Origin of the sequence: uncultured Algibacter sp., assembly GCF_963976535.1 — a bacterium.
GTDB lineage: Bacteria > Bacteroidota > Bacteroidia > Flavobacteriales > Flavobacteriaceae > Algibacter_B.
Genome location: NZ_CAXBLF010000020.1, coordinates 1 through 52,390, shown reverse-complemented (window position 1 = coordinate 52,390; position 52,390 = coordinate 1). Strand labels below are relative to the sequence as shown.

Sequence of the window (52,390 nt, the reverse complement as noted above, 5' to 3'; positions counted from 1 at the left end):
GTTAGGGATAGCAGCGGAAAGCCCACAGCGACGTAGGAGCGAGGACTTGTAGCGAATAGCCCGACCCCTTGTGGGTAACGCCCAAATAATTATTATTTTTTAGTTGATGGAATTTGGAAATTGAATTTTGTGTGTTGTACTTTTGCGGTAAGTAAATCGCCTTATCGCTTTTGTGCTGAATTTATTTCAGTATCTCATTATTTTAACTTTAAAGTTAATTTGAAAAGATACTGAAACAAGTTCAGCACTTGGGAGGAAAGTCCGAACACCGTAGTGCAACATAGTGGTTAATGGCCACCAGCCGTGAGGTTAGGAAAAGTGCAACAGAAAGTATGTACAGGTTATGCTGTAGTGAAACCAGGTAAACTCTATGTGGTGCAATGTCATGTAAACCAACGTTCCGATAATTATCGGGAGCGGGCGGCACGCTCGATTGTTGGAGGGTAGGCAGCTAAAGTGTTTTGGTAACAATGCACGTAGATAAATGATAAGGGCTCTTTTTGAGTACAGAATTCGGCTTATAGATTTACTTAAATATAAACAAACCCTTCTTGAATTTCAAGAAGGGTTTGAGGTTAAAAAGGGTTGGTTAGAACTTATTCTTTTTTAGGTGAATAGGATAAATCTGGACGCATTTGACCTGTATATTCTTCAAATCGACTTGCGTGATTCATAACCTTGCCTATAGCTTCCCAACGATCCGGACCTAAAACGGCTTCGTTAGCTTTAGACCTAGTGGCGCCATCAATTTCATCTTTTGAAGAAACAGCCACAAAATAAAATTCTTCAGGAGTACCAAAACCATTTCTGTAAATTCTATAATATTCTTTAGATCCTTTAGTTGTGTAAAGTTCTTTCACCGCTTTCATACCTTCACGTACTTTAGCTGCATTTTCAGGTGTGAAATAAATGTAGAAAAATTTACGATGATTTTGCCCCTCTTGGGTCATGGTAATGCCATTGGGCATATAAGATAAATCTTCTACTAAAGTAATATTGTAATTGGTATGCGAGTCATAACATTTATCAAATTCTTCAAACATTTTACCAAAATCATCTCCCATTGCTTTTGCCATATCTGCGAAAGGGCGTTTATCTAAATCTGCAAAATTTTCTATTGGTGTTATGTACATGTACTTTAAATCAGTTGTGGTAGCGGTTAACCATGAGGTTTGTACATTATGCTCTTTAGTGGCTTCATTAAATTTTTTCGCTATGGCTTCATATTGCATGATCATAGACGGTTTAACATTGTCTTGATGAATGGTGAATTTTTTTTGTGCATAGGAAAAATTAACTGTAAAGCATACCAGTAATGCTAATAATAGTGTTGATTTAATTGTTTTCATAATTAGTGTTATTTAATTTAAAGTTTTACCTAACTGTTCCATGAGTTGTAATCGATCAAAATGAATATGCTCGGTATGCAATTTACCTTCTTCATTAAAATGTAATCTTGAAAGCCCATTTACGTCAACTTTTTTTCCAGTTGCAGGACTACCAGCAAATTCACCATTATTTGTGCCTGTTAATTTCCAATGCACAAAAATTGCATTATCTACTATTGTGGATTTATGTAGAATTTCAATATTAAAATCTGGGAAACCAGTAAAATATGGCGTCATACTAGACTGTAATTCAGTTTGTCCTGCAGCTACTTTGTCATCATTTAAATACCTAATATGATTATCTGCTAGTAAGTCACCTAATACAGAAAAGTCTTGTTTATTGGTAAAACTATCAATTAGCGTATCTATTTGTGTATGAATTTTTTTATCCAAATCAGTCATAGAAGATAATGTTGCCATTTCTTTATTCATTTGGGTAGCATCAAAGTACACATGTTCTTCTACAATTTTTCCATCAACAAATTGAACTGCTAAATGCACTGGGATTGCCAATTTTTTGTTATTAGCAGCAAGCGTTCCTTTATGCATCGCCCAATAATATACCCAAGTTTCGTCATCTTTATCAAGAACCATTTCAATGTATTCTTTATCACGATTAAATCCATACGATGACATAGCTTCAGTCATAGCTTTTAAGCCTTCAGCTCTTTTTTCTATTGTAAGCGGGTCGGGAGAATTCACAAAAACTTTTGCGGTATCGGCAAAATGGCTTTTCCATTTGTCCCAATCTCCAGCTTCATAAGCCGTTATACCAGCTTTTAAAGTGTTTATTTCAGTAGAATCTGCAAAATAACGTTGCGGTTGGTTTTGGCAAGCAACAAAAAGAATAGTTACAAGCCCTAATAAAAAAAGTTTTTTCATTTGTTTTATGGTTTTAAAGGTTAGTATTAACAATAAACCATAACAAAAAATCAAAAAAAAGGTTACTTTTTGTTGAAGAGATAAAATTATGTATAGAGCCTGGGGCTCTTAAGGAGAATTCTAAATTACTAAAAAAAAAGATACTATAAAAATAAAAGATTGTTTAAGTCGTTTCAAAAAAACTAAAAACATTACCGCCATAGTTTTTTGAATAAGCAAAATTTTCAAGATTTGATAAGTCTGAATGTTTAGAATGTTCAACTATAAGTAAGCCATCATCAAGCAGTAAATTGTTTTGAAAAATGAGATTAGGAATTCTTGCAAATTGCACTTCGGTAAAATTATATGGAGGATCTGCAAAAATAATATTTGACTGTATTGAAGTTTTTTCTAAAAATTTGAAAACATCGCTTTTTATAGTTTGGATAGGCATTTCAAACATTTCGGTAGTTTTATTTATAAACTTGATACACCCAAAATCTTGATCAACACATGTAATTTGTTCGGTACCTCTTGAGGCAAATTCATAACTTATATTACCAGTTCCGGCAAACAAATCAAGTACAGAAACAGCATCAAAGTAATAGAGGTTATTAATAATATTGAATAAAGATTCCTTAGCCATATCTGTAGTAGGGCGAACAGGTAGGTTTTTAGGTGCAATAATTTTTCTGCTTTTATAAATACCGGATATAATTCTCATTAAAAACTTTTTAACAAAGTGAAATTAGAATACTTTGATTTTGGTTTGTTTATATATTTGAAATTATCATGTCTGTTGCCAAAACTGATGTTTCTAATGTATTTATAGGCTATATTATATAACTCATCTTTCTCAGTGATATCGCCTATAAAAACTAAATTAAGTGTCTCTGGGTCAAGTCTTAGTTGTTCAGCAGTAAAGAGAATGTAGTAAATGAAATCTTCTTTTGAATTGTAAGTGAATGTATTATAAAGTTCTAGTTTGCCTTCTTTAATTATAATAATTTCAAAGTGGTTAAAACTAACATGTACATATACTTTAGCTGCCGTTGAACTTTTTTCAATCCATAAAATAGATTCCATTAAAACCGATGATACATGTTTGAAAATAAACGCGCCAAATTTATCATAGATGTAATTGTTAATGTTGATATAAGGGACATAAACATTAACACTACTATTTTTTAAAATACTATCATAAGCTATAAAATCTGATTTCAGGATTTTAGAGTTGAATTTTAAATAGTCTGCTAAGTGATTTTTATTAAATAACGCCTTCGGAACTAGTGTAGATAGTTCATTATCATGAATAACAGTTACATTGGTAAAGCTATTATTCAAAATAGTTTCATTTTCAAATAAGGCTTTTAATTCGTCTAAAACTTCCAATGGGTTTAAACTTTTTTCAAAGCGAAATTCCTTTACTTCAATTATAGTATTAGAATCTTTGTTTAGTATACAAAAAGAAAGTCCACTCAAACTTAGTTGAATGGACAATTCTAGATTAGTTAGTTTGTTAGAACTATTATTCGTTTGCGCCATATGTTTTCGGCCAGTTTCCGTTTGTGTTAACTTCATCCATCGAACCTACTTTTAAAGCATCACCATTAACGCCATCAACAGATACCACTTGGTTTTCCTGCATTATTAAATCTTTATTCTGGTCATTTAAAAGAACGCTCTTTTTTACAATGGCTTCAAAAACAGGTATTTTTATGTTATTTTGCTCTAAGAATCCAGCTTGCATTTTAAACTTAGCGCCTTCTTCTCCTACAGGAACATTCATCATGTTTTTATAACGACTAGATGTTTTAAATAAGGAGTCTTTTACAGAAACAAAGCCTAAAGTGTCAATAATAACAATAGATTTAAAAGTATCAACGCCATATCGTTTAGTTAAATCCTCATCAATAATACTAGAATCTCTACGTTGCGTAATGGTGTATTCAGCGGTATCAATAAACTTTATTAAGCCATCAAAATCTTTAGAAAATTTACCAGTAACCTGTCTGTGTGCTAATTGAGAGTCTCTAATATCTTTTAAACTTTCAATAACTACAGCGTAACGCTTATTTTTTACTTTATTAAATTGAATTGGCTCATAAATAGACATGTAAGTCTGGTAACCAAAAAATGCAATTAATAACCAAAGCGCTATATTTAAAAAAGGTTTAAATTTAGCAGGGATAAATTTATCAACTAACTTAACCAAGCCAATTGTAACTAAAATAACGGCAACTGCAATAAGAATAAATTTTAACATAGTGTGTTCTTTAATTAAAAGTTTATTAAAAGGTATTTAGCAAATCTACAATTTTTTTTTAATCGTTAAAACCAAAGTGAGTAAAAATCATTTCTATATTTGAATAAAATTAAAATTATTTTAAACTAAATGACCTCATCTGAATTTTATTCGCTTATAAAACAACAATTTCCATTCCAGCCTACTGTAAAACAAAATATTGTTTTGCAGCAATTATCTGAGTTTATTTTTGCTAAAGAACCAAATTTGCTTTATGTACTAAAAGGGTATGCCGGAACAGGAAAAACAAGCATTGTTGGAGCCATAGTGTCTAATTTATGGAAAGCTAAAAAAAGTGCGGTTTTAATGGCACCAACTGGAAGAGCGGCAAAAGTGATTTCAAATTATTCCGGAAAGGAAGCATTTACGATTCACAAAAAAATATATTTCCCAAAAAAAGAAAAAAATGGAGGCGTAAAATTTGTGTTGCAACCCAATAAGCATAAAAATACCATTTTTATAGTGGATGAGGCTTCCATGATTCCTGATACACCTGGAGACTCAAAATTGTTTGAAAATGGTTCTTTATTAGACGATTTGATGCAATACGTATATTCTGGTCATCAATGTAAGTTGTTGTTAATTGGTGATACGGCGCAGTTACCTCCCGTTAAGTTGGACTTAAGTCCCGCTTTAGATGAAAGAACATTAGCGCTAAATTATAATAAGGAAGTTACTAAAATGGAACTCGATGAAGTGGTGCGTCAAGAACAAGGTTCTGGTATTTTAGCCAACGCTACGGTTTTGCGTGAAACGTTATTAAACACCTATTTTGATTCTTTTAAGTTTGATTTATCAGATTATAAAGATATTATTAGACTTATGGACGGTTATGAAATCATGGATGCTATTAACGACGCCTATAGCGAATTGGGAAAAGAAGAAACGGCAATTATAGTAAGAAGTAACAAACGCGCTAATTTATACAACCAACAAATAAGAAATAGAATCTTGTTTAATGAGCACGAATTAACTGCAGGCGATTACTTAATGGTTGTGAAGAATAACTATTTTTGGGTAAAGCCAAATAGTGATGCTGGCTTTATAGCAAATGGCGATATTATTGAGGTTCTCGAGATATTTAGTATTCAAGAGCTCTATGGTTTTCGCTTTGCGGAAGTAAAAATAAGAATGGTTGATTATCCTAAAATGATCCCTTTTGAAACGGTTTTACTTTTAGATACTATTGCCGCCGAAACCCCATCATTACCTTATGAAGATTCAAATAAATTGTATCAAGAAGTAATGAAAGATTTTGAGAGTGAAACTAGTAAGTATAAAAAATTTTTAAAAGTTAAAGGCAACAAACACTTTAATGCGCTACAAGTAAAATTTTCTTATGCTATAACTTGTCATAAATCACAAGGAGGGCAGTGGGATACTGTTTTTGTAGAGCAACCTTATTTACCAAATGGTATAGATAAAGATTATTTACGTTGGCTATACACCGCAGTAACAAGGGCCAAAGAAAAATTGTATCTTATTGGCTTTAATGACGATTTTTTTGAGGAATGAATCCCCTAAATCCCAAAAGGGGACTTTTGAAAACGGAGCTTTACCAAAACGCTTTTTTGAAAGTTGAACCAAAAATTTTGATACTTAAACGATGAATAATTATTAACTAAAAACAAAAAGTCCCAGTATTCATTGGCAGTTTGCAGTAGTTTTTTGGGCGCAACCCAAAAGGGTCGGGCTATCCGTTACAAGTCCTCGCTCCGTTCCTCCGCTGTGGGCTTTCCACTTCTATCCCTTGCGCACTTATCCGCCAAATTAAATTTCAAAATCAAAACATCAGTACCATCTAAAAGCATTCAGTCTTTGGCTGTTTACAAGAAAACGTTATAAATTAGCATAATAATCTACCATTTAACTTTGCGCCTCTGCGGCTTTGCGAGAAAATATTTTAGATTAAGAATTTTGTAAGTTTAAATAATTATTAACTAAAACAAAAAGTCCCCTTTGGGGATTTAGGGGAGGGACAATTATGACATTTGAAACCATAATTAGTATTTGCCTAGGTGTTGGTTTATCGGCATCTGTGGGTTTTAGAGTTTTTTTACCATTATTTGCTTTAAGTTTAGCCTCTTATTTTGATGTTTGGCAACTTAATGAGTCTTGGGAATGGATAGGAAGTACAGCTGCCTTAATTACTTTAGGCGCCGCTACTATTGTTGAAATAATTGCCTATTTTATTCCATATATTGATAATTTATTGGATAGTATTACAGTGCCATTGGCGGCACTAGCAGGCACCGCCATAATGCTATCTACAGTCGCCGATTTAAGTCCCGTGATTACGTGGTCGTTAGCAATAATAGCTGGAGGAGGAACAGCCGCAGCAGTGGCAGGAACATCTAGCACAACAAGGCTAGCTTCAACAGTAACAACAGGTGGCATAGCAAACCCTTTAGTTTCAACCATTGAAACCATAACTTCAGTAGTTATTCTGTTATTTCTATCTTTCTTCCTATAGTAGCAGCGGTATTGGTTCTTTTTATATTATTTATAATTTTCAGATTATATAAAAAGTTTAAAACAACTAAGATTAAAAACCAATAATATTTGGCTATTTTTGAAAATAGAATTTACTTAAACAAATAAATTTAAATCTGTGAAAATAATTTCAATGATTCCTGCACGTTATGCTGCATCACGTTTTCCTGGTAAACTCATGCAAGATCTTGGAGGCAAAACAGTCATTCAAAGAACTTACGAAGCTACGGTTGCTACAAAGTTATTCGATGATGTTTTTGTGGTTACTGACAGTGATATTATTTATAACGAAATTGCAAATAATGGCGGAAAAGTAATAATGAGTAAAAAGGCACATGATTGTGGCAGCGATAGAATAGCTGAGGCTGTTGAGTTTATGGATATTGATATTGTTATTAATGTTCAAGGAGATGAACCTTTTACTGATAGAGAATCTTTATCAAAACTTATTGAAGTATTTAAAAACGACCATGATAAACGTATAGATTTGGCGTCTTTAATGGTTCATATTACTGATGAAGATGAAATTAAAAACCCAAATACAGTAAAGGTTATTGTCGATCATTCAAATTTTGCGCTTTATTTTTCACGAAGCCCAATTCCATACCCAAGAGACAAAAATGTAGGCGTGAAATATTATAAACACAAAGGAGTTTATGCATTTAGAAAAGAGGCCATTTTAGATTTTTACAAATTACCAATGCTGCCGCTTGAAGCTTCTGAGAAAATAGAATGTATTCGGTATTTAGAATACGGAAAACGAATAAGAATGGTTGAAACAGATGTTCAAGGTGTTGAAATAGATACTCCTGAAGATTTAGAACGCGCAAAGAAAATATGGAAATAAATTACCAAAACATTAAAGTTATTGGCTTTGATGCTGATGATACACTTTGGGTTAATGAAACCTATTTTAGAGAAGCAGAAACAGCTTTTGCTAACCTCTTGTCCAAATATGAAACTGCCAACAAAATAGACCAAGAGCTTTTTAGAGTGGAAATTGAAAATTTATCGCTCTATGGTTATGGAGTAAAGGCCTTTACGCTATCTATGGTTGAATCAGCTTTAGAATTATCAAATTATAATATTTCAACAAAAACTATTGAATCTATTTTGAATATAGGTAAAGATATGTTGAATAAACCTGTTGAATTATTAGATGGTGTAGAAGACGTTTTAAAAGCGCTATCAAAAAGATACAGACTCATATTAGCCACAAAAGGCGATTTATTGGACCAAGAACGAAAATTAGAAAAGTCTGGTTTAACAGATTATTTTCATCATATTGAAGTTTTAAGCGATAAAAAAGAGGCTAATTATTCAAAACTATTGAACCATTTAGATATTAATCCTTCTGAATTTTTAATGATAGGAAACTCATTAAAATCTGATGTTTTACCCTTAGTAAATTTAAAGGCAAATGCCATTCATGTCCCTTTTCATACTACTTGGGCTCATGAAGAAGTAACTGAAAAAGAGAAAAATGGTAAAGCTTATAGAACCATTAAGAGTTTAACAAGCTTACTAAAATTGTTAAATTAGTATGAAATATATTGATTTAAATACTTGGAATAGAAAGGCACAATATGAACATTTTATTAAACTATTAGATCCTTATTTTGGGGTTACCGTTCCTTGTGATGTAACAAAAGCCTATAATTTCTCCAAAGAAAATAATTTGAGTTTTTTTGGTAAATATTTACACGATTGTATGAAAGCCATTAATGATGTTGATAATTTGAAGCTTAGAATTGAGAATAATAAGATTGTTGAATATCCTGTTATACACGCATCGGCAACTATTATGCGAAACGATAAAACTTTCGGTTTTTCATTCATAGAGTTTGATAGTGATTTAAATACTTTTATAAAAAACATATCAAATGAAAAGGATAGAATAGAAAACACAACAGATTTGTATCCACCAAAAAACGGATTAAACTGTATTCATTGTTCAGCTATGCCGTGGTTAAATTTTACTGGGCATAAGGAACCTATTTCCGGAAATATAGAATCTGTACCTAAAATAGCTTTTAGTAAAGTTACAAATATAGAAGAGGCTTTAAATATGAATGTGTCCATGAGTGCTAATCATGCTTTAGTTGATGGATATCATGTTGGAGAATTTTTTGAAAAATTTCAAAATTATTTAAACCTATAGAATTTAAAATAATGGTATTTTTACGAATTGTAAAAGAAAACAAGTTACATGAGTTATAAGAACTTTCCAATGGTGCCAAGAGTTATTTTTGGCAGAGGTAGTTTCAATCAATTAAACGAAGTTTTAGGGCCTAAGCGCTTAAGCATCAATGCTCCTTTTATTTACTTAATTGATGATGTGTTTAAAAACAACACATGGTTATTATCAAGAATTTCATTGGCCTATGATGATAGAATTATTTTTGTTTCAGCTGAAGAAGAACCAAAAACATCTCAAGTCGATACACTTGTTGAAGACATTATATTAAAACATAAAGAACGTCCTTCTGGTATTATTGGAATTGGAGGTGGAACATTGTTAGATTTAGCTAAAGCAGTATCTATTATGTTAACTAATAATGGTGAAACTAAAGATTATCAAGGTTGGGATTTAGTTAAAAATCCAGCAGTATTTCATGTAGGCATTCCAACAATATCTGGCACAGGAGCCGAAGTTTCAAGAACCACAGTACTAACAGGTCCAGAACGAAAATTAGGAATTAATTCTGATTACACACCTTTTGATCAAGTTATTTTAGATTCAGAACTTACCAAAGATGTTCCAAAAGACCAATGGTTCTATACAGGTATGGATTGTTATGTTCATTGTATAGAATCTTTAACGGGTACTTACCTGAATGCTTTTAGTGAAAGCTACGGCAATATGGCTCTAGATTTGTGTAAAGAAATATTCTTAGAAGGTAATCTTTCAGAAATTGAAGCTCAAGAAAAACTTATAATGGCCTCATGGCATGGCGGTATGAGTATTGCGTATTCCCAAGTAGGGATAGCACATGCCATGAGTTATGGGTTATCCTATTTACTAGGAACTAAACATGGTATAGGTAACTGTATCGTTTTTGATCATTTAGAAGCCTTTTATCCTGAAGGTGTTAAGCTTTTCAAGCAAATGAAAGCAAAGCATAACATTACCTTGCCTCAAGCTATTTGTGCAGATTTGGGCGACAGAGAATTTGATATTATGATTGATGTTGCGTTAAGTCTTGAACCACTTTGGGAGAATGCAATTGGCAAAAATTGGAAAAAAACAATTACTAGAGAAAAATTGAGGACTTTATACCAAAACATGTAATATGCAATGGCTAGCCAAAATTATTTATTTTAAAATTCTAGGTTGGCAGGTTATTGGTAACACTACTTTCTCAAATCAAACTATAAAAAAAGCTGTAATTATTGCTGCTCCACACACAAGTTGGCAAGATTTCTTAATAGGCATATTATTACGATCTGTGGTAGGTTTAAGAACAAATTTTATAGGAAAGAAAGAATTATTTGTATTTCCTTTAGGGTGGTTTTTTAAAGCATTAGGAGGTGCTCCAATAAATAGACAATCCAATGAAAATAAGGTAGAAGTTATAGCTAAATTATTTGAGCAACACGATGAATTTAGAATGACTTTAGCCCCAGAAGGATCAAGAAAGAAAGTAACATCTTGGAGAACGGGTTTTTACTATATTGCTAAACAAGCCAAAGTACCAATCATTATGTTTACACTCGATTTTGAGAATAAACAGAATAAAATCTCCGAACCGTTTTATCCTACTGATGATGTTGAAGCAGATTTTGAATATATGTATAATTTTTACAAAGGTATAAAAGGTAAAATCCCTGAGCATTCTTAACTGTTTTATCTATCTACATATTAATTTGGCATAGAAATTGCACTGTAAACAATATAGCAAATGAAACATAAAGTAAACAATTATTTGTTCCTAAAAAGAAACATCAGCTAACAAAAACAAAAGCTACTCCAATTACGAAGTAGCTTTTTTGTTTTAGGTTGAAAATTACTGTTGTTCGATTAAAATCATTAAAATTAGTTTTAATCATTTGATATTATTGAGTTTTAAGAATTTCAAAACAAGATTGCTTACTTTTAATGAGACTTAGTAACCTGAGTTCGATATAATAATAAATATAATTAGCTAAACAAATAATTGATTTTCTACTTTACAAAAAAGAATTCTGTTAACAACCCACCCCTTAATCCCCTCCAAGGAGGGGAAACTCATACGTTATAGTTTCCCTCCTAATAAGGAGGGATTAAGGGAGGTGTAGAGCTGTTTTATTCAAATCTCTATTATTATTGTTTTCAAAAAAACTAGGCTAGTATCCTTTAATCTTACTCCCTAAATTAAATTGTTCTTACATCGAACTCAGGTTAGTAATTACGATGGATGAAAAAAAGTAATAATCAGTTTACTGCTGTTTTTAACTAGTTACAATTAAGTCTTTGTTCTTAATTCTAAAAGCAAAGCGGTCTATTCTCTTTTGTTGGACACTAATGATAAAACATGAAACTTTCTTATTTTATTTCCTTAATAGCGTTATCAATAAGTGTTCGTAAATGCTGTTTATGGGCTCTTGAAGCCATATTCCCTGAAGGAGCAGCCATAGTTCTAATTGCTTTTAAATTATACAATGCCATAGATTTTGCATTATGAGTAAACTTGCTGTTTCCCTTTCCTGTTAACATTTCTATCAACATATTTGTATATTCTAATTGTAGATTTTGTCTAAACGAATTTACAGAACTATAGATATCAGACTTAAATATGGCATTATTTAAATCGGTCATAAAGATGGATAACTTGTATTTGTTTCCATATAATTCAGAATCGGTGATACGTTGTACGGTATTTGGGTGTAACAAATGTTTTAACACCGTACTTTGAGATGATAACACTAAATTATGAATTTTAGGATCCTCTGGTCCAGTACGAAAATTATTTCCTCTACGCTGTCTAGCAAGGTAGTTGTATAAACCTTTTGGCGCATCAAAAGCATCAGGAGCAAATATGAATTTGCTTAATCCATTCATCGCTCTTTTTTGTTCATTTAAACTCACAGGCGTATATGGTTGTGTAGCACCTGTTTGCCCAACCATGGTACGATCTACATAAATTCCTCCTATATATCGAGACATTATAGTTCCTGAGTTTCTGTATTCGCGCTGTAAAATACCATAAGCTCTTGTAAGCTCTTGATAAGATTCTCCCTTTGTTACTAATTTGTTTTTTATATTTTGCATGGTTTCCTCAACCAGATGGATTCTTTCTATGGCATAACCAATAGCATCATTTGATAAATCATAAATATTAACACGAGGGTCAATACCTCTGCTAGAAGAGCGCATATCATCGGCGTCGTTACCAAATGCCAATTCTGGTTGTGCTGATTTACTTAAAAGAGCCTGCCTTTCTGTTTCAGAGGTAAAGTTTTTATACCCTAATTCAATAGCCCATAAATCATATGGTCCGACCGCATTATCATAATAGATTCCTTGCTTACTACGATCTCTTGTAATATTAACAGCTGGATATTCCATAACTGATGTTGAAAGCGCTTTTCCTTCTATTAGTGATGGGTTAGATAATTCTTCTGGTGAAAACAATTGGCTACCTCTCATATTATGATATAAACCTAAAGTATGTCCAACCTCATGCATGATTAAACGCATCATATTGTCGTGTAATATCTTCTTAAGTTCTAAATCAGAATCTTCAAATGCATTAATTACTGCCTGACCAAACATTGTACTTTCAGCCATAAGATGACCAGCAGAACAAGTCATTTGGTTTTGATTACTAAAATCGTATTCTTCTACTTCTTCTTCAATACTACCATCAAAAACTTTTCCTACCATAACACGTCCGCTAAAATGAACGAATTCTAGCATAATATCAGCTCCAAAAATCTCACCAGTTCTTGGGTTTTTCATACTTGGTCCGTAACCACCAAAAGGAGGTTGAGGAGAAGCCGTCCATCTTAACACATTATATCTTATATCACCTGCATCCCAATCAGCATCATCTGGTTGTTGTTTTACCACAATGGCATTTTTAAAACCTGCCTTTTCAAAAGCTTTGTTCCATTCTAAAACAGCATTTTTAATAGTTTCACGCCACTCCAAAGGTGTAGAATTTTCCATCCACCACGTAATTGGTTTTACTGGTTCTGAAAGAACAGCTTCAGGGTTCTTCTTTTTTAAATGCCATCTATTAATTAAATCGCGATATGGTGTTGAACTAGTAGATGTTTGATCAGTAACTTGGTTGGTAAAGAATCCAACTCTAGGGTCATCAAATCGCGGTTCGTAATCATTATTTGGCATAGCAATTAAACTATGAAACACTTTAATACTTACATTTCTGCCATCTGAAACAGCGCTCGAACCACTATTTAAAACAGATGCGTTAGAATACACATATTCAACTTCGAGATTTGTATTCTCAGGATAACTCTTGATGCTATTGATTTTAGTTTTTCCTTTATCCAAAGCTCCTAATTTAAAAGCAGTAGGAGAGGTGCCAGGTCTAGACGAAGGTTTTATTTGTAAAAAGGTCTCTTTTAAAAATAAATCATCTGCTTTTATTAAATAAAGCCTTTCTTTATCATCTCGAGCTTCAATTTTTAAACTCGCCATAATACCTTTACTAATATTGGCATCTTTTGATTTAGAAATTGGGTTATTGGGATCGAAATAAAATGATGTATTTTGAGTAATAAACTCTATTTTATCAAAATATTTTTCAACTTTAAACACTTTAGAACCCCTGTATGAGCCTCTGTTTACACGTCCGGCATCCATTACGCCATCAGCAATTTGTGCAAAATGGATATATTCTTTATTCAATTGGTCTTCTGTTAAAACCATTTGTATAGACCCCGTAATTGTATCCTGATAAATAGTAAAAAGCCCATCTATTTTTTTACTTGACTTTGTTAAGTCTTTTATACTTTTTTCTTTTTCTTTTTTTGGAGGAGTTATAACAACTTCAGTGTCGTCTTTTTTCTTTTTCTTTTTTTTCTTTTGAGCTTCAATATTTAAAGGTGTCAAAAAGAAACTCATAACAATTATTAAGCAAACCTGCTTAATTACATTTTTTGGTAGTACCATATCTTAAAACAATTATTTAGGATAAATCCTGTTTACTTAAATTAGTCGGCTAAATGTAAAAATAATTAGACGTATAATCATCTAAATAAAAGTTAAAATATTATATCTTTATAAACTATGATTAAAGACACAAAAATTGCCGTATTAATTGATGGAGATAATATACCTTCAAAGTACATTACTGAAATGATGGAAGAAATCGCAAAATACGGAACTCCAACAATTAAGCGTATTTATGGAGATTGGACAAAACCCCATTTGTCAAAATGGAAAAATGTATTGTTAGAAAATGCCATTACGCCTATACAGCAATACGGTTATACGACAGGTAAAAATGCTACAGATTCGGCTATGATTATTGATGCCATGGATATTTTATATTCTGAAAAAGTAAATGGCTTTTGTTTAGTGTCTTCTGATAGTGATTTTACAAAACTAGCTACGCGTTTACGCGAAGCGGCTATGGTAGTTTATGGCATGGGAGAAAAGAAAACACCAAATCCATTTATTGTAGCCTGCGATAAATTTATTTATCTGGAAATTCTAGCGAGTGATGATGATATTGAAAAAGATGAAAAAGGAAAGAAAGCTAAAAAAACTAATCTATATAATATTACACCTAAAGTGATTAAACTCCTTCATAACTCTGTTGATGATGCTGCAGATGATGATGGATGGGCATTCCTTGGTGATGTTGGGTCTTTAATACTTAAAAAGCAGCCTAATTTTGACTCCCGTAACTTTGGATTTCAAAAATTAACACCACTTTTTAAATCACTACCACAATTTGTAATGGAACAACGCGATCAAAGTAATGGGCGTTTCAAATTGATTTATGTAAAAAATAAAGATTAGATTTCTCCTAAATATTTTGGAAAACAAAAGCGACTGTTTGAAAAGTTTTTTTTTCAGTTGTCAGTATAAGCATTAACGTGGTCAAAATGTATTTTGAACGAAGCTAGCTTACGAAGTAAGTCAAAAACATTATAATCTTGATTTTCAATGCATTTCGGTTTGCTTCGCAAGGTGCTTTCAATGAAAAAATATTTTCATTTACCAATGCTCAATGTAGCAATTTACTCCAAAATGGACTTTTCAGACAGCCTATTTTTTAAATTATAATTTGTTTTATTCTGTACTTTCCTCCATGGTATGATACACATTTTGAACATCATCATCTTCTTCAAGCTTTTCCAATAGTTTTTCAACATCTTCAGCCTGTTCTGGAGTTATTTGTTTTGTTACCTGAGGCATTCTTTCAAATCCAGAAGATAAAATTTCAATTTCTCTTGTTTCTAATTCTGCTTGAATGGCTCCAAAGCTTTCAAAAGGCGCATAAATTAAAATACCATCATCATCTGCAAATACTTCTTCTGCTCCAAAATCAATAAATTCTAATTCTACCTCTTCAGCATCTAAGCCTTCAGCATTTATTCTAAAATTACAAGTATGGTCGAACATAAATACAACAGAACCCGAAGTACCTAAACTGCCATCACATTTGTTAAAATAACTACGAACATTAGCTACAGTTCTGGTATTGTTATCTGTTGCAGTTTCAACTAAAATAGCTATACCATGTGGTGCATAACCTTCAAAAATAACTTCTTTATAATCGCCTTGACCCTTCTCACTTGCTTTCTTAATAGCACGTTCTACGTTATCTTTGGGCATGTTAACAGATTTAGCATTCTGTATAACGGCTCTTAAACGCGAGTTACTATCCGGATCTGGGCCACCTTCTTTTACAGCCATAACAATGTCTTTACCAATACGTGTAAAGGCTTTGCTCATTGCGGACCAACGTTTCATTTTCCTTGCTTTTCTAAACTCGAAAGCTCTTCCCATAATTAAATTATTATTTTGTCATTCCCTTAAAAAAGGAAATCTTTTTAATTTCTACTCTCGCAAATTTAAAAAAATATGCCGCCTGAAATAAAAGTTCGCTATTTTAATTTTTAGTTTGTATCAACTGTTACTACCAACTGAATACTTATTTACTCATCCTCAGGTTCTACAATAAATTCAATAGCCTCTGCCAATTTGAAATCTTTATTTGTTACACCACTAGCATCATGCGTTGATAATGAAATGGAAAGCACGTTATAAACGTTGCTCCAATCTGGGTGATGGTTTAAGGCTTCACATTCAAATGCTATTCTACTCATAGCACTAAAACAGTCCTTGAAATTTTCAAATTCAAATTCTGCATGAATAGCATTATCATAGTATTCCCAATCTGGAAACCGAAGTAATTTTGCTTCTATGTCTTGTTCTGTAAGCTTATTCATAATAATTTTTGTATTAATTTAATGATTTTAAATATTAAAATCAACTATATTTTTAATTCAGTTAATATATCCTGACTTTTAATTTGAAGATGTTTAGGGAGCTTATTAAACTTTGGAAGAACAGCTAAATACCTATCATCATTCGTTGTGTAAACACGTTTGTAAATAGCTGTGTTTTTTAATTCTAATGAAGTGATAATTTCTTTAATAAAATCGTTGTGATGAACCAAGTCATTACTACCTAAATGAAAAATACCAGATTTATTCCTATTGATAATATAATGAATTTGCTGCGTTACTTTATAATCATTAGTTACATTCATTATAAGGTTTGGAAAAACCTCGATAGGTTTTTTTTCTTTTACAAATTGAACCATTTCTTGCACTCTTGGTGATTGTGCACCAAAAACCATAGGTAACCTTAAAATAGCGATTTGTTTTTTAGGCAAACGCAAAAGCATATTTTCAATTTTTATTTTGAAATGCCCATAAATACTATTGCTATAGGTTTTGTCTTGTTCGTAGCTTGGGTATTTTATATACGCGTCAAAAACATTGGCGGAAGAAAGAAATATGATTTTTATTTTATTTTTAAATACATATTCGGTTAAATGCTGATGTACCAAAACTTGCTTAGAAAAACCGCCTCGTAATGCAGAAATGATAATAGTAGGTTTTACAATATCTAAGATTTCAAAAACATCATCTTCTTCAATGTTATACTGAAAAAAGTGATTGTTTTTTTCTAAGGATTCATTTGATGTATTGTAAGTACCAAAAGTTCTAAAATAGGAGCAGAGTTCTTTATAAATAGAACCTCCTAAAAAACCACTGGCTCCTAAAATTAAAATTCTATGTTTATCTTCTCGCTTTATCATACATCAAACTTCAAATTGAAGATACTCTAAAAAATGGATAGTTTTGTTTTGGATGTGAATTGTTCTAAGGTTAACATACCTAGTTTGGAATTTCCTTTTTTGTTAAGCCCTGGCGCCCAAGTTGTAATAACAAAATGGTCTGGAAGTAATGCCACTATACCACCACCAACACCACTTTTTCCTGGTAAACCTACCTCAAAAGCAAATTCTCCAGCTTCGTCATAAAACCCACAAGTAAGCATTAATGCATTAATACGTTTAGCTTGCGATTTGGTAAGTCGTGTTTTGTTTAACATACAAATTCCCTTATTAGCTAAAAAGAAAAACGCTTTTGTTAATTGCTGGCATGTCATTTCAATGGCGCATTGATGAAAATAGAAATCTAAGACATCTTCAACAGGATTGTTTAAGTTATTGAAGGATTTTAAAAGATTAGCTGTGGCGTAATTTTTAAAACCAGTAACTTTTTCTGAATGTGCAACGTCTTTGTTAAAATTAATGGTTTCATCGCCAGTAAGGTCTCTAACGTAATTTAAAAAGTCTTCTTTTGGGTTTTTTAAATTTGAAATCAATATATCAGCTATAACAATAGCTCCAGAATTTATTAACGGATTTCTAGGAATTCCATTTTCAATTTCTAATAATGCCAGTTGGTTAAATGGATGTCCAGATGGCTCTACATCAATACGTTTCCAAGTACCCTCCCCAATAAGTGCGATAGCTTTTGATAAGGCTAAAACTTTAGAGATACTTTGAATAGAAAAAGGTTTGTTATAGTTGCCAACGCCATAATCGTTTCCATCAGAGGTTCTTAAATGAATTCCGAAATTATTCTTATCAATATGTGCCAATTCTGGAATGTAAGATGCCACTGTTCCTTTATCAGAAGCAATAACAGCATCTTGATAAATATGTTCTAAAATGGCTTGAAAATCTGGCATATTATTATTTGTAGAACGGCAATTTAACCACCGTTGCTGGCACTGCATTTTTGCGAATTTGAATATTTATTTTACTATTCACATCGCTGAAAATAGTTGGTACATAGCCTAAACCAATGCCTTTTCCAAGTGATGGCGACATGGTGCCAGAAGTTACCACACCAATAGTTTTTCCGTTGCCATCAACAATATCGTATCCATGGCGCGGAATACCACGGTCATCCAATTCAAAAGCAATGAGTTTACGTTTTGGACCGTGTTCTTTTTCAGCTTTTAAAGCTTCAGAATTAGTAAAATCTTTTGTAAATTTTGTTATCCATCCTAAACCAGCTTCAATAGGCGAGGTGGTATCATCAATATCATTTCCATAAAGACAATATCCCATTTCTAAACGTAAGGTGTCGCGTGCTGCTAAACCAATAGGTTTAATACCAAAATCTGCTCCAGCTTCTAAAACCTTATCCCAAATTTGTTTAACTTCCGAGTTTTTACAATAAATTTCAAAACCACCACTGCCTGTATAACCCGTTGCCGAAATAATCACGTGCTCAATACCTGCAAAATCACCAACCACAAAATTGTAGAATTTAATCGCCGATAAATCATGACTAGTAATACTCTGCATCGCTTCAATAGCTTTTGGCCCTTGAATTGCGAGAAGCGAATAGTTTTCACTTAAATCGCGCATGTTTGCACCAACATCGTTTTTAGACTCAATCCAATTCCAATCTTTTTCAATATTACTAGCGTTTACAACCAATAAGTATTGTTCTTCTTTAATTTTGTAAATGATTAAATCATCCACAATACCGCCATCATTGTTTGGCAAACAACTGTATTGTGCTTTACCAACAGTTAATTTTGAAGCATCATTACTTGATACTTTTTGTATTAACTCAAGCGCATGTTCGCCATCAATTAAAAACTCACCCATGTGCGATACATCAAACACACCAACAGCTTGTCTGACGGTTTCATGTTCTATGTTTATACCTTCATATTGAACAGGCATATTATAACCTGCAAAAGGGACTATTTTAGCACCAAGGGCTTTGTGAGTTTCAGTTAAGGCTGTGTTTTTCATATCCTCCCTATATCCCTCCAAAGGAAGGACTTTTTTTAAATTATTATATTTTTTCATTTCCACGTAGGTGGAAATCTCTTTAAAAATTGATTAAAGCAAATGTATTGAAAATTTATATTAACGCTTTCGCGGAAGGCTTAAAAGGTTTGTTAAAGTTGAGTTGGGATGTTTTGGGGTTTTGAGTGGGAATTTGAGAATGCTCGTTTAGCGGTTTTGTTTATGGTTTGTTACGTTTTTTAAGTACCTAATTTAGCAAATAAATCACGAATAGAATATTTCGCAGGAATGTTCGTAAGTAGAATAGAACCAAGCAATTGATTATACACGGCTTAAGGCAGCGTTTTTTTAATCATCATTATTAGGTTCATAATCAAGAGGCAAAGAATGTGCAAATTTTTCATAAGACCAGTATTCTTCATATAAAACATCTAGTGGATTAGCTAAAATTCCTTTTGGGTAAATTATGAATTTTTCAGCTAATGGAATTATGTTCGATGCTTGTAGAAACGCCTTACGAGGTTTACTAAATGGATTTCTTAAAATATAGCCTTTTTCTTCCTTTTCTCTGAGATATGTAATTCTTAAATTATTGTCAAATTGAAGATAAGTTTGATTATTCTCTTTGTGAATGATATCTGAAGAAGCTATTTCGGACTTGTATAAATAGTCAATATATTTCGGAAGTTTTGCTTTTTTTAAAATAACTAGTGCTGAATCTATAGAATTTTTAGGTTTGTCAATTTTTCTTGAAAAATTAAGTGCAACATTTGATTTAGATAATTCCTTTCTAGCTTTTGATAATTCCTCTTGGCTAGGTCTATCATTATTTTTCTTTCTTACAAACTGATTTATAACAAAACCTTCTTTTTTTGATGAATTTTTTATAATACTTTTATAAAAGTGTACTTGCGAACCATTATAAGCCTTTAACCTATTTTTTCTCCACTTCTTCTGCTTATTTTTATTGCCTTTTAATTCTTTAAAATAAGAATATCCTAAATATTTAGTGAATTTTTTTTCTATTGAAAAATGTTTTAAATCGTAGAATATATCATAGCCTAGAGCTTCATTTTTTATATGTAATGGTTCAATAGCTTCTGCTGTCAAAATATTATTTTCTGAATCAAATTCAAAAAACAAAACGTCTGGATTTTGTATAGTACAAAATTTTGAAAACTCACTAGTACCAATAAACTCACGAAAGAAAACGGAAAAACTATATTCCCATTCATCATTGTTTTCTTTTCCATTTATAATAACTTCATCTAATACAAATTCTTCTTCTAATAGTGAAAAAACGAGTGGTTTTGTATAAGTCGAAGTATCAAAATTATATTTTATAGTCTGAAATCCTATATGTGAAATTATTAATTGATAAACGCCATTCTTTACCTCTAAATTGAATTCTCCATTTTTATTTGTAATTGTTCCTGTAGTGGTATTATTAAGATATACAGTTACATTACTCTTTGGTTCATTGTCAAAATAAATCTTCCCTTTTAAATTTGTTTGAGCTGATAATTTAAAAAAAAATAAGTAAAAAAAAAAGAATAACAAATATTGAATTAGTCATCAGATTACGTGGTGATTTTAAATGTTGCCTAACTGCAAAGATAAAGTTCCGTTTCAATACTGAAACAAGTTCAGCACATGTGAACTTTATCGATTGTTAAACGAAGTTAAACAATTTTTCTTACAAAGTCAAGCTGAATTTTTTCTAAACGTTAACAATGAATACAAGGAGACCAAAGCCCAAACAGCTTCTAGTATAATAAAAGGCCAATAATTTAAAAGTATGGATGCTAAACAAGCCATTGCTGCACCAATAAGGTTAAGTAAAATATACGGTAAATCTTTATTAGAGACTTCACCTATAACATTTAAGAAATAAGCGAGCAGTATTTGAAAAACACCTAAAAATCCAATCCAGTCTACTGTTGTCATATATTATAAATTTCTTCAAAGTGAATTCCGCATCAAGTGTGAAATAACAAACTCATTTTACTTTAATAAAAACGTTTTCAAATCCTCGTAAGTAGAAATTAAACCAGCTACTTTATCTTTCCCCATTACAGCCTGTATTTGTTCTGGCAGTGGTTGTTTTTCTTTGATAACTTCTTCAACCACATCCAAAAATTTAGTTGGGTGTGCTGTTTCTAAAAAGATACAGTGTGTCTTTGGGTTTTCTTTTAAAAAGGCTTTACAACCTAAATATCCAACCGCACCATGAGGGTCTGCCACATAGTTAAAGTTGTTATATATTTCTAACATCGCCTCTTTAGTTTCATCATCTGTAAAACTATAAGACGTTAGGTTATCTTTTAAAGTTTCAAATTTATTTTTGTAGATTTCTTGAATACGTATAAAATTACTTGGCGCACCTACATCCATAGCATTTGAAATGGTTTGTACCGATGGTTTTGGTTCATATAATTGTGACGTTAAATAACGTGTAACCACATTATTTGCATTATTTGAAGCTACAAAATGGGTAATTGGTAACCCTAATTGTTGTGCCATCATGCCTGCACAAACATTTCCGAAGTTTCCACTAGGTACAGAGAAAACAATGTCATCGTGCTGATTATGCAATTGCTTATAAGCAAACATAAAATAGAATAATTGTGGTAACCAACGTGCTACATTAATGGAATTGGCAGAGGTTAACTGCATTTGGCTTGTTAGCGTTTCGTCCAAAAAAGCATTTTTTACCATAGCTTGACAATCGTCAAACGTACCATTAACTTCTAAAGCTTTTATATTTTGACCTAACGTAGTTAATTGCATTTCTTGAATATCACTCACTTTTCCGCTAGGGTAGAGTATCACCACATTTACACCTTTCACACCTAAAAACCCATTAGCTACAGCGCCACCAGTATCGCCAGAAGTAGCTACTAAAACAGTTACTTCGTTAGTGTTATCTTTATTGAAATACCCTAAACAACGTGCCATAAAACGAGCGCCTACGTCTTTAAACGCCATGGTTGGTCCGTGAAACAACTCTAAAGTAGAAATGCTTTCATTTAGGTTTACTACTGGAAAATCAAAAGAGAGCGTTTCTTCAACTATAGTTTTTAAAATGTCTTCTGGAATTTCAGGAGAAACGAATTGCTTGATAGCCTCGAAAGCTATTTCTGAATAAGATAAATTGTTAATATTATCAAAAAAAGATTTTGGTAACGGGGTTATGCTTTCAGGGAAATATAGACCTTTATCTGGTGCCAATCCTTTTATAACGGCATCTTTGAAGGATGCGTTTGGGGCTTTTTTGTTTAATGAGTAGTAGTTCATGGTTTTAAAAATTGACCGAAGACCAATGACGGAAGACGGAAGTTTATTTGTGTTTTCAATCAATAAAAACACGTTTTTTATTTGATGTTTTTTCTAAAGGCACTCATCATATTCATAAGATGATAAGACTCATTGTATAATTCGGTAAATTGTATTTCAGTAATATAATGTCGCCTTTTTGCTTTGAATAAACAGGTCACTACTTCAGCTAAAGAGCGTATGGAATATCCAATAAATTTCTTTTGTTCTGGATTAGATTGTCCAATGGATCCTTCAGAAATATTTAAAGCTATAGCATCTGATGCTCTACATATTTGCGAAGACAAGTTAAATTTCTCTTTTGCTGGAAAATCTGAAGTTAACTTATCTATAATCTCTCCAAAATCCATAGCTTTTTGCCAAATAATAAGTTTTTCGAATTTAAATTTGTTCATGGTTTAAAAATTGACCGAAAACAGATGACTGAATACGGAAGTTTGTTTTTTTAATGACCGAAGACTAATGACGGAAGACCAAATTTTGTTAGTGTTTTCAATTAAGAAAGTATATGTTTTATTTAATATTTTTCTACAATTATTATATTCATAAGAGTGAGTACTTCTGTCATTCGTCTTCCGTCTTCCGTCTTCCGTCTTCCGTCTTTCGTCATTTCATTCCCGTCCTCCTCAAATAATCTTTACCCCTTCTGTATTAATTTTAGACACATGTATATCAAAGGCAATTCCTGATTTTGAATATACACTTTGCATCGCCTCTTTTACTTTATTAGCTGTTTCCAATCCTTTACTCAACGTAAAAATAGAAGGTCCAGATCCTGAAATGCCACAACCTAAAGCACCTGCATTAATTGTCGAAGTTTTAACGTCGTCATAATGTGGAATCAATTGACTTCTATATGGCTCCACAATAACATCATGTAACGAATTTTTAATCAATTCATAATCACTGGTATGCAACGCATGAATTAAACTCCCCAGATTTGCCCACTGTGCAATAGCATCTTGAAGCGCAACTTCTTTTGGAAGCATGGCTCTCGATTCTGAAGTTTTAATTTCAATCTGTGGATGAATAATAGTTGCATATAAATCATCTGGCGACGGAATTTCTAGAATCTGTAATGGCGAAACACTTTTAACTAAAGTAAAACCTCCAAAAAGAGCTGGAGCGAGGTTATCTGCATGTTCGCATTTACTAGCTAAAGCTTCTCCTTTAATAGCAAACTCTGTGAGTTGCGTTTTATTGAATGGTCTTCCTAGAAGTTCATTCATTCCAAAAACACTACCTACGGCACTTGCAGCACTACTACCAATGCCGCTTCCTGGTTTTATGTTTTTATAAATTTCAATTTCAAAACCGAAATCTACATCAATAGCATTATACATAGCTAATGCAGAAACACCAGCAACGTTTAATTCTGTTTCATACGGTAAATCGAACCCTTCAATTTTAGTAATATGAATTCCCTTCTTATCGGTTTTTCTAATGACCATGTGATCGCCAACACTGTCTAAGCAAAATCCTAAAACGTCAAATCCACAAGATACATTTGCTACGGTTGCTGGAGAAAATATTTTTATTTCGTTCATTATACGTTTCTCTTTTTTCATTTCCGCGAAGGCGGAAATCTCATCTTTAGAACTTTAACTTAAAAGTTCTCAATTTAACTGTTTACTGCCGACTGGAAACTATCGGCTTTTTTAATCATTTCCAAGTCTAATAATATCGGCAAACAAACCAGAAGCTGTAACATCTGCACCAGCACCTGCGCCTTTAATAATCATGGGTTGTTTTGGGTAGCGCTCTGTGTAAAACATCACTATATTATCGCTTCCTTCTAGATTATAAAACGGATGACCTTCTGGAATTTCCTGTAAGCTAACATTCGCTTTGCCATTATCAAATTTAGCTACATATTTTAGTTGACAATTGTTCGCTTTCGCGGAAGCATATAAACTTTGATAATGTGCTTCATCTGCAATTAAAGTATTGTAAAAATCTTCAACCGTATCACTTTTCAATCCAGATTCTGATAAGAATGACGTGTTTTCAATATCCTCTAAATTCATTTCAACACCACTTTCTCTTGCTAAAATTAAAATCTTACGGGCTACATCAACACCACTTAAATCAATTCTTGGGTCAGGTTCTGTATAGCCTTCAGCTCCGGCTTGTTTTACAACATCATAGAATTTTGTAGAATCATTGAAGTTATTGAAAACAAAGTTCAAACTTCCAGATAATACCGCTTGAATCGAGTTTACTTTATCGCCAGAAGCAATCAAATTACTCAACGTATCAATTACTGGTAAACCTGCACCAACATTTGTTTCAAATAAGAAAGGTGCATTGTATTTTAAAGATAACCTTTTTAACTCTTTGTAATTATTATAATCACTTGAACAAGCAATTTTATTGCAGGCAACAATAGCAATGCTTTGTCTTAAATATTGTGTGTATAAATCAGCAATATCTTTATTTGCTGTGACATCAATAAAAATACTGTTACGTAAATTTAATGCTTTAGTATTTTCAAAAAAGCCTTGTAATGATGCTTTTTCGCCTTGTGGTAGTTCGTCTTTCCAATTTTTTAAATTGATACCATCTTCATCAAAAATCATGGTTCTTGAATTTGAAAGTCCCACAACTCTTAGGTTTATTTTTAGGTTGTCTTTCAAGTATTTCTTTTGCTGTTTTATTTGCTCTACCAAACGTTCTCCAACATTTCCAACGCCAGTTATAAATACATTAAGTTGTTTTGTTTTCGATTCAAAAAATTGCTCATGTAACGTATTCAGCGCTTTTTTTACATCTTTTTCATCAATAACAGCCGTTATGTTTTTTTCCGAAGCACCTTGAGCAATCGCTCTAATGTTAATATTGTTTCTTCCTAAACTGCTAAACATTTTACCACTAATACCTTGGTGATTTTTCATATTATCACCAACCAATGCTATAATTGATAATCCGGTTTCAATAATAATAGGTTCAATTTTGCCTAAAGCAATTTCATTTTCAAAAACAACATCAATGGCTGCTTTTGCATTATCAGCTTCTTTGTCATCAATACCTAAACAAATAGAATGTTCTGATGATGCTTGGGTAATCATAATTACATTTATTTTTTCTTGAGATAAAGTTTCAAATAATCGTTTTGAAAACCCTGGAATACCTACCATTCCTGTTCCTTCTAAAGTTAATAATGCAATATTGCAAATATTACTGATGCCTTTTACAGGAGATGTAGATTTTGTTTCTTCATTTGAAATTACGGTTCCAACAGCATCTGGTTCCAACGTGTTTTTAATATGAATTGGAATATTCAAACTCAATACGGGTTGCACCGTTGGAGGATATAAAACTTTTGCACCAAAATGCGATAATTCCATGGCCTCTTGGTAAGAGATTTTATCAATAGGGTAGGCCTGTTTTACTAATTTTGGATTGGTTGTGTACATACCACTTACATCGGTCCAAATTTCTAATTGCTCAACATGCAATGCTGCTGCAATAATAGCAGCGGTAAAGTCTGAACCACCACGACCAAGCGTTGTTATTTCTCCTATTCTAGATTTTGAAATAAACCCAGGAAGTATTGTTATATTTTGTTTAGCCGATTTAAAATAATCTCTAATATTTTGATTGGTAATACTATAATCAACTTCCGCTTTTGTGAAGTTAGAGTTTGTAATAACTAACTCTTGGGAATTTTTTATTTCAGCAGAAATACCTCTTTTTTTCATGGTTTCTGCTATCATGAAAGAGGACAATAGTTCACCGAAACTCACTAATTTATCTGATGTTTTTGGAGATAATTCATTGATTAAATAAATACCTTCTAATAAACTTTTTAAAGCGTCTAGTTTTTCTTCAACAAAACTAAGAATAGATTCACTTTTTTCTGGATTCAATTCTTTTATAATATTGAAGTGACTTTCTTTAATACTTTCGAAAATGTCTATGAATGTTTTGTCTTTACTTTGAGCCTGTTTACCAGCCAATAATAATTTATCTGTAATACCACCAACAGCCGAAACCACACATGTTATGGTATCAGTTTTACCATAGTTCTCTAAAATATTGATGACCTTATTTATATTTTTAGAAGAACCTACCGAAGTTCCTCCGAATTTTAAAACTTTCATGTGTTCTATGTTATTTTTTTTCAATGGCCACTCCGAAATTTTCGGAGCAGGCTATGTAGCTTCCAAATCATGATTTGTCTTGAGTATAAACTTGTAGTCATGGAAGTTTCATGTTTTAATGTCTTGTATAATTAAAAAAAATGCTTGAAATGTTGTGATTTTTGAAATCACAAAAATAGTTTGCGGAATATATATAACTAGTAACCCCAAAGGGTAGTGGTATTTGTAGTTGTCGTAAAAATAGACGCCGTTTCTTTTAATAAAAAAGAAACATGAGTAAGTTTATTTTGGCTGAAATGATTCATTATTGTTATATAATACTCTCCAAAAGTATTACATTTAGCCTAATAAAAAAACTAAAATATTTTTTTTACAATATTCTTATCTTCAGTGACTATTCGTTTAAATAAAACGACTAATTGTAATAAGAAATGAAAAATCTATAATTGCGTATACATGAAACATCCATAACTAAATCTTGATACCCAAGGGAATGATTAAATGGATGCTACATTGCCTGCTCCGACAATTTCGGAGTGACCATTGAAAAACAATAACATAGAACACATGAAAGTATTTTCTAAAGAGCAGATTTACGAAGGCGACAAGCTAACCGCTGAAAAACAAAACATTTCTTCCACCGAATTAATGGAGCGCGCAGGGACTCAAATTTTTGATTGGATACACAAGCGCATGCAGGGTGCACAAGTACCCATACATGTGTTTTGCGGCATAGGTAATAATGGAGGTGATGGACTAGTTTTGGCGCGGCATTTAATAACCCATGGCTATAATGTTAATACATTCATAATTAATTGCAGTGATAAGCGATCCAAGGATTTTTTGATTAATTATGATCGTATTAAAAACGTTACCAAAAAATGGCCAGTACTTTTAAGTTGTGCAGAAGATTTTCCAGAAATACATCCAGATGATATTATTGTTGATGGTGTATTTGGTATTGGATTAAATAGACCTGTAGATGAGTGGGTAAAAAAAATGTTTATGCATTTTAGAGAAAGTAAGGCATTTACTTTGGCTATTGATATTCCTTCTGGACTTTTCGTAGATAAACCTGTAACAGATGAAGATGCCGTAGTTTGGGCTGGTTTTACTTTAAGTTTCGCGTCACCGAAATTAGTATTCTTTTTGCCTGAAACAGCTAAATTCAGTGTACAATGGGAAGTTTTAGATATTGGTTTAGATCAAGAATTTTTATTCACAACGGAAACTGAAGTGGAATTAATTGGTAAGCACGAAGTACTTCCTAATTATATTCCACGAGAGAAGTTTTCACATAAGGGACAATTTGGTCATGCACTAATTATTGGTGGAAGTTATGGGAAAATTGGTGCTGTTACTTTAACTAGTCGAGCCGCTTTATCTGCAGGTGCAGGATTAGTCTCAGCCTATGTTCCAAAATGTGGATATCAAGCTCTACAAGCTTCTTTTCCTGAAGCTATGGTTATTACAGATGCTGATGAAGAAAAAATCACAGCTATTAAATTTGACATTAAACCAACCGTAATTGGTTTTGGAGTAGGAGTGGGAACAGACACAAAAACGGCTAGTGCTTTTGAAGCTTTCTTAAAGACAAATAAAACCCCTTTGGTGATTGATGCAGATGGGATTAATATCCTTTCAAAAAAGAAAGCGTTATTAAAATTGCTGCCTGAAGCTATAGTTTTAACACCACATCCAAAAGAGTTAGAACGTTTAATTGGCAAATGGAAAAATGATTTTGATAAACTGAAGAAAGTAAAAGCTTTTTCAAAAAAACACAAAGTAATAGTGGTTGTAAAAGGCGCTAATTCCATTACTGTTTTTGAAGATAAACTTTATGTAAATACTACAGGAAATCCAGGGCTTTCAACGGCTGGTAGTGGAGATGTGTTAACGGGTATTATTACAGGTTTAATTTCACAAGGTTATAATCCTTTAGTAGCCGCTATCTTTGGTGTTTATTTACATGGAAAATCTGCAGATATTGCTGTTGAGGATTTTGGTTATCAAAGTTTAATTGCTAGTCATATTATTGATTATTTAGGTGAAGCATATATAGATTTATTTAAGCAACCCGAACCACCACAAGAAGAAAAAGAAAAAGAAGAAGATGAAGAAGAACCACAAAATGAACAAAAACAAAAAAGCCGCAATTAGCGACTTTTTTAGAGTTGGAAAATTTTGCCCCACCCGGAATTGCGAAAAGGCAATTGCGACCTCCTCCAAGGGGAGGTGAATTCAGAAACCCTGAGGTAGAACCATCGGGGAATTATTTAGATTAAATATTTAATTTAGTAAATAACTCAATAAGCTTTGGACTTGAAGGTCTAGGTGCGTTTGAATCTACAATGTTTCCTTCAGCGTCAATTAATAGAAATCTTGGGATGCCTTGAATTTGATACTCTTTTACAAAAGCAGAATTCCAATCATTATCTGCAAATAATTGTATGCCACCTAATTCTTTTTCATTTACCATGGCTTTCCATTTTTCATGGTCGCTAGCTTTGTCAATTGAAATGCTTACAAATTGAATATTTTTCCCGTGATACTTTTTTTCTACTTCTTTTAAAAATGGAATTTGTTGCTTACATGGTCCACACCAAGTGGCCCAAACATCAATATAAACATACTTCCCTTTTAAATCGTCAAGAGATGTTTTACCACCCGCATAATTTTCATAACCAACAAATTTAGGTGATGGTCTTCCTACTGCTAACCCCATTAGTTTGTCATACATTTCAGTAATTATTGAGTTGTTTTTCTCGTTCGTAGAGTTTTTAGTGAAAACATTATAAAAAGCATCAATATCTTTGGAATAAGATATATTGTAATTTGCGTAATCAAACAACAATGTGTTTTTTATAGTTTCGTTTTCAATAGCACTTGCTGTTTTAAGGAAAGCCATATCATAAGCTATAGAATCTTTTTCACTCAATTCATGTGCTTTATCACCATAATAATCTGATACTAAACCTTTGTAATTACTAGAAAAAACAAAGTCTTCAATATTAGAATAATCTAGACTTTTAGCTTCTTCTAAAAAGTCATCTGAAATTTTAAAATCCTCATTCTTAGTGAAATACTTATGAGCATTTTCAAAGTTGTTTAATTTGCTTAAGTAGCCATAGTGTAAGTTCTTCTTCTCTTTGGTAATAAACTCACGCGGTAAACCTTCAGCATTATTCAATAGTTCTTCTTGAGAATTTTTAAACGCTATCATACGTTCTAAATATTTATCTTCTTCTAATGAGAATATTTCTTGATTCTTTTTAGAGAGTTCTATTTCTCCTTTTCTTTTAGCAACCAGATAATTGTTTATTTCAGAACCAACTCCTGATATAGCAATAGTGTTATCAAAATCACTAGCATCATAAGTTATATTTAAATTATTGCCAGATTCGATATTAAGGAATATAGGGTTTGTTCCATCAAAAAGGACATAAGAATTGATATCTGTACTTAGCGTATCAGAAAAAGTTCCATCTGCTGTAACAGCAAGTGTTTCTTTAAATAATCTATCCTCACTGTTAATAGTTAAATCTCCAACATGCTTATTGGTTATTTTACCAGAAATAATGGCATAATCAGGTTTTACTTCTTTTTTACATCCAATTAAAGCTATTGCAAAAGCAATAAAAAGTAATTTTTTCATTTTTTTTATTTGTTTAAGCTTCAAAAATAAGGAATTGCAATAATGCTCCAATTTATTTTGATAAATTATTAACATTTCAACGCATGCAAAATGGGTTATAGCTTATGCGTTAATTTTTTATAATCAACAATCTCAGGGATAATATTCAAGGCAAAAAGTTCCTTTTGAATATTCATAACGGTTTTTTTATCAATTAATTCTTGAGACCACTCTGTAATATTCAACCATTCTTGCACATCTTCAAGCTGTTGCTCGTAACGATTTGCAATTGTTTTATCAATACTCGGTATGTTTTTAAAATCTGAAGTTGTGTTATTGATAATATCTAAAATGGTTTTTAAATCTTTTTTATTAGATTTTATAAACTCTTCTCTAACTGCGATAACAAAACATGGCCATGGAGAAGGGCAATTGTCAATGCGTCTAAACGTACCATTATCAACTAAAGGCTTTGTAGTGAATTTTTCCCATAAAAAATAATCAGCTATGCCTTCTGTTAAACCCTCAACAGCGCCATCCAAATTTTTAATGACTTCAAAATCTAAATCTTTTTCTAAATTCCAATTGTTGTTTTCAGCGTTTATATATGCCATTAAATGTGATCCAGAACCATATCTGCTTATAGCAGCTTTAGTGCCTTTTAAGTCTTCAACCGTTTTATAGTCTGAATGATTTGCCACATGAACACCCCAAATAAGCGGTGTTTGTACAAAGGTTTGAACAATTTTACTTGGGTTTCCATCTATAATATCTTTAATGATGCCTTCGGTTAATATAACAGCAATATCAATATCACCATTGCGCAGTGCTTTACACATAGCTCCAGTACCACCGTAATAATCATGCCACCGTAAATTGATATTTTCTTTTTTGTATTCGCCATTTTTTAATGTTAAGTACCAAGCTAAATTGAAATGTTCTGGCACACCGCCAATATTTACTTTCTTCATTAAATCAATCGGTTTATTCTGTAATCTTGTTTAGTGTGTAGGTAATTAAGTTTTGAATAACGGTACTTGAGCTTTTGCTAAAAGTACCTAAAACTCTATTGGCTATAATGGCATTTAAGGACATAGCCTCATGACCCATTAATTTTGCTAGACCATAAATGGCAGAAGTTTCCATTTCAAAATTTGCGATTTTAACGCCGTTGAAATTAAAATCATCCATTTTAGAATTTAATTCTGCATCCTGAATGGCTAATCTAAGAACGCGACCTTGTGGCCCATAAAAACCACCAGCAGTTGCTGTTAACCCTTTGTGCATCTTATCACTTTCAAATTTTTTTTCTAATTTATGACTGCCTTCTATAACTATTGGGTTTGCTTTGTTGGGATGCCAATTGGTTTGTTGTACAAAGGCTTCTTCAATATCCGAATTTCTAATGGTATCAATTTTATAAGAATGTAGCATCCCATTAATATCAAGACCATGAGTACTTAACAGAAAGGAATCTACAGGAATATGGTCTTGTAAAGCGCCAGAAGTACCAATTCTTATAATATCAAGACTTGTGAGTTTTTCTTTTATTTGCCTTGTTGTAAAATCAATATTAACAAGCGCATCTAATTCATTAAGTACAATATCAATATTATCAGGGCCTATGCCTGTAGAAATCACAGTAATACGCTTGCCTTTGTAATGCCCAGTTTGGGTTTTAAATTCACGCTTTTGAGTTTCAAATTCAATAGAGTCGAAATGTGATGTTACTTTTTCTACACGATCTTGATCACCTACAAAAATGATGGTGTTTGAAATATTCTCGGGCTTTAAATTTAAATGATAGATGCTACCATCTGGATTTAAAATAAGTTCAGATTCTTTAATGTGCATTTAATACTGTTTTAACTAATTTATTTAATTGTTTACTAAATTGGAAGTCATGCTTAGCAACGCCTCCAAATATCATATTATTATCGATTTCTAAAGAAAAATTTCGCTGACCAAGCAATGCTTCGTGTCCAGTTCTATTAAGTTCTATTTTATCAGCTGTTACAGTATAGAACACTTCTAATTGATCTATAATTTTCGATAACTGTAGGTCGCCGTAACCATAAAAACCTTGATAATTTAGAGCGTAACCTAGTAAATGATTTTTAGATGTAATTTTATATTTATTAATGATTTCAAGAATGTTTTTTTCTAGAGTATTTAAACCATCAATCGAATCAGGGAACCGTTTTAAATGTGCTTTTAAACAATTACTCAAATATTCAAAGGATGAACTTTTAACTATAAAAGGTTTTAGTAAATTATGATTTACGCCGCAATAAATACCCCAAATTGTTGTTGCCATATCTATATCATCTGCATTAAGCAACACCTTATTTTTATAATGATTTAGTAATTGTTCTGTTGATAACTCAGATAAACCCATCAAGTTTTTACTGCCTTCAATTCTACCACTACAAACCAAGTAAATAGGAAGTTCTATTTTTAGCTGTTGAATAAGACTTATTACTGCAACCATATTAATATGGCAAAATAAATCATATTCAAACCATAGCACAATTTCAGAATAATTCTCTGGATGCTTTAATTTATCCAATTCACTTTTAATTAATTCAAGATCTAAATCAACATTATAAAATTGCGTGAAAAATGATTTTCTAGTTTCTAAAAATAATTCAGAACCAACTTTTTCAGTTGTAGGACCTTCACATAATAATTCTTGCCAAGTCAATTTTACACCTTGAATATCCAATTCATTAAGTGCGTTAGTCAAATTACTTCCGTTAGTAATATGCAGTGGTTGTTTGTTCATAAATTTATCCGCCTACGCGTTTTACATTAAACCCTTTGTCTTTTAATAGTTGCATTATTTTATCACGATAATCACCTTGAATTATAATTTTATCATCCTTAAAACTACCGCCAACACTAAGTTTTGTTTTAATTTCTTTGGCTAATATTTTAAAATCTTTTGTTGCGCCGGTATATCCTTCGAGAATAGTGATAGGTTTTCCTTTACGCTTTTCGTATTTACAAATTATAGGATCATCTTGCATCCAAATTCCAGATGATTCATTTATATCAGAAGTGGCTTCTTCTTCAACATAATCTGGAAATAAATTTTTAAGTTGGTCTTGTAAATCCATTTTTTTAGTGTGCAGTTTTCAGTCTTCAGTGTGCGGTCAAAATCGCAAGAGTAAGCAAACTGCCTACTGCCAACTATGGACTGCAAACTTTTTATTTCTTCAATCCTAATTCTATTAAACGTTCATTTAAAAATTCACCTGCAGTAATATCATCAAAGGCTTTTGTATTATTTTCATCAATACAACCTTCCAAAACATCTAATTTCATATCACTTATAGGGTGCATGAAAAATGGTATAGAATAACGAGATGTTCCCCAAAGTTCTTTAGGCGGATTTATTACTCGGTGTATGGTCGATTTTAATTTATTATTGGTGTGTCTAGAAAGCATATCTCCAACATTAATCATTAATTCATCAGCTTCAGCAATGGCATCAATCCATTCGCCTTTATGGTTTTGTACTTGCAAGCCTCTTCCTTGAGCGCCCATTAAAAGGGTAATTAAGTTAATATCGCCATGAGCTGCAGCTCTAACAGCTTCTTTAGGTTCTTGGGTAATAGGCGGGTAGTGTATTGGTCTTAAAATGGAGTTTCCATTATAAATATATTCATCAAAATAGGTTTCTTTTAAACCTAAATGTAACGCCAAAGCACGCAATACATACTTAGCCGTTTTTTCAAGCATCTTATAGGTTTCTTTCCCGGTTTTATTAAACTCTGAAAGTTCTTTTACATTGACATTATCAGGATATTCTGCTTTAAGTTTATCATTATCATCAACATATTGGCCAAAATGCCAGAACTCTTTTAAATCACCTTCTTTTTTACCTTTTGCGCTTTCTTTTCCAAAAGAGACATAACCTCTTTGTCCTCCAATTCCAGGAATTTCATATTTCCGTTTAGTTTCTGTTGGCAAACTAAAAAAGTTTTTAACCTCTTTGTATAGGTTATCAACTAAAGTGTCATCTAAAAAATGGCCTTTAAGTGCCACAAAACCAATCTCTTCATAAGCTTTTCCAATAGCATTTACGAAGTTTTGTTTTCTAACAGGATCTTCAGAAAGAAAGTCTTTTAAATTAACACTTGGTATGGTATTCATAAGGTTGATTTTATAGTGAACTTATTTAAAGCTTTTCAACTGGCTGCAAAATGTCCTTTTATTCCAATATTTTATCTTTTTCTTACTCCGTAACGATGCTATGTAGTTTTAAAAAAGTTTTCATTTTGAAATAAAATTTCAATTTTTCGCTTCAACCAAAAAACTTTAAATAAGTTCAATGAGTATAACACAAATGTACAAAAACATTCAAAGTTATTTATACTGAGTTATGTGCATTTTTTTTGATTAATAAATACTAATTATAGTATATTTGATAATGAAATACGCCATTTTTTATGAAAGTAACAAAAACTTCATCTAACATAAATTACATCAGTAAAGGATTAGAATCAGAAACGCTTCTGTCATTATATAGAAATATGCTGAAACCCAGATTGATAGAGGAGAAGATGCTTATTTTACTGAGGCAAGGAAAAATAAGTAAATGGTTTTCTGGTATTGGTCAAGAGGCTATCTCAGTTGGTGTTACCATGGCTATGAATGATGATGATTACATTTTGCCAATGCACAGAAATTTGGGTGTTTTTACAACCAGACATATTCCTTTGTATAGGTTGTTTGGGCAATGGCAAGGCAAAGCATCTGGATTTACTAAAGGTAGAGATAGATCATTTCATTTTGGAACACAGCAATATAAAATTGTGGGCATGATTTCGCATTTAGGTCCTCAGTTAGGTGTTGCTGATGGTATAGCTTTAGCTTCAAAATTGAAAAATAAAAACCAAGTTACTGCTGTTTTTACAGGTGAAGGAGCAACTAGCGAAGGCGATTTTCATGAAGCTTTAAATGTAGCATCGGTATGGAAACTACCAGTTTTGTTTTGTGTTGAAAATAATGGTTACGGTTTATCAACGCCTACAAATGAACAATATAACTGCAAAGACATTGTAGATAAAGGTTTAGGTTATGGTATGGAATCTCATATTATTGATGGAAATAATATTATTGAAGTGTATACTACGGTTAGCCAGTTAGCTGACGATATTCGAAAAAATCCTAGGCCTATTTTACTTGAATTTAAAACCTTTAGAATGCGCGGGCATGAAGAGGCTAGTGGCACTAAATATGTACCGCAAGAATTGATGGATACTTGGGCGGCTAAAGATCCCTTAATGAATTTTCAGGCATTTTTAATGGAGAATAATATTCTGACTGAAGAAGATGAAGTCTCAATTAAAGCCTCTATTGTGCACGAAATTAATGAACATTTAGAGGTTGCTTTTAATGAAGATGATATTATTCCTAATGAAACGGAAGAATTAAATGATGTATATAAAACAATTGAATATCAAGACGTTATAAATAATTCAAATTTAGAAGAAGTTCGTTTTATTGATGCCATTTCAAATGGTTTAAAACAGAGTATGGAGAAACATTCTGATTTGGTCATTATGGGACAAGATATCGCTGAATATGGAGGAGCATTTAAAATTACTGATGGTTTTGTAGAACAATTTGGAAAGGATAGAGTGAGAAACACACCCATTTGTGAATCTGCTATTGTTGAAGCAGCCATGGGATTATCCATAGCAGGAATTAAAAGTGTTGTTGAAATGCAATTCGCAGATTTTGTGAGTTCTGGCTTTAATCCTGTTGTAAATTATTTGGCTAAGTCCTATTATAGATGGAACCAAAATGCTGATGTTGTTATAAGAATGCCTTGTGGTGGAGGTATGGCAGCTGGTCCGTTTCACTCGCAAACTAATGAAGCTTGGTTTACTAAAACCCCAGGACTAAAAGTGGTTTATCCAGCGTTTCCGTATGATGCTAAAGGCTTATTAAACACTGCAATTAATGATCCAAATCCTGTATTATTCTTTGAGCATAAAGGCTTATACAGAAGCATGCGTCAAGATATTCCTATGGATTATTACACATTACCTTTTGGGAAAGCATCACTTTTAAGAACAGGTAATGAGATAACTATTATATCCTATGGGGCTGCGGTACATTGGGCTTTAGAGACGCTAGATAATAACCCTGAAGTCTCAGCGGATATGATTGATTTGAGAACGCTTCAGCCATTAGATGTTGAAACTATTTATGAGTCCGTTATAAAAACTGGAAAAGCTATTATTCTTCAGGAAGATTCTTTATTTGGCAGTATTTCCAGTGATATTTCAGCTGGAATTATGGAACATTGTTTTAAATATTTAGATGCGCCGGTTAAGCGTGTTGCAAGTATGGAAACACCAATTCCTTTTACAAGCCAATTAGAGCAACAATATCTTCCAAAAAATAAATTTAAAACCGCTTTAAAAGAATTGTTGGCGTATTAATTCAAAGTTTGTGCTACAGCATCGACTTCATCCAAAACACGAAGTAAATTACCACTCCATAACATGTCTATCTCATCTTCTGTATAGCCTCGTTTTACAAGCTCTAAAGTGACGTTAAAAGTCTCCGAAGCATCACTCCAGCCTCCAATACCACCACCACCATCAAAATCACTACTTATCCCAACATGTTCAATACCTATTTTTTGGACTAAATAATCAATATGATTTACAAAATCTGAAACATTAACCATAGGAGGAATATCATCCAATTTACTTGCTTCCATATCGGCAAGCTTCTTTATTTTTCCTCTAACACTATAAAATTTTTCTTTTTCCTCATTACTTAGCAACAGTCGTTCCTTGGTATCATACCATTTAGCCCCTAAAGAATCGGCTATTTTAATTCTAATAGAACGTAATTTTTTATTTCTCGCTTCATATTTTTCAGTATTTAAATACGCTTGAAAAGCAACAGTTTGAACAACACCTCCATTTTCTTTAATCAATTCTAATTGTTCATCATCCAAATTTCTACTATGATCGCATAAGGCTCTGGCCGAGGAGTGTGATGCTATAATGGGCGCTTTACTCAATGTAATCATTTGTTTCATGGCTTCTTTTGATGGATGAGACACATCAATCATCATCCCCAAGCGATTCATTTCTTTAATAACTTCTTTTCCGAAATCACTTAAACCATCGTGTAACCAAATATCATCTGCTTCACCAGTATTACTGTCAGATAATTGGCTATGACCGTTGTGAGCTAACGACATATAACGTGCACCGAGATTATAAAATTTTTCAACATTTTTAATATCTAGCCCAACAGGATATCCATTTTCAATACCAATCATAGCCACTTTTTTTCCAGATTTGGCAATACGTTTTACGTCTTCAGATGTTGTAGCCAATTCAATATCATTTGGTGCTATTTCTGTGACTAATTTATGAATAGCATCAAACTTGGATATGGCGTTCTTGTAGGCTTTTTTATAGCCTTCATCTGTTAGCGAATCTTGCCCAGTATAAACAATAAACCAAGCCACGTCTAATCCGCCAGATTTCATTTTTGGTAATGTTATTTGAGTATCTAAATCCTGTGTATAATTTATAGAATCTGTAAAATTATTAATATTAATATCGCAATGTGTATCTAAAGTAATTACACGGTCGTGAATTGTTTTTGCGCGTTCAATAAGTGATATAGAATCGTTAATTTTCATTGCGTTTTCAGTTGATCTGGATTCATTTTTACAAGAAGAAAAAGATAATAAAATGCAAAAAATAAAAATATAATGTTTCATTTATTTTGTATAAAGTGATTAATCTTGTGATGAGGCAAAATACGCTTAAATAATTGATTGGAGTAATATTCGTATATTTAATCTATGCGTTTAATTATATTTATAATACTATTGTTTGGTTTTAGTTGCAAAGAAAAACCTAAAGAGTTATATAAATGGAACGCTCTTAATGTTACGGCTACTGCGTATAATTCCTTAGCAAACCAAACCAATTCAAATCCACATATCACAGCATTTGGTGATAGTTTAAAACCTGGTTTAAAATATATTGCTGTTTCTAGAGATTTGTTGAAACTTGGATTAAAACATAATACCCCTGTTAAGATTGAAGGTCTTGAAGGGATATATTTAGTTAAAGATAAAATGCATTATAGATGGAAATCCCGAATTGATATTTACATGGGTATGGATGTAAAAGCTGCAAAACAATGGGGCAGAAAACGCCTGCGCATTGAATACGGTATTCTAAAAGATTATTGAGCTACTAAGGTTGCCGTTGTAATACCAAAATAATCCAAATAATTTACTTCGTTTCAGCTTCCGAAAGGATAAACGGATAGGCCTCTTTTATAATCTTCATTTCTTCTTTTGTTAACTTATCTGTAGGTTTATGCAATACTTTTAAACTATAGGCTTGTCGTAATTCATAATACGCTTTCGTTAATTCATTTTGAACAGCGATAAAGGTTTTGTAAGTAGTTTGTTTTCCATTTTGTAATGACACTACCGCTTCTATAGGATTGTCAGATGATTTAGCATCTTTTGCACCTAAACAATATCCACAACTACTGTCTCCATTGTTGTCTAAAAAGGTCTTAGCAATGTTTTTAAGGTTTTCAAGAGGAATGATTTCATCTTCTATCATAATTTCATCATTGTTGTTAATCACGATTCGCAAAATGTTACGCTCATTCACATCGTTAGAACAATCCATTCCTAGAGGACATGCTCTGGGAAGCAATCTGTTAATGCCTTGGTCTGAAGAAATTGTGGCGGTTACTAAAAAGAAAATGAGTAATAAAAATGCGATGTCTGCCATAGACCCCGCATTTACTTCGGGTACTAATTTTGAGTGTCTCATAATTATAGTTTTTAAGCCATATTATGTCTTAGAGAGCCGTTATGAAGATTAAAACTTCAATAAAATATGACTTTTTATAAGTTTCATCATAGCATCGCTACGTTTAAACTTAAAAAAGTAGTGTAGCGATATATTTTGAAGTAGTTTTAATATGTAATAGATTATCTAATATATGATATGGGTTGTATGTTAATATGAATTATCTTTCACAAAAACAGTACCGTAATTATAAGCATATCAGATTAGTGAGCGTATCGCTTAGTGCCTTTCCAAAGTCCTGTGTTTGAAGTTCGAAAATCTATGATGCGTTTGCTAATCAATAAATTTTCTTGAGTAATGTTATTTAGATGTCTAGATATTTTGATGATTGATTTCATTTTTTTGATTGATTAAAAAAGATTGATGAAAGATTTGGAGCCTAAAAGACGTTACTTATCTGTGACGTCTTTTAGTGTTCCATTGGTTACTTTTGGTTCCGTTTAAAGTTCCTGATAATTGATTGTTGTTTAAAGTTCTCATAATTTTTGATTTGATTGATTAAAATGGATTAGTGAAAGTTTTGGTTTTAAAAGATGCTATTTATCTATAACGTCTTTTAGTGTTCCATTGGTTACTTTTGGTTCCGTTTAAAGTTCCTGATAATTGATTGTTGTTTAAAGTTCTCATAATTTTTGATTTTGATTAATGAATAATTATATATTGTTTTTATTTGATTATACTAGATAGACGACTATAAATAAATTTTGTTACAGTACTATGTATAACAAAGTAATAAATTAACAAATTTTAACAATTTAAGGTAGGAGTGACATAGAAAAGAGTATTGATTGTATGTTTTAGGAACGGTTATTGTTAAACAGATATTAAATAATCAGTTTAACATGGTTGTATTTCTAGGAAAGAAATATCTTTGAAGAATAAATACCACTAAGAACAAAATTATATTTTTTAGATAAGCTTAATGAAATCTTATATATTATTTCTTTTTTTTATGTTCCTAACGTTATCTATTTACTCACAAATAGATAGTAAAAAGAAATCTATTTCTATTCCCGCTGTTGAAAGCAAAAAGGATTCAGCTGATATTACTCCGTTAAAACCATCAAAACCCATAAAAGAAAACAACGCTTTTGGAATGAATAGACCAAAAGTAGCTCTTTCACTTGAGTTGCCTAAAAAAGAATTATCTATGTTTCCAAAAGAAGAGTTTGGAAACCCGGGAGAACTTTATATGAAGCAAGTAAATAAAAATTTGGAGAACTTGAAGCTTAGCGAAAAAGAGGTGGCTTTAAGAAATGGGAGTACAATAGATCAGTATTTTGGTGATTTTAAAACCACTTCAATATTTGTGAACGTTGTTTATAGAGACCATGGTTATACTGATGGTGATATTATACAAGTAAGAGTGAATGATGATATTACACATGCAAGAGTTTTTCTTACTGGAGGTTTTAAGGGCTTTAAGTTAGATCTTAAAAAAGGGTTTAATAAAATTGACTTTTTAGCATTAAACCAAGGAGAATCTGGTCCCAACACCGCAGAATTTAAAGTTATCGATGATTCTGGAATAGTTATATCTCAAAACCGTTGGAATCTAGCCACGGGTGTTAAGGCTACTATTATTGTTGTTAAAGAGTAGTTTTTTAAGAAATTATCCCATCAATAAACTTCAGTTCATCTTCAGAAAAATCTAAACAATCCAAAGCTTTTACGTTTTCTTTTAATTGATTAGAAGAACTTGCTCCAACTAATACTGATGCTACTTGTGGTTGTCTTAATATCCATGAAATAGCCATTTGAGATAGCTTTTGCCCACGTCTTTGAGCCATAGTATTTAAGCTATGTATTTTTTCAATGTTAGATTGAACAGTTTCAGCATTCAAAAAAATTGAATCATTTCCCGCTCTAGAGTTTTTAGGAATACCCTTTAAATATTTATCGGTAAGCATGCCTTGTGCTAATGGTGAAAACGCTATACATCCCAAACCATTGTTTTCTAAAGTATCTAAAAGACCATCTTCAACCCAACGATCAAACATGGAATATCTGGCTTGATGCAAAATAAAAGGAACATTTAATTCTTTTAATAGTTTAGCAGCCTTTTGAGTATCCTCAGAACCGTAATTTGAAATACCAACATATAAGGCTTTTCCTTGACGTACAATATCTGCCAATGCGCCCATAGTCTCCTCTAGAGGTGTATCTGGGTCTGGTCTGTGATGATAGAAAATATCAACATAATCTAATCCCATACGTTTTAAGCTTTGATCTAAACTAGATATTAAATATTTTCTTGATCCAAAATCTCCATAAGGTCCAGACCACATAACATATCCTGCTTTTGTAGCTATAAACAATTCATCTCTGTAAGGTTTGAAGTCTTGTTTAAATATAGTTCCAAAATTTTCTTCGGCAGAACCAGGAGGAGGCCCGTAATTATTGGCTAAATCTATATGTGTTATCCCTAAATCAAAAGCGGTTCTTAAAATGTCTCTTCCATTTTTAATAGCATCAACAAAACCAAAGTTGTGCCATAAACCAAGAGAAATGGCAGGTAAAAGTACACCGCTTCTTCCAGTGCGTTTGTAGGTCATTGAATCATACCTGTTTTCGTTTGCTACATGACCTTTTGCTCTAGATTTGTTGTAGATTTTCATATTATAAAATTAAGATAAACAAATGTATAAATTCATTTTAAAACATCACTTATTTAGATGTAGATGCTTTGTGTTTTTATAGTCTTCCATTTTAGTACATGACAAAAATATAAAAGTGTCACATTGAGCGCAGTCGAAATGCTTTTGAATACGATATTTCCAATGTCTTCGACTGCGCTCAGATTGACATCCGATATATTATCAATTTTTGTCATGTACTAAGGTCTTCCATATTAATTTATGTTTTCTAGGAGTTTATAAGTTAATTCATAATTAGTGTCTGGACGGAAACAGACGATTTTTATAATTTGAATTATTTTTGATGTCATTTTTGTTTAGTTTTTATGAGTTGATGCCTTAGTATCAAGCGATTAAAAATAAACTGAAAGGGCGCAAAAAGAAACAAATTTAATTTTGCTGTGTTTCCGTCCAGACACTAATTAACACCGTCAGAAATATAACTACATGCAACCGTTTCAATTTCAAGTATAAATGCAAGTGCTTAGTTCATTTCATAAATTCAAAGGATTTGTACTTCAATAGTTTAGATGCTTATTTTAAAATTAACTTGTTCCGAACATAAGAATAAATTTTCGCAATGTTAATATTACTTGGATAATTTCACACTAATAATGCTTATAATACCCTTTAAAGATGTTATTTTTGCACGTTGCAAAATTTAAAGTATGGAGATTACAAAAGCTCAATTAGAATTAGAGGAAAGGAAAGAAGGTAAAGATTTATATAGTTACCAAAAAGGTGCTATTGATAAAATTTTTACTGCTTTTGAGGAATCTCCTGAAGATTATCATTTGCTATATCAATTACCTACAGGTGGTGGTAAAACGGTTATTTTCTCTGAAATAGTAAGGCAGTATTTAAAACACCATAAAAAGAAAGTATTGGTGATGACACACCGTATTGAGTTATGTAAGCAAACTTCAAATATGCTTACAGAATTTGGTGTTAATAATAAAGTTGTAGATAGTAAGGCCGATTTAAGTGATCAGTCAGAATACAGTTGTTTTGTGGCGATGGTTGAAACCTTAAATAACAGATTGAATGATGATAAGCTCGATATTTCTGATATTGGATTAGTGATTATTGATGAGGCACACTACAACTCATTTACCAAACTATTCAAATTTTTTAGTCAATCATTCATTTTAGGAGTAACTGCAACACCATTAAGTTCGAGTATTGAATTACCAATGACCGACAATTATGATGAATTAATTGTTGGAGAAAGTATAGAGTCGCTTATTGATAATGGCTTCTTAGCGCGAGCAGAAATGTTTACTTATAATGTTGGATTAACCTCTTTGGTAGTTGGTGCAAATGGTGATTATACAGTTAAATCATCGGAAGACTTATATACGGATAACGATATGCTATCCAAATTGTTACAAGCGTATGAAGAGCGTGCAAAGGGAAAGAAGACTTTAATTTTTAATAATGGTATTAACACCTCTTTGCATGTGTATGACACGTTTAGAAGAGCCGGTTATCCTGTAGCACATTTGGATAATACCAATACAAAAAAAGAACGCGCCATGATACTAAAATGGTTCAAGAAAACACCTGATGCCATTTTAACTTCGGTGAGTATTTTAACAACTGGTTTTGATGAACCTACTGTTGATAGTATTATCCTTAACAGAGCTACAAAGTCTTTGACACTTTATTACCAAATGATTGGTCGTGGATCTCGTATTTTAAAAGATAAGAGAACATTTTCGGTTATTGATTTAGGTAATAATTTCCACAGATTCGGACCTTGGGGTGATGGTTTAGATTGGCAGCGCATTTTTAAATCGCCAACGTATTATCTTGATGCTATTTTAAGTGATGAAGAATTAGAAAGCAATTTTAGATATGAAATGCCAGATGCTTTACGTGCAGAGTTTGCAAAATCTGAAGATGTGCATTTTGATATTCAAAAAACATACGTTGATTCTATAAGAGGAGGAGAATCTTCAAAAGTAGTTTTATTGCGGTCTATAGAACAACATGCTAAAATTTGTATAGAAAATAGCGAAGATGTTTATGATGCGCTAGCATTAGCGAAGCAACTTGGTGACGATGTAGATTTTAGAATACAGCGTTATAGTAAGTGTATTAGTAAGAGCACATTCAATTTTGTGGAGTGGCTTAAAGGCGATTACAAAAAGAAACTTAATTCTTATTTGCGTACAAATTTTGACGAGGTATTTGAACAAATTCATGGTTTTCCTCCTGAGGATTAGGATTTTTTGAATCTACTTTTGTCTGCAAAGACGCGATGAAGCCAAGTTTAATTGGTTATTTGGTTGGCTTTATAAAAAATTCAGCTAACTTCGTTTATCATCGGATATTTAATATTAAAACATTTCATATCCGTCTAAGTCATACGGTATTAAAAGAACAAGATGGATACATTTATGAACTTTTTGGAATTTGAGCTTTTTAGTATTGGAGATAATAGTTTTCGAGTTTATACATTAGTGACTATTTTAATAATTTTTCTGATTCCCAAATTAATATTATGGTTAATTAAGAAAACACTTTTTCGTAAACGAAAGTTTAAAAATATTGACAAAGGGAGCCTTTATGCCTTATTTCAAATCATTAGATATGTAATTTGGGTCATTGCAATTGGTCTTATTTTAGAAACTATTGGTGTTAAAGTTACTGTATTAATAGCTAGTTCTGCGGCTTTACTTGTTGGGGTAGGATTAGGACTTCAGCAAACATTTAACGATGTTATATCAGGAATAATTTTACTTTCAGAACAATCTATAAAAATAGATGATGTCTTGGACATAGATGGTGATATAGTTAAGATTCAAAGTATTGGATTGCGAACATCCAAGGCCTTAAATAGAGATGATGTCTCTATTATAATTCCAAATTCATTAATTACAACTAATAAAGTTATAAACTGGAGCCACCAGACCATGAAGACTCGCTTTAGAATTGATGTTGGTGTTGCTTATGGAAGTGATATAGACTTAGTTATAAAAATTTTGGAAGAATGTGCATTTGATCATCCTGATATATCTGACCGTGAATCGACTGAAGCGAGATTAGTGAATTTTGGAAATTCATCTTTAGATTTTCAAGTATTATTTTTTAGTCGAAATATATTCCGAATAAGTAAAGTAAAAAGTGATATACGTAGAAGTATTAGTCGGAAATTTACTGAAAATAGTGTTGCTATACCTTTTCCTCAAATGGACTTACATTTAAAATCAAATTATACTGAAATAATGAAGAAGGATTTACAGTAGCGCGTCTTATAGCGATGTACTCTCGATTTGCGTTAGGGATTGCAGTGGAAAGCCCACAGCGAGGTACGAGCGAGGACTTGTAACGTAAAGCCCGACCCTTTTTTGGGTAACGCCCAAAGACTAATTTTTAAGCAGAATACTATTATTATTATAACATAATAAATATTAGATGTATCTTTACATCATATTAATTTAAAAAACCCAGTAGGAGTATTTAAACTATGGCAAAATCGCAGGTCACATTTAACAAAATTGAAAAAGAAAAAAAACGCTTAAAAAAGAGAGAGGAAAAGCAAAAGAAGAAAGACGCTCGGAGAGCTGAAGCTAAAGAAAACCCACAAGGTATTCAGTTTGCTTATGTAGATTTTAACGGTAATTTAACCGATACACCACCAGACCCGGCAATGCGCGAAAAGGTTGAGGCTGAAAGCATTGAGCTTGGAATCCCGAAGAAAGAAGATAGAGAAGATGAAGAACCAGTAAACAAAGAAGGTAAAGTATCTTTCTTTGACCATTCTAAAGGTTTTGGTTTTATTATAGATAGCATAAATCAAGAAAAATATTTTGTTCATGTTAGCGGAACTCTTGAAGATATTGAGGAAAACGACAAAGTAACTTACGAATTAGAGCGTGGGCAAAAAGGCATGAATGCTGTTAGAGTAAAGAAAATATAATATTTATACTGGTTTTTAACCCCAGTAATTTATAATACAAAAGGCTAATTATGAATGTATCGCGTAAAACGGTTCTAATCATATTAGCCTTTTTTTCTATTTATATTATTTGGGGATCTACCTATTTATTGAATAAAATATCGGTTTCACAATTACCTCCATTTTTTCTAGCTTCTGTTAGGTTTCTTATTGCTAGTATGATCATTTTTATTATAGCAAAATCATTAGGTATAAGCCTTAAAATTTCTAAAAAAAAATTGCTGAATGCCATAATTGCGGGATTTCTGTTTTTAACTCTGGGTAACGGACTTGCTGTTTTAGCCTTAAAATATATTGATAGTGGTTTTGCTGCTTTAGAAATTTCTGCACAACCTTTAGTAATTCTTATAATGATGCGTGTATTTCAAGGTAAACGCATTAAACTCATGTCTTATATTGGTGTGATTTTGGGATTTATAGGCATCTTTCTTTTGGTGAGTCAGAAAGAAATTATAAATAAAGAAGGTCAAATTTTAGGCATGGTTTTAATTTTTGTTTGTATGCTAAGCTGGGCTTATGCTAGTATTTTTGTTGGAAAAGCCGATTTGCCAAAAAATTCTTTTGTGAATACAGGGTATCAAATGCTTGCAGGCGGTATTATGCTTGGTATTATTAGTTTGGTATTGCATGAACCTTGGTCGTTACCAAATACATGGCAGCCAGAGGTACAATGGTCTATGATTGGACTTATTGTTTTCGGCAGTATTATAGCCTTTACATCGTTTAACTATCTTTTAAAAGAGGTGTCTCCAGAAAAAGTAGCCACTTCAACTTATGTAAATCCAATAATAGCTTTAATTTTAGGATGGTGGGTTTTAAATGAACATATTTCATTACAATCCATTATTGCAGCAGTAGTTTTGCTTACTGGCGTTTATTTTATAAATACTAAACGTGTTTTAAAACCAAGAGCTATTGGACGTTAAGCAGGCTATAAAATTTATGTTTATTAGTACTTTGGCTTTTGCTTGTATGAATTCCACTGTTAAATACTTAAGTGAAGTTAGTCCATTTCAAATTGTGTTTTTCAGATCAGCAAGCTCTTTATTTTTTACTTTCGGGTTTTTATTAAAAAATAAAATCCCAATTATTGGAAAAAACAATAAGTTATTGATTTTAAGAGGGTTAGTTGGCGTTACTTCAATGACTCTTTTCTTTATGTCTATTAAATATTTATCTGTAGGTACTGCGGTTTCTTTACGTTATATAGCACCAATCTTTGCGGCTATTTTTGCAGTTATTTTATTAAAAGAAAGAATAAAACCAGTGCAATGGGGCTTCTTTTTAATGGCTTTTATTGGAGTAGTTATTTTAAAAGGATTTGATAGTGACTTAGATTCTTATGGTTTATTTTTAGTTTTGCTAGCAGCTGTTTTTAGTGGTTTAGTTTACATCATCATCAGTAAAATAGGTAAAAGTGAACATCCTGTAGTCGTTGTAAACTACTTTATGATTATTGCAACCATAGTAGGCGGAGTATTGTCTATTAATAATTGGGTAAATCCTGTTGGTGTTGAATGGTTACTATTATTCCTTCTCGGTGTTTTTGGCTATTTCGGACAGGTATATATGACTAAAGCGTTTCAAATAGCTTCAACAAACCAAGTAGCACCGTTAAAATATATTGAAGTTATTTTTACAGTACTATTCGGTTTATTTATTTTTAATGAGGTTTATACGCTTTGGAGTATTCTAGGAATTGTGCTAATTATTGGAGGTTTAATTTTAAACGTTCTATATAAAGCGAGATATAATAGCTAATCCTTTTTAAATATACTAGGATTTAATTCAGCCCAAATTCAGCTTATTTTTTAAAGCCATTAAAGTAGACTAATAAAGTATTTATTAATGCCTTAATTAATCTCAACACGTGTTTCAATATGCTTGTCTAGGCCATAGTATCTTTGTACTTTTGAACACCAATAAAAGAATTTCTTGAAACCAACTATCCTCGAGGCAGAGCCATAGAGGTATTTCGCTGGTTTCATTTTGACAAAAGGTCAAAAATCGAAATTCTGTTATTTAGATTCCCGTTTTCACGGGAATGACAATTTCAACGGAAACCCCGAGGCAGAGCCTCGAGGAATTCTTTTCGATTAAAAGCATAAACTTTACCAGTAAATGAAATTTAAAACCCGGATTAATAATATAAGAAGAAGTATTATGCGTAGCATTACCAAAAACGTTGGTAGCGCTTACTCTGAACCTAAAAAGGGTGAAATTAAAATTTCTGATATAAAAAAAGTGTTAATTATAAGACCAAATCATCGCCTAGGAAATCAATTATTATTAACACCGCTAGTGCAAGAGGTTATAAATATGTTTCCAGGTTGTGAAATTGATTTATTTGTAAAAGGCGGTGTAGCGCATCCCGTTTTTGAAAACTACCAGCAAGTTAACAAGATTATTAAACTCCCAAAAAAACCTTTTAACAACTTATTTCAGTATGCAAAAAGTTGGATTTCTATCAAGCAAAAAACTTACGATTTGGTTATAAATGCTGATAGAAACTCATCTTCAGGACGTTTATTAACGCAAATGTCTAAAGCAAAAATTAAAGTTTTTGGTGATGTTGATGAAACCATTAAACAGCAATATGATGATTATGAACATATTTCAAAGTATCCAATTTATAATTTAAGACACTATTTATCTAGATTAGGAATTGAATATAATACTACTGAAATACCTCTTTTAGATATTAAATTAAGTGAAGAAGAAATTTCTAAAGGAAAAAACATATTAAAAGACATTATTCGTAATAACAAGAAGACCATTTGTATTTATACCAACGCAACAGGTAATAAATGCTATTCTGAAACATGGTGGGAAACGGTTTATTCTAGGTTACTAAAAGAATACCCTGAATTCAACATTATTGAAATGCTCCCTATTGAGAATATCTCGAAAATCAATTTTAAGGCTCCAAATTTCTATAGTCAAGATATTCGAGAAATGGGCGCCATTATTCACAACACTAACATTTTTGTTTCTGCAGATAATGGCGTTATGCACCTAGCAAGTGCTTCACTAACCCCTATTGTTGGGTTTTTCTCTAGAACTAAAAGAAATGTTTATGGGTCTTATGGCAATGGTAGCGTAGCACTTGATACTAATGAGACTAATATTGAAGATTGGTTTAATGAAATTGCTAGAATTTTAAAATAAGCTTTTAAATAATATTCAGTTACCCCAATTGGTAGTTGATAAAAGTATATGTTAAATCACAATAAGTTTTCCTTAATTAATCCAAATAAATGGCCTTTTTTTTATGGCTATGTGGTACTTTTTGTTGGAAGCATTGGTGTTTTAGCAAGTATTCCAGGTCAAACTGTTGGGGTTTCAGTTTTTACAGATCCGGTTAAGGATGCCTTAGGATTAACAAGAAATCAATTTAGTAACGCATATATGTTTGGCACTTTATTAAGTGCTTTTTTTGTTTCAAGAGCAGGTGTATTGTTTGATGAATATGGAGCAAGATATGTTGCTTTTTTTGCAACTATATTTCTAGGACTGTCACTGCTTTTATTTTCGATTTCTGTAGATATAAGTAACCACATAAAGCTATTAACACAATTTGATTCTTGGGTTGTGCCTTTTGTACTTATCACCATATTATTCTTTTTTATTAGGTTTTGTGGCCAAGGGGTTTTAACCATGTCTTCTCGTAATATGATAATGATTTGGTTTGATAAAAACAGAGGAAAGGTGAACTCTATAAGTAGCATTGGTGTATCATTAGGTTTTTCTAGCTCACCAATTTTAATAAACAAACTTATAGATAATCATGGATGGGAAATGAGTTGGCAAATACTAGCTATTTCCTTGTTTATTTTTAGTTTTTGTGTTTTACAGTTTTATAGAAATAAACCAGAAGATTTTAATTTAAAACCAGATGGACATGATAAAAAAACTATAATCATAGAGGTTAAAAAAGTTGAATCTAATTTCACTTTAAAGCAAGCAAAACAAACAAGAGCTTTTTGGATGATAGGATTAACATTAGCTTTTAATAGTTTTTTTATAACAGGTTTTACATTTCATGTAGTTTCTATTTTTGCAAGTCAAGAGTATACAAAATCACAAGCTATAGCTGTTTTTCTACCAATATCTATTATTGCTATTGCCGTATCAACACTTTGTAATATTCTTAGCGATTATATTCACCATAAAATTTATTTATATATCATGCTAGCAAGTGGTGTATTAGCATCTTTGGGTTTAATGTTTTTGTCATATACCATTGGTGTATATTTTTTAATAATTGGCTTAGGTATTTTAGGAGGGCTGGTTGCCGTTGTTAATGCAGTTACATGGCCAAGATACTACGGACGTAAGTATTTAGGAGCTATAACTGGAAAAGTAATGAGTTTTTTAGTAATAGCCAGCGCTATTGCACCTAGTTTGTTTAGTTATTGCTTTACAACATTAGGCTCTTATAGTTATATAAGTTATATCACTTTAGCGTTTCTTTTGTTTTTAATTATTGCTACTACAAAGGTTAAGAATCCACAATCATAAATATTTTTCTATTTTTAACAGTCTATTAAGCACTTAGTTAACTAATATTTTATAACTTAGTTACAACGCATACCTTAGAGAAGATGAAACCTTTAGCTTTTTTTACTTTACTTATTTTTATATTGACATTGTCATGTAAATCATCAAAGTCTAAAGCCAGTGATGCTCAAATTAAAACTTTAGAAATCTTAGTAGAAAATAAAAATTATACAATAGAATCAGATTGGGCACGTCCTCAAGTTACAAATGCTATGCAACAAATAGTAAACTCAGGTTTATTACCAGCTGGAAGTTCAGTTAATGCGATAAATTTAATAGGGAATTCAAATTTCTTGACTATTTCTGGTGATAGTATTACATCATATTTACCCTATTTTGGTGAGCGACAAATGAATGTTGGGTATGGCGGAACAGACAGTGCTATACAATTACAAGGATTGCTAGAAGATTATGAGGTAGTAAAAGGCAAGAATAATAGATATACCATCTCATTCAGCGCTCGGGGCAAGTCAGAAAATTTTAGAATAAATATTGTACTGTTTCCTAATTTAAAAAGTGACATGCAGCTTACAGCTAATGGTAGGTTTCCAATTTCATATACTGGACATGTAGAATCGCTTGAAAAGTAATACCTATTTTTCTGTTCATTGCTTGCTTTTCATCTATTCATCGTGAAATTATACAGTTCAATCGATTTTTTTGTTTAAAAGACGTGTAGTGAATTAGTTTTGAGAGGATTAAAAAAACACTCCCAAATGAAAAATCTAATTACCCTACTAAGTTTTGCTTGTTTATTTATTAGTTTTAATTTTCTTCAAGCACAAGATGCGAATGACATCCCTGAAAATTTCAAAAAACGTAGTCCTATTTACGATTACTCTGAAAGGCAACTGAATAATGTAGATACCATTCCAGATTTTGCGTCTAGATCTCAAAAGTTAAAAATTACAGGAACTATCTATGAAAGTGATGGGATAACTCCAGCAAAAAATGTTATGCTATTTATTCATCATACGGATGAAAGCGGAAATTTCGAATTAAAAAGACAAAACAAAAAGCGTTATGTTCGCCATAGAGGCTGGGTAAAAACGGATGCTGATGGCAAATACACCTTTTACACATTTGTTCCTGGAAAATATATATTAGGAAACGAGTTAACTCAAATTTTACCTATAATTAAAGAGCCGAATAAGCCAGAATATAAAATTGAAACTTTTCTTTTTGATGATGACCCGCTTTTAACAGGGAAATGTCGCACTAAAGTTGAACAAACTAATCCTAATCGAATTCTTAAGCTCAATAAAAAAGAAGGTTTGTTCGAAGCTAAAAGAGATATTGTACTTGGCAAGGAAGAAACTTCTACATATTAGTTTTTTAAGATAATTAATGGCTACTGTATTGCTTGCTAATCTATTTACAAATTCGTAAATCTTACAAAAAAGAGGAGTTCAATAACATTTAATCATCGAAATAATTGAAAAATAAGTCAATTAATGCGTGGTATGTCAAAAAATGGCATCATCTTTGCAATTAAATAAGTATTATAAATTAAATTACATTACAATGAGTAAAGGAACAGTAAAATTTTTCAATGACGCTAAAGGATTTGGATTTATCACAGAAGAAGGCGTAGAAAAAGATCACTTTGTACACATTTCAGGATTAGTAGACGAAATTCGCGAAGGCGACCAAGTTGAATTTGATCTTCAAGAAGGAAACAAAGGATTAAATGCAGTGAACGTAAAAGTTATCTAATACATATACTTTAAAGTTTTACAGAAGCCCATCTATATAGATGGGCTTTTTTTTGTGACCTGTAATATTTTATAAAAGAAATTGTTTATCCAGTGTGATTTTCCGCAGTAGCAAAAGCAACTTATCGCATCTATTAGACTTAATTTATTTAGTCAATGTCCTCCAAAAATAAAAAACGCTATAATTAAGCTAACTAGT

Annotated in this window: 48 protein-coding genes, 1 other RNA gene and 1 pseudogene; 23 read left to right on the top strand and 27 right to left on the bottom strand. The window is 31.9% G+C overall.

Features of this window, described 5'->3' with window-relative positions:
• Positions 1 to 148 precede the first annotated feature (148 nt).
• An RNA gene (gene rnpB / locus AAC024_RS07725) (RNase P RNA component class A) lies at positions 149 to 537 on the top strand.
• A 59-nt stretch (positions 538 to 596) separates the two neighbouring features.
• Here rnpB and AAC024_RS07720 read toward each other — a convergent pair.
• The 5 genes from AAC024_RS07720 to AAC024_RS07700 form a co-directional block, all read right to left on the bottom strand.
• Entirely contained in the window at positions 597 to 1,349 is a 753-nt protein-coding gene (locus tag AAC024_RS07720; protein WP_339894709.1) for a hypothetical protein, read from the bottom strand.
• Positions 1,350 to 1,361: 12 nt separating this feature from the next.
• Positions 1,362 to 2,270, bottom strand: coding sequence for a nuclear transport factor 2 family protein (locus AAC024_RS07715; protein ID WP_339894708.1), 909 nt, complete (start codon positions 2,268 to 2,270; stop codon positions 1,362 to 1,364).
• 163 nt (positions 2,271 to 2,433) lie between these two features.
• The gene (gene rsmD, locus AAC024_RS07710; RefSeq protein ID WP_339894707.1) at positions 2,434 to 2,973 is read right to left on the bottom strand and encodes a 16S rRNA (guanine(966)-N(2))-methyltransferase RsmD; all 540 of its coding nucleotides are present in this window, start codon (positions 2,971 to 2,973) and stop codon (positions 2,434 to 2,436) included.
• Positions 2,973 to 3,830, bottom strand: a complete 858-nt coding sequence (locus tag AAC024_RS07705; protein WP_339894706.1) for a DUF3822 family protein — start codon at positions 3,828 to 3,830, stop codon at positions 2,973 to 2,975. Before AAC024_RS07705 ends, rsmD begins: the two co-directional genes overlap by 1 nt.
• A complete protein-coding gene (locus AAC024_RS07700) occupies positions 3,778 to 4,515 on the bottom strand; it encodes a hypothetical protein (RefSeq protein ID WP_339894705.1) in 738 nt (245 codons plus the stop codon). The genes AAC024_RS07705 and AAC024_RS07700 overlap by 53 nt, the downstream gene beginning before the upstream one ends.
• Positions 4,516 to 4,644: 129 nt before the next feature.
• Here AAC024_RS07700 and AAC024_RS07695 point away from each other — a divergent pair, with 129 nt between their 5' ends.
• The 7 genes and pseudogenes from AAC024_RS07695 to AAC024_RS07665 all read left to right on the top strand — a co-directional run bounded on the left by AAC024_RS07695 (position 4,645) and on the right by AAC024_RS07665 (position 10,889).
• The gene (locus AAC024_RS07695; protein WP_339894704.1) at positions 4,645 to 6,069 is read left to right on the top strand and encodes an ATP-binding domain-containing protein; all 1,425 of its coding nucleotides are present in this window, start codon (positions 4,645 to 4,647) and stop codon (positions 6,067 to 6,069) included.
• Positions 6,070 to 6,538: 469 nt separating this feature from the next.
• Positions 6,539 to 7,113, top strand: a pseudogene (locus tag AAC024_RS07690) (DUF4126 domain-containing protein).
• A 67-nt stretch (positions 7,114 to 7,180) separates the two neighbouring features.
• On the top strand, positions 7,181 to 7,894 hold the full coding sequence (gene kdsB / locus AAC024_RS07685) for a 3-deoxy-manno-octulosonate cytidylyltransferase (protein ID WP_339894710.1): 714 nt from the start codon (positions 7,181 to 7,183) through the stop codon (positions 7,892 to 7,894).
• On the top strand, positions 7,885 to 8,589 hold the full coding sequence (locus AAC024_RS07680; protein ID WP_339894703.1) for an HAD family hydrolase: 705 nt from the start codon (positions 7,885 to 7,887) through the stop codon (positions 8,587 to 8,589). Before kdsB ends, AAC024_RS07680 begins: the two co-directional genes overlap by 10 nt.
• A gap of 1 nt (position 8,590) precedes the next feature.
• A complete protein-coding gene (locus tag AAC024_RS07675) occupies positions 8,591 to 9,208 on the top strand; it encodes a CatA-like O-acetyltransferase (RefSeq protein WP_339894702.1) in 618 nt (205 codons plus the stop codon).
• A 48-nt stretch (positions 9,209 to 9,256) separates the two neighbouring features.
• Positions 9,257 to 10,339: an iron-containing alcohol dehydrogenase family protein gene (locus AAC024_RS07670; RefSeq protein WP_339894701.1), complete on the top strand. Its 1,083-nt coding sequence runs from the start codon at positions 9,257 to 9,259 to the stop codon at positions 10,337 to 10,339.
• A 1-nt stretch (position 10,340) separates the two neighbouring features.
• On the top strand, positions 10,341 to 10,889 hold the full coding sequence (locus tag AAC024_RS07665; protein WP_339894700.1) for a 1-acyl-sn-glycerol-3-phosphate acyltransferase: 549 nt from the start codon (positions 10,341 to 10,343) through the stop codon (positions 10,887 to 10,889).
• Positions 10,890 to 11,572: 683 nt separating this feature from the next.
• On the opposite strand, the gene AAC024_RS07660 is transcribed toward AAC024_RS07665, so the two are convergent.
• Entirely contained in the window at positions 11,573 to 14,119 is a 2,547-nt protein-coding gene (locus AAC024_RS07660; RefSeq protein ID WP_339894699.1) for a zinc-dependent metalloprotease, read from the bottom strand.
• 165 nt (positions 14,120 to 14,284) lie between these two features.
• Here AAC024_RS07660 and AAC024_RS07655 point away from each other — a divergent pair, with 165 nt between their 5' ends.
• The gene (locus tag AAC024_RS07655) at positions 14,285 to 15,022 is read left to right on the top strand and encodes an NYN domain-containing protein (RefSeq protein ID WP_339894698.1); all 738 of its coding nucleotides are present in this window, start codon (positions 14,285 to 14,287) and stop codon (positions 15,020 to 15,022) included.
• A gap of 273 nt (positions 15,023 to 15,295) precedes the next feature.
• Here the strand turns inward: AAC024_RS07655 and AAC024_RS07650 are convergent, their stop codons facing one another.
• The 11 genes from AAC024_RS07650 to thrA form a co-directional block, all read right to left on the bottom strand.
• Complete coding sequence (locus AAC024_RS07650) at positions 15,296 to 16,015, bottom strand: YebC/PmpR family DNA-binding transcriptional regulator (protein ID WP_339894697.1); 720 nt, start codon at positions 16,013 to 16,015, stop codon at positions 15,296 to 15,298.
• A gap of 149 nt (positions 16,016 to 16,164) precedes the next feature.
• Positions 16,165 to 16,458 carry a 4a-hydroxytetrahydrobiopterin dehydratase gene (locus AAC024_RS07645; RefSeq protein ID WP_339894696.1) on the bottom strand — a complete coding sequence of 98 codons (294 nt, stop codon included), beginning with the start codon at positions 16,456 to 16,458 and terminating at the stop codon, positions 16,165 to 16,167.
• Between the two features lie 44 nt (positions 16,459 to 16,502).
• Complete coding sequence (locus AAC024_RS07640; protein ID WP_339894695.1) at positions 16,503 to 17,336, bottom strand: sugar nucleotide-binding protein; 834 nt, start codon at positions 17,334 to 17,336, stop codon at positions 16,503 to 16,505.
• Between the two features lie 26 nt (positions 17,337 to 17,362).
• Positions 17,363 to 18,277, bottom strand: coding sequence for a glutaminase (locus AAC024_RS07635; RefSeq protein ID WP_339894694.1), 915 nt, complete (start codon positions 18,275 to 18,277; stop codon positions 17,363 to 17,365).
• Positions 18,278 to 18,281: 4 nt separating this feature from the next.
• Positions 18,282 to 19,361: a glycine cleavage system aminomethyltransferase GcvT gene (gene gcvT, locus AAC024_RS07630; protein ID WP_339894693.1), complete on the bottom strand. Its 1,080-nt coding sequence runs from the start codon at positions 19,359 to 19,361 to the stop codon at positions 18,282 to 18,284.
• A gap of 345 nt (positions 19,362 to 19,706) precedes the next feature.
• Entirely contained in the window at positions 19,707 to 20,918 is a 1,212-nt protein-coding gene (locus AAC024_RS07625) for a carboxypeptidase-like regulatory domain-containing protein (RefSeq protein WP_339894692.1), read from the bottom strand.
• Between the two features lie 144 nt (positions 20,919 to 21,062).
• Positions 21,063 to 21,305 carry a hypothetical protein gene (locus tag AAC024_RS07620; RefSeq protein ID WP_339894691.1) on the bottom strand — a complete coding sequence of 81 codons (243 nt, stop codon included), beginning with the start codon at positions 21,303 to 21,305 and terminating at the stop codon, positions 21,063 to 21,065.
• 57 nt (positions 21,306 to 21,362) lie between these two features.
• On the bottom strand, positions 21,363 to 22,655 hold the full coding sequence (gene thrC, locus AAC024_RS07615; RefSeq protein ID WP_339894690.1) for a threonine synthase: 1,293 nt from the start codon (positions 22,653 to 22,655) through the stop codon (positions 21,363 to 21,365).
• Positions 22,656 to 22,732: 77 nt separating this feature from the next.
• Positions 22,733 to 23,089 carry a four helix bundle protein gene (locus AAC024_RS07610; RefSeq protein ID WP_339894689.1) on the bottom strand — a complete coding sequence of 119 codons (357 nt, stop codon included), beginning with the start codon at positions 23,087 to 23,089 and terminating at the stop codon, positions 22,733 to 22,735.
• Positions 23,090 to 23,320: 231 nt separating this feature from the next.
• Positions 23,321 to 24,241 carry a homoserine kinase gene (locus AAC024_RS07605; RefSeq protein WP_339894688.1) on the bottom strand — a complete coding sequence of 307 codons (921 nt, stop codon included), beginning with the start codon at positions 24,239 to 24,241 and terminating at the stop codon, positions 23,321 to 23,323.
• Between the two features lie 111 nt (positions 24,242 to 24,352).
• Complete coding sequence (gene thrA / locus AAC024_RS07600) at positions 24,353 to 26,797, bottom strand: bifunctional aspartate kinase/homoserine dehydrogenase I (protein WP_339894687.1); 2,445 nt, start codon at positions 26,795 to 26,797, stop codon at positions 24,353 to 24,355.
• 567 nt (positions 26,798 to 27,364) lie between these two features.
• On the opposite strand from thrA, the gene AAC024_RS07595 reads away from it, so the two are divergent.
• Complete coding sequence (locus tag AAC024_RS07595) at positions 27,365 to 28,957, top strand: NAD(P)H-hydrate dehydratase (protein ID WP_339894686.1); 1,593 nt, start codon at positions 27,365 to 27,367, stop codon at positions 28,955 to 28,957.
• 121 nt (positions 28,958 to 29,078) lie between these two features.
• On the opposite strand, the gene AAC024_RS07590 is transcribed toward AAC024_RS07595, so the two are convergent.
• From AAC024_RS07590 to AAC024_RS07565, 6 genes are all read right to left on the bottom strand, one after another.
• A complete protein-coding gene (locus AAC024_RS07590; protein ID WP_339894685.1) occupies positions 29,079 to 30,452 on the bottom strand; it encodes a TlpA disulfide reductase family protein in 1,374 nt (457 codons plus the stop codon).
• 95 nt (positions 30,453 to 30,547) lie between these two features.
• On the bottom strand, positions 30,548 to 31,402 hold the full coding sequence (locus AAC024_RS07585) for a substrate-binding domain-containing protein (RefSeq protein ID WP_339894684.1): 855 nt from the start codon (positions 31,400 to 31,402) through the stop codon (positions 30,548 to 30,550).
• Between the two features lie 13 nt (positions 31,403 to 31,415).
• Positions 31,416 to 32,285: a nucleoside phosphorylase gene (locus tag AAC024_RS07580; protein WP_339894683.1), complete on the bottom strand. Its 870-nt coding sequence runs from the start codon at positions 32,283 to 32,285 to the stop codon at positions 31,416 to 31,418.
• Positions 32,275 to 33,216: a DUF1835 domain-containing protein gene (locus tag AAC024_RS07575; protein WP_339894682.1), complete on the bottom strand. Its 942-nt coding sequence runs from the start codon at positions 33,214 to 33,216 to the stop codon at positions 32,275 to 32,277. Before AAC024_RS07575 ends, AAC024_RS07580 begins: the two co-directional genes overlap by 11 nt.
• A gap of 4 nt (positions 33,217 to 33,220) precedes the next feature.
• On the bottom strand, positions 33,221 to 33,550 hold the full coding sequence (locus AAC024_RS07570; RefSeq protein ID WP_339894681.1) for a translation initiation factor: 330 nt from the start codon (positions 33,548 to 33,550) through the stop codon (positions 33,221 to 33,223).
• 91 nt (positions 33,551 to 33,641) lie between these two features.
• Complete coding sequence (locus AAC024_RS07565) at positions 33,642 to 34,589, bottom strand: 2-oxoglutarate and iron-dependent oxygenase domain-containing protein (RefSeq protein ID WP_339894680.1); 948 nt, start codon at positions 34,587 to 34,589, stop codon at positions 33,642 to 33,644.
• Positions 34,590 to 34,885: 296 nt separating this feature from the next.
• On the opposite strand from AAC024_RS07565, the gene AAC024_RS07560 reads away from it, so the two are divergent.
• Positions 34,886 to 36,889, top strand: a complete 2,004-nt coding sequence (locus AAC024_RS07560) for a dehydrogenase E1 component subunit alpha/beta (RefSeq protein WP_339894679.1) — start codon at positions 34,886 to 34,888, stop codon at positions 36,887 to 36,889.
• Here AAC024_RS07560 and AAC024_RS07555 read toward each other — a convergent pair.
• A complete protein-coding gene (locus AAC024_RS07555) occupies positions 36,886 to 38,115 on the bottom strand; it encodes a dipeptidase (protein WP_339894678.1) in 1,230 nt (409 codons plus the stop codon). The genes AAC024_RS07560 and AAC024_RS07555 overlap by 4 nt on opposite strands.
• 165 nt (positions 38,116 to 38,280) lie before the next feature.
• Here AAC024_RS07555 and AAC024_RS07550 point away from each other — a divergent pair, with 165 nt between their 5' ends.
• Complete coding sequence (locus AAC024_RS07550) at positions 38,281 to 38,676, top strand: hypothetical protein (RefSeq protein WP_339894677.1); 396 nt, start codon at positions 38,281 to 38,283, stop codon at positions 38,674 to 38,676.
• 43 nt (positions 38,677 to 38,719) lie between these two features.
• Here the strand turns inward: AAC024_RS07550 and AAC024_RS07545 are convergent, their stop codons facing one another.
• Both AAC024_RS07545 and AAC024_RS07540 read right to left on the bottom strand, forming a co-directional pair.
• Positions 38,720 to 39,277, bottom strand: coding sequence for a biopolymer transporter ExbD (locus AAC024_RS07545; protein WP_339894676.1), 558 nt, complete (start codon positions 39,275 to 39,277; stop codon positions 38,720 to 38,722).
• Between the two features lie 242 nt (positions 39,278 to 39,519).
• Positions 39,520 to 39,654 carry a hypothetical protein gene (locus tag AAC024_RS07540; protein WP_339894675.1) on the bottom strand — a complete coding sequence of 45 codons (135 nt, stop codon included), beginning with the start codon at positions 39,652 to 39,654 and terminating at the stop codon, positions 39,520 to 39,522.
• A 584-nt stretch (positions 39,655 to 40,238) separates the two neighbouring features.
• Here AAC024_RS07540 and AAC024_RS07535 point away from each other — a divergent pair.
• Complete coding sequence (locus tag AAC024_RS07535) at positions 40,239 to 40,916, top strand: hypothetical protein (RefSeq protein ID WP_339894674.1); 678 nt, start codon at positions 40,239 to 40,241, stop codon at positions 40,914 to 40,916.
• Between the two features lie 4 nt (positions 40,917 to 40,920).
• Here AAC024_RS07535 and mgrA read toward each other — a convergent pair whose 3' ends face one another.
• Positions 40,921 to 41,934, bottom strand: coding sequence for an L-glyceraldehyde 3-phosphate reductase (gene mgrA, locus AAC024_RS07530; protein ID WP_339894673.1), 1,014 nt, complete (start codon positions 41,932 to 41,934; stop codon positions 40,921 to 40,923).
• Positions 41,935 to 42,620: 686 nt separating this feature from the next.
• Here mgrA and AAC024_RS07525 point away from each other — a divergent pair.
• The 10 genes from AAC024_RS07525 (at position 42,621) to AAC024_RS07480 (ending at position 52,192) form a co-directional block, all read left to right on the top strand.
• A complete protein-coding gene (locus AAC024_RS07525) occupies positions 42,621 to 44,180 on the top strand; it encodes a DEAD/DEAH box helicase family protein (RefSeq protein WP_339894672.1) in 1,560 nt (519 codons plus the stop codon).
• 162 nt (positions 44,181 to 44,342) lie between these two features.
• Entirely contained in the window at positions 44,343 to 45,203 is an 861-nt protein-coding gene (locus tag AAC024_RS07520) for a mechanosensitive ion channel domain-containing protein (RefSeq protein ID WP_339894671.1), read from the top strand.
• A 221-nt stretch (positions 45,204 to 45,424) separates the two neighbouring features.
• Positions 45,425 to 45,877: a cold shock domain-containing protein gene (locus AAC024_RS07515; RefSeq protein ID WP_339894670.1), complete on the top strand. Its 453-nt coding sequence runs from the start codon at positions 45,425 to 45,427 to the stop codon at positions 45,875 to 45,877.
• 50 nt (positions 45,878 to 45,927) lie between these two features.
• Positions 45,928 to 46,842 carry an EamA family transporter gene (locus AAC024_RS07510; protein WP_339894669.1) on the top strand — a complete coding sequence of 305 codons (915 nt, stop codon included), beginning with the start codon at positions 45,928 to 45,930 and terminating at the stop codon, positions 46,840 to 46,842.
• Between the two features lie 16 nt (positions 46,843 to 46,858).
• On the top strand, positions 46,859 to 47,677 hold the full coding sequence (locus AAC024_RS07505) for a DMT family transporter (protein WP_339894668.1): 819 nt from the start codon (positions 46,859 to 46,861) through the stop codon (positions 47,675 to 47,677).
• Positions 47,678 to 48,037: 360 nt separating this feature from the next.
• Positions 48,038 to 49,084: a glycosyltransferase family 9 protein gene (locus AAC024_RS07500; protein ID WP_339894667.1), complete on the top strand. Its 1,047-nt coding sequence runs from the start codon at positions 48,038 to 48,040 to the stop codon at positions 49,082 to 49,084.
• Positions 49,085 to 49,132: 48 nt separating this feature from the next.
• Positions 49,133 to 50,437 (top strand): MFS transporter, encoded by a 1,305-nt coding sequence (locus AAC024_RS07495; RefSeq protein ID WP_339894666.1) that lies wholly within the window; start codon positions 49,133 to 49,135, stop codon positions 50,435 to 50,437.
• Between the two features lie 83 nt (positions 50,438 to 50,520).
• Positions 50,521 to 51,066 carry a DUF4251 domain-containing protein gene (locus AAC024_RS07490; protein WP_339894665.1) on the top strand — a complete coding sequence of 182 codons (546 nt, stop codon included), beginning with the start codon at positions 50,521 to 50,523 and terminating at the stop codon, positions 51,064 to 51,066.
• 126 nt (positions 51,067 to 51,192) lie between these two features.
• Positions 51,193 to 51,807: a hypothetical protein gene (locus AAC024_RS07485; protein ID WP_339894664.1), complete on the top strand. Its 615-nt coding sequence runs from the start codon at positions 51,193 to 51,195 to the stop codon at positions 51,805 to 51,807.
• A 193-nt stretch (positions 51,808 to 52,000) separates the two neighbouring features.
• Positions 52,001 to 52,192: a cold-shock protein gene (locus tag AAC024_RS07480; RefSeq protein WP_203253448.1), complete on the top strand. Its 192-nt coding sequence runs from the start codon at positions 52,001 to 52,003 to the stop codon at positions 52,190 to 52,192.
• Positions 52,193 to 52,390 lie beyond the last annotated feature (198 nt).

What these genes read in the sequence shown, in the direction of transcription:
- AAC024_RS07500 (WP_339894667.1), top strand. Translation starts at nt 48,038, where the DNA reads ATGAAATTTAAAACCCGGATTAATAATATAAGAAGAAGTATTATGCGT.
- AAC024_RS07650 (WP_339894697.1), bottom strand. Translation starts at nt 16,015, where the DNA reads ATGGGAAGAGCTTTCGAGTTTAGAAAAGCAAGGAAAATGAAACGTTGG.
- rsmD (WP_339894707.1), bottom strand. Translation starts at nt 2,973, where the DNA reads ATGAGAATTATATCCGGTATTTATAAAAGCAGAAAAATTATTGCACCT.
- thrA (WP_339894687.1), bottom strand. Translation starts at nt 26,797, where the DNA reads ATGAAAGTTTTAAAATTCGGAGGAACTTCGGTAGGTTCTTCTAAAAAT.
- AAC024_RS07555 (WP_339894678.1), bottom strand. Translation starts at nt 38,115, where the DNA reads ATGAAAATTAACGATTCTATATCACTTATTGAACGCGCAAAAACAATT.
- AAC024_RS07660 (WP_339894699.1), bottom strand. Translation starts at nt 14,119, where the DNA reads ATGAGTTTCTTTTTGACACCTTTAAATATTGAAGCTCAAAAGAAAAAA.
- AAC024_RS07680 (WP_339894703.1), top strand. Translation starts at nt 7,885, where the DNA reads ATGGAAATAAATTACCAAAACATTAAAGTTATTGGCTTTGATGCTGAT.
- thrC (WP_339894690.1), bottom strand. Translation starts at nt 22,655, where the DNA reads ATGAACTACTACTCATTAAACAAAAAAGCCCCAAACGCATCCTTCAAA.
- AAC024_RS07635 (WP_339894694.1), bottom strand. Translation starts at nt 18,277, where the DNA reads ATGCCAGATTTTCAAGCCATTTTAGAACATATTTATCAAGATGCTGTT.
- AAC024_RS07675 (WP_339894702.1), top strand. Translation starts at nt 8,591, where the DNA reads ATGAAATATATTGATTTAAATACTTGGAATAGAAAGGCACAATATGAA.
- AAC024_RS07485 (WP_339894664.1), top strand. Translation starts at nt 51,193, where the DNA reads ATGAAAAATCTAATTACCCTACTAAGTTTTGCTTGTTTATTTATTAGT.
- AAC024_RS07480 (WP_203253448.1), top strand. Translation starts at nt 52,001, where the DNA reads ATGAGTAAAGGAACAGTAAAATTTTTCAATGACGCTAAAGGATTTGGA.
- AAC024_RS07550 (WP_339894677.1), top strand. Translation starts at nt 38,281, where the DNA reads ATGCGTTTAATTATATTTATAATACTATTGTTTGGTTTTAGTTGCAAA.
- AAC024_RS07520 (WP_339894671.1), top strand. Translation starts at nt 44,343, where the DNA reads ATGGATACATTTATGAACTTTTTGGAATTTGAGCTTTTTAGTATTGGA.
- AAC024_RS07695 (WP_339894704.1), top strand. Translation starts at nt 4,645, where the DNA reads ATGACCTCATCTGAATTTTATTCGCTTATAAAACAACAATTTCCATTC.
- AAC024_RS07620 (WP_339894691.1), bottom strand. Translation starts at nt 21,305, where the DNA reads ATGACAACAGTAGACTGGATTGGATTTTTAGGTGTTTTTCAAATACTG.
- AAC024_RS07585 (WP_339894684.1), bottom strand. Translation starts at nt 31,402, where the DNA reads ATGAAGAAAGTAAATATTGGCGGTGTGCCAGAACATTTCAATTTAGCT.
- AAC024_RS07575 (WP_339894682.1), bottom strand. Translation starts at nt 33,216, where the DNA reads ATGAACAAACAACCACTGCATATTACTAACGGAAGTAATTTGACTAAC.
- AAC024_RS07655 (WP_339894698.1), top strand. Translation starts at nt 14,285, where the DNA reads ATGATTAAAGACACAAAAATTGCCGTATTAATTGATGGAGATAATATA.
- AAC024_RS07610 (WP_339894689.1), bottom strand. Translation starts at nt 23,089, where the DNA reads ATGAACAAATTTAAATTCGAAAAACTTATTATTTGGCAAAAAGCTATG.
- AAC024_RS07670 (WP_339894701.1), top strand. Translation starts at nt 9,257, where the DNA reads ATGAGTTATAAGAACTTTCCAATGGTGCCAAGAGTTATTTTTGGCAGA.
- AAC024_RS07540 (WP_339894675.1), bottom strand. Translation starts at nt 39,654, where the DNA reads ATGAAATCAATCATCAAAATATCTAGACATCTAAATAACATTACTCAA.
- AAC024_RS07720 (WP_339894709.1), bottom strand. Translation starts at nt 1,349, where the DNA reads ATGAAAACAATTAAATCAACACTATTATTAGCATTACTGGTATGCTTT.
- AAC024_RS07570 (WP_339894681.1), bottom strand. Translation starts at nt 33,550, where the DNA reads ATGGATTTACAAGACCAACTTAAAAATTTATTTCCAGATTATGTTGAA.
- AAC024_RS07580 (WP_339894683.1), bottom strand. Translation starts at nt 32,285, where the DNA reads ATGCACATTAAAGAATCTGAACTTATTTTAAATCCAGATGGTAGCATC.
- AAC024_RS07560 (WP_339894679.1), top strand. Translation starts at nt 34,886, where the DNA reads ATGAAAGTAACAAAAACTTCATCTAACATAAATTACATCAGTAAAGGA.
- AAC024_RS07525 (WP_339894672.1), top strand. Translation starts at nt 42,621, where the DNA reads ATGGAGATTACAAAAGCTCAATTAGAATTAGAGGAAAGGAAAGAAGGT.
- AAC024_RS07640 (WP_339894695.1), bottom strand. Translation starts at nt 17,336, where the DNA reads ATGATAAAGCGAGAAGATAAACATAGAATTTTAATTTTAGGAGCCAGT.
- AAC024_RS07515 (WP_339894670.1), top strand. Translation starts at nt 45,425, where the DNA reads ATGGCAAAATCGCAGGTCACATTTAACAAAATTGAAAAAGAAAAAAAA.
- AAC024_RS07545 (WP_339894676.1), bottom strand. Translation starts at nt 39,277, where the DNA reads ATGAGACACTCAAAATTAGTACCCGAAGTAAATGCGGGGTCTATGGCA.
- kdsB (WP_339894710.1), top strand. Translation starts at nt 7,181, where the DNA reads ATGATTCCTGCACGTTATGCTGCATCACGTTTTCCTGGTAAACTCATG.
- AAC024_RS07645 (WP_339894696.1), bottom strand. Translation starts at nt 16,458, where the DNA reads ATGAATAAGCTTACAGAACAAGACATAGAAGCAAAATTACTTCGGTTT.
- gcvT (WP_339894693.1), bottom strand. Translation starts at nt 19,361, where the DNA reads ATGAAAAACACAGCCTTAACTGAAACTCACAAAGCCCTTGGTGCTAAA.
- mgrA (WP_339894673.1), bottom strand. Translation starts at nt 41,934, where the DNA reads ATGAAAATCTACAACAAATCTAGAGCAAAAGGTCATGTAGCAAACGAA.
- AAC024_RS07565 (WP_339894680.1), bottom strand. Translation starts at nt 34,589, where the DNA reads ATGAATACCATACCAAGTGTTAATTTAAAAGACTTTCTTTCTGAAGAT.
- AAC024_RS07705 (WP_339894706.1), bottom strand. Translation starts at nt 3,830, where the DNA reads ATGAAGTTAACACAAACGGAAACTGGCCGAAAACATATGGCGCAAACG.
- AAC024_RS07595 (WP_339894686.1), top strand. Translation starts at nt 27,365, where the DNA reads ATGAAAGTATTTTCTAAAGAGCAGATTTACGAAGGCGACAAGCTAACC.
- AAC024_RS07590 (WP_339894685.1), bottom strand. Translation starts at nt 30,452, where the DNA reads ATGAAAAAATTACTTTTTATTGCTTTTGCAATAGCTTTAATTGGATGT.
- AAC024_RS07715 (WP_339894708.1), bottom strand. Translation starts at nt 2,270, where the DNA reads ATGAAAAAACTTTTTTTATTAGGGCTTGTAACTATTCTTTTTGTTGCT.
- AAC024_RS07505 (WP_339894668.1), top strand. Translation starts at nt 46,859, where the DNA reads ATGTTTATTAGTACTTTGGCTTTTGCTTGTATGAATTCCACTGTTAAA.
- AAC024_RS07700 (WP_339894705.1), bottom strand. Translation starts at nt 4,515, where the DNA reads ATGTTAAAATTTATTCTTATTGCAGTTGCCGTTATTTTAGTTACAATT.
- AAC024_RS07495 (WP_339894666.1), top strand. Translation starts at nt 49,133, where the DNA reads ATGTTAAATCACAATAAGTTTTCCTTAATTAATCCAAATAAATGGCCT.
- AAC024_RS07605 (WP_339894688.1), bottom strand. Translation starts at nt 24,241, where the DNA reads ATGAACGAAATAAAAATATTTTCTCCAGCAACCGTAGCAAATGTATCT.
- AAC024_RS07490 (WP_339894665.1), top strand. Translation starts at nt 50,521, where the DNA reads ATGAAACCTTTAGCTTTTTTTACTTTACTTATTTTTATATTGACATTG.
- AAC024_RS07510 (WP_339894669.1), top strand. Translation starts at nt 45,928, where the DNA reads ATGAATGTATCGCGTAAAACGGTTCTAATCATATTAGCCTTTTTTTCT.
- AAC024_RS07535 (WP_339894674.1), top strand. Translation starts at nt 40,239, where the DNA reads ATGAAATCTTATATATTATTTCTTTTTTTTATGTTCCTAACGTTATCT.
- AAC024_RS07665 (WP_339894700.1), top strand. Translation starts at nt 10,341, where the DNA reads ATGCAATGGCTAGCCAAAATTATTTATTTTAAAATTCTAGGTTGGCAG.